The sequence below is a fragment of the Halomonas elongata genome, from assembly GCF_029081005.1.
Classification (GTDB): domain Bacteria; phylum Pseudomonadota; class Gammaproteobacteria; order Pseudomonadales; family Halomonadaceae; genus Halomonas; species Halomonas elongata_B.
Genome location: NZ_JAJQTQ010000029.1, coordinates 1 through 47,111, shown reverse-complemented (window position 1 = coordinate 47,111; position 47,111 = coordinate 1). Strand labels below are relative to the sequence as shown.

45 protein-coding genes and 1 tRNA gene are annotated in these 47,111 nt (G+C 65.7%); 11 read left to right on the top strand and 35 right to left on the bottom strand.

The window, feature by feature from the left end; all coding sequences use genetic code 11:
• A tRNA-Glu gene (locus LU493_RS16770) sits at positions 1–76 on the bottom strand.
• Positions 77–241: 165 nt separating this feature from the next.
• Between LU493_RS16770 and msrB the strand changes: the two genes are divergently transcribed.
• The 4 genes from msrB to htpX all read left to right on the top strand — a co-directional run bounded on the left by msrB (position 242) and on the right by htpX (position 4,015).
• The gene (msrB, locus tag LU493_RS16765) at positions 242–643 is read left to right on the top strand and encodes a peptide-methionine (R)-S-oxide reductase MsrB (protein WP_275288949.1); all 402 of its coding nucleotides are present in this window, start codon (positions 242–244) and stop codon (positions 641–643) included.
• A gap of 100 nt (positions 644–743) precedes the next feature.
• Complete coding sequence (ylqF, locus tag LU493_RS16760) at positions 744–1,703, top strand: ribosome biogenesis GTPase YlqF (protein ID WP_275288948.1); 960 nt, start codon at positions 744–746, stop codon at positions 1,701–1,703.
• Between the two features lie 56 nt (positions 1,704–1,759).
• Positions 1,760–2,989, top strand: a complete 1,230-nt coding sequence (locus LU493_RS16755; RefSeq protein WP_275288947.1) for a pyridoxal phosphate-dependent aminotransferase — start codon at positions 1,760–1,762, stop codon at positions 2,987–2,989.
• 126 nt (positions 2,990–3,115) lie between these two features.
• Positions 3,116–4,015: a protease HtpX gene (htpX, locus tag LU493_RS16750; protein ID WP_275288946.1), complete on the top strand. Its 900-nt coding sequence runs from the start codon at positions 3,116–3,118 to the stop codon at positions 4,013–4,015.
• A gap of 67 nt (positions 4,016–4,082) precedes the next feature.
• Here htpX and pdxB read toward each other — a convergent pair whose 3' ends face one another.
• A complete protein-coding gene (pdxB, locus tag LU493_RS16745; protein ID WP_275288945.1) occupies positions 4,083–5,261 on the bottom strand; it encodes a 4-phosphoerythronate dehydrogenase PdxB in 1,179 nt (392 codons plus the stop codon).
• Positions 5,262–5,384: 123 nt separating this feature from the next.
• Between pdxB and LU493_RS16740 the strand changes: the two genes are divergently transcribed.
• Positions 5,385–5,666: a hypothetical protein gene (locus tag LU493_RS16740; RefSeq protein ID WP_013331766.1), complete on the top strand. Its 282-nt coding sequence runs from the start codon at positions 5,385–5,387 to the stop codon at positions 5,664–5,666.
• Here the strand turns inward: LU493_RS16740 and LU493_RS16735 are convergent.
• The 15 genes from LU493_RS16735 to LU493_RS16665 form a co-directional block, all read right to left on the bottom strand.
• Positions 5,663–6,487, bottom strand: a complete 825-nt coding sequence (locus LU493_RS16735) for a sulfurtransferase (RefSeq protein WP_275288944.1) — start codon at positions 6,485–6,487, stop codon at positions 5,663–5,665. The two genes, LU493_RS16740 and LU493_RS16735, sit on opposite strands and share 4 nt — an antisense overlap.
• Positions 6,484–8,682: an ATP-dependent helicase gene (locus LU493_RS16730; protein WP_275288943.1), complete on the bottom strand. Its 2,199-nt coding sequence runs from the start codon at positions 8,680–8,682 to the stop codon at positions 6,484–6,486. The genes LU493_RS16735 and LU493_RS16730 overlap by 4 nt, the downstream gene beginning before the upstream one ends.
• Entirely contained in the window at positions 8,679–9,233 is a 555-nt protein-coding gene (locus LU493_RS16725; protein ID WP_275288942.1) for a DUF1285 domain-containing protein, read from the bottom strand. The genes LU493_RS16730 and LU493_RS16725 overlap by 4 nt, the downstream gene beginning before the upstream one ends.
• Positions 9,234–9,308: 75 nt before the next feature.
• Positions 9,309–10,136: a TatD family hydrolase gene (locus LU493_RS16720; protein ID WP_275288941.1), complete on the bottom strand. Its 828-nt coding sequence runs from the start codon at positions 10,134–10,136 to the stop codon at positions 9,309–9,311.
• A 57-nt stretch (positions 10,137–10,193) separates the two neighbouring features.
• Positions 10,194–11,183, bottom strand: a complete 990-nt coding sequence (locus LU493_RS16715) for a DNA polymerase III subunit delta' (protein ID WP_275288940.1) — start codon at positions 11,181–11,183, stop codon at positions 10,194–10,196.
• Positions 11,180–11,833, bottom strand: a complete 654-nt coding sequence (gene tmk / locus LU493_RS16710) for a dTMP kinase (protein WP_275288939.1) — start codon at positions 11,831–11,833, stop codon at positions 11,180–11,182. Before tmk ends, LU493_RS16715 begins: the two co-directional genes overlap by 4 nt.
• A 162-nt stretch (positions 11,834–11,995) precedes the next feature.
• Positions 11,996–13,000, bottom strand: coding sequence for an endolytic transglycosylase MltG (gene mltG / locus LU493_RS16705; protein WP_275288938.1), 1,005 nt, complete (start codon positions 12,998–13,000; stop codon positions 11,996–11,998).
• Positions 12,997–13,818, bottom strand: coding sequence for an aminodeoxychorismate lyase (gene pabC, locus LU493_RS16700; RefSeq protein WP_275288937.1), 822 nt, complete (start codon positions 13,816–13,818; stop codon positions 12,997–12,999). The genes mltG and pabC overlap by 4 nt, the downstream gene beginning before the upstream one ends.
• A gap of 35 nt (positions 13,819–13,853) precedes the next feature.
• Positions 13,854–15,092 carry a beta-ketoacyl-ACP synthase II gene (fabF, locus tag LU493_RS16695; RefSeq protein WP_275288936.1) on the bottom strand — a complete coding sequence of 413 codons (1,239 nt, stop codon included), beginning with the start codon at positions 15,090–15,092 and terminating at the stop codon, positions 13,854–13,856.
• 248 nt (positions 15,093–15,340) lie between these two features.
• Positions 15,341–15,574: an acyl carrier protein gene (acpP, locus tag LU493_RS16690; RefSeq protein WP_013331755.1), complete on the bottom strand. Its 234-nt coding sequence runs from the start codon at positions 15,572–15,574 to the stop codon at positions 15,341–15,343.
• A gap of 124 nt (positions 15,575–15,698) precedes the next feature.
• A complete protein-coding gene (gene fabG / locus LU493_RS16685; protein WP_275288935.1) occupies positions 15,699–16,442 on the bottom strand; it encodes a 3-oxoacyl-ACP reductase FabG in 744 nt (247 codons plus the stop codon).
• Between the two features lie 31 nt (positions 16,443–16,473).
• The gene (gene fabD, locus LU493_RS16680; RefSeq protein ID WP_275288934.1) at positions 16,474–17,445 is read right to left on the bottom strand and encodes an ACP S-malonyltransferase; all 972 of its coding nucleotides are present in this window, start codon (positions 17,443–17,445) and stop codon (positions 16,474–16,476) included.
• A gap of 5 nt (positions 17,446–17,450) precedes the next feature.
• Complete coding sequence (plsX, locus tag LU493_RS16675) at positions 17,451–18,575, bottom strand: phosphate acyltransferase PlsX (protein ID WP_275288933.1); 1,125 nt, start codon at positions 18,573–18,575, stop codon at positions 17,451–17,453.
• Between the two features lie 38 nt (positions 18,576–18,613).
• The gene (gene rpmF, locus LU493_RS16670; RefSeq protein ID WP_275288932.1) at positions 18,614–18,784 is read right to left on the bottom strand and encodes a 50S ribosomal protein L32; all 171 of its coding nucleotides are present in this window, start codon (positions 18,782–18,784) and stop codon (positions 18,614–18,616) included.
• Positions 18,785–18,816: 32 nt separating this feature from the next.
• Positions 18,817–19,344 (bottom strand): YceD family protein, encoded by a 528-nt coding sequence (locus LU493_RS16665; protein ID WP_275288931.1) that lies wholly within the window; start codon positions 19,342–19,344, stop codon positions 18,817–18,819.
• A 110-nt stretch (positions 19,345–19,454) separates the two neighbouring features.
• Between LU493_RS16665 and LU493_RS16660 the strand changes: the two genes are divergently transcribed.
• Complete coding sequence (locus LU493_RS16660) at positions 19,455–20,048, top strand: Maf family protein (RefSeq protein WP_275288930.1); 594 nt, start codon at positions 19,455–19,457, stop codon at positions 20,046–20,048.
• A gap of 251 nt (positions 20,049–20,299) precedes the next feature.
• Here the strand turns inward: LU493_RS16660 and sppA are convergent, their stop codons facing one another.
• From sppA to LU493_RS16645, 3 genes are all read right to left on the bottom strand, one after another.
• Positions 20,300–21,388, bottom strand: a complete 1,089-nt coding sequence (gene sppA / locus LU493_RS16655) for a signal peptide peptidase SppA (protein WP_275288929.1) — start codon at positions 21,386–21,388, stop codon at positions 20,300–20,302.
• 204 nt (positions 21,389–21,592) lie between these two features.
• Complete coding sequence (locus LU493_RS16650) at positions 21,593–22,246, bottom strand: HAD family hydrolase (RefSeq protein ID WP_275288928.1); 654 nt, start codon at positions 22,244–22,246, stop codon at positions 21,593–21,595.
• Positions 22,247–22,258: 12 nt separating this feature from the next.
• Positions 22,259–23,206, bottom strand: a complete 948-nt coding sequence (locus tag LU493_RS16645) for an RluA family pseudouridine synthase (RefSeq protein WP_275288927.1) — start codon at positions 23,204–23,206, stop codon at positions 22,259–22,261.
• Positions 23,207–24,076: 870 nt separating this feature from the next.
• On the opposite strand from LU493_RS16645, the gene rne reads away from it, so the two are divergent.
• On the top strand, positions 24,077–27,535 hold the full coding sequence (gene rne, locus LU493_RS16640) for a ribonuclease E (protein WP_275288926.1): 3,459 nt from the start codon (positions 24,077–24,079) through the stop codon (positions 27,533–27,535).
• A 183-nt stretch (positions 27,536–27,718) separates the two neighbouring features.
• Here the strand turns inward: rne and LU493_RS16635 are convergent, their stop codons facing one another.
• The 4 genes from LU493_RS16635 to LU493_RS16620 form a co-directional block, all read right to left on the bottom strand.
• Positions 27,719–28,297, bottom strand: coding sequence for an antibiotic biosynthesis monooxygenase (locus LU493_RS16635; RefSeq protein ID WP_275288925.1), 579 nt, complete (start codon positions 28,295–28,297; stop codon positions 27,719–27,721).
• Between the two features lie 39 nt (positions 28,298–28,336).
• Entirely contained in the window at positions 28,337–29,275 is a 939-nt protein-coding gene (locus LU493_RS16630) for a pirin family protein (RefSeq protein WP_275288924.1), read from the bottom strand.
• A 65-nt stretch (positions 29,276–29,340) separates the two neighbouring features.
• Entirely contained in the window at positions 29,341–29,964 is a 624-nt protein-coding gene (gene ycaC / locus LU493_RS16625; protein ID WP_275288923.1) for an isochorismate family cysteine hydrolase YcaC, read from the bottom strand.
• Between the two features lie 74 nt (positions 29,965–30,038).
• Positions 30,039–30,908, bottom strand: a complete 870-nt coding sequence (locus tag LU493_RS16620; RefSeq protein ID WP_275288922.1) for a pirin family protein — start codon at positions 30,906–30,908, stop codon at positions 30,039–30,041.
• Positions 30,909–31,029: 121 nt separating this feature from the next.
• Here LU493_RS16620 and LU493_RS16615 point away from each other — a divergent pair, with 121 nt between their 5' ends.
• Complete coding sequence (locus LU493_RS16615) at positions 31,030–31,968, top strand: LysR substrate-binding domain-containing protein (protein ID WP_275288921.1); 939 nt, start codon at positions 31,030–31,032, stop codon at positions 31,966–31,968.
• Between the two features lie 127 nt (positions 31,969–32,095).
• Here the strand turns inward: LU493_RS16615 and murB are convergent, their stop codons facing one another.
• The 7 genes from murB to LU493_RS16580 are packed head-to-tail and all read right to left on the bottom strand — an operon-like array spanning position 32,096 to position 39,726.
• Entirely contained in the window at positions 32,096–33,121 is a 1,026-nt protein-coding gene (gene murB, locus LU493_RS16610; RefSeq protein ID WP_275288920.1) for a UDP-N-acetylmuramate dehydrogenase, read from the bottom strand.
• Positions 33,118–33,597: a low molecular weight protein-tyrosine-phosphatase gene (locus LU493_RS16605; protein WP_275288919.1), complete on the bottom strand. Its 480-nt coding sequence runs from the start codon at positions 33,595–33,597 to the stop codon at positions 33,118–33,120. The genes murB and LU493_RS16605 overlap by 4 nt, the downstream gene beginning before the upstream one ends.
• Complete coding sequence (kdsB, locus tag LU493_RS16600) at positions 33,594–34,382, bottom strand: 3-deoxy-manno-octulosonate cytidylyltransferase (RefSeq protein WP_275288918.1); 789 nt, start codon at positions 34,380–34,382, stop codon at positions 33,594–33,596. Before kdsB ends, LU493_RS16605 begins: the two co-directional genes overlap by 4 nt.
• Positions 34,383–34,391: 9 nt before the next feature.
• The gene (locus LU493_RS16595) at positions 34,392–34,601 is read right to left on the bottom strand and encodes a Trm112 family protein (RefSeq protein ID WP_275288917.1); all 210 of its coding nucleotides are present in this window, start codon (positions 34,599–34,601) and stop codon (positions 34,392–34,394) included.
• A gap of 54 nt (positions 34,602–34,655) precedes the next feature.
• Positions 34,656–35,648 carry a tetraacyldisaccharide 4'-kinase gene (gene lpxK / locus LU493_RS16590; RefSeq protein ID WP_275288916.1) on the bottom strand — a complete coding sequence of 331 codons (993 nt, stop codon included), beginning with the start codon at positions 35,646–35,648 and terminating at the stop codon, positions 34,656–34,658.
• Positions 35,645–37,387 (bottom strand): lipid A export permease/ATP-binding protein MsbA, encoded by a 1,743-nt coding sequence (gene msbA, locus LU493_RS16585; RefSeq protein WP_275288951.1) that lies wholly within the window; start codon positions 37,385–37,387, stop codon positions 35,645–35,647. The genes lpxK and msbA overlap by 4 nt, the downstream gene beginning before the upstream one ends.
• Positions 37,387–39,726, bottom strand: a complete 2,340-nt coding sequence (locus tag LU493_RS16580) for a DNA internalization-related competence protein ComEC/Rec2 (protein WP_275288915.1) — start codon at positions 39,724–39,726, stop codon at positions 37,387–37,389. The genes msbA and LU493_RS16580 overlap by 1 nt, the downstream gene beginning before the upstream one ends.
• Positions 39,727–39,846: 120 nt before the next feature.
• Here LU493_RS16580 and LU493_RS16575 point away from each other — a divergent pair, with 120 nt between their 5' ends.
• Complete coding sequence (locus tag LU493_RS16575) at positions 39,847–40,506, top strand: DUF2062 domain-containing protein (RefSeq protein WP_275288914.1); 660 nt, start codon at positions 39,847–39,849, stop codon at positions 40,504–40,506.
• Here the strand turns inward: LU493_RS16575 and LU493_RS16570 are convergent.
• Both LU493_RS16570 and LU493_RS16565 read right to left on the bottom strand, forming a co-directional pair.
• On the bottom strand, positions 40,412–41,137 hold the full coding sequence (locus LU493_RS16570) for an ABC transporter ATP-binding protein (protein WP_275288913.1): 726 nt from the start codon (positions 41,135–41,137) through the stop codon (positions 40,412–40,414). The two genes, LU493_RS16575 and LU493_RS16570, sit on opposite strands and share 95 nt — an antisense overlap.
• Positions 41,130–42,371 carry a lipoprotein-releasing ABC transporter permease subunit gene (locus LU493_RS16565; RefSeq protein ID WP_275288912.1) on the bottom strand — a complete coding sequence of 414 codons (1,242 nt, stop codon included), beginning with the start codon at positions 42,369–42,371 and terminating at the stop codon, positions 41,130–41,132. The genes LU493_RS16570 and LU493_RS16565 overlap by 8 nt, the downstream gene beginning before the upstream one ends.
• Before the next feature lie 144 nt (positions 42,372–42,515).
• Between LU493_RS16565 and LU493_RS16560 the strand changes: the two genes are divergently transcribed.
• A complete protein-coding gene (locus tag LU493_RS16560; RefSeq protein WP_275288911.1) occupies positions 42,516–43,574 on the top strand; it encodes an agmatine deiminase family protein in 1,059 nt (352 codons plus the stop codon).
• Positions 43,571–44,473 carry a carbon-nitrogen hydrolase gene (locus tag LU493_RS16555; protein ID WP_275288910.1) on the top strand — a complete coding sequence of 301 codons (903 nt, stop codon included), beginning with the start codon at positions 43,571–43,573 and terminating at the stop codon, positions 44,471–44,473. Before LU493_RS16560 ends, LU493_RS16555 begins: the two co-directional genes overlap by 4 nt.
• A 270-nt stretch (positions 44,474–44,743) precedes the next feature.
• Here LU493_RS16555 and LU493_RS16550 read toward each other — a convergent pair whose 3' ends face one another.
• Positions 44,744–45,691, bottom strand: coding sequence for a Nudix family hydrolase (locus LU493_RS16550; protein WP_275288950.1), 948 nt, complete (start codon positions 45,689–45,691; stop codon positions 44,744–44,746).
• A gap of 88 nt (positions 45,692–45,779) precedes the next feature.
• Positions 45,780–47,009 carry a bifunctional glutamate N-acetyltransferase/amino-acid acetyltransferase ArgJ gene (argJ, locus tag LU493_RS16545; protein WP_275288909.1) on the bottom strand — a complete coding sequence of 410 codons (1,230 nt, stop codon included), beginning with the start codon at positions 47,007–47,009 and terminating at the stop codon, positions 45,780–45,782.
• Between the last annotated feature and the right edge of the window lie 102 nt (positions 47,010–47,111).

Sequence of the window (47,111 nt, the reverse complement as noted above, 5' to 3'; positions counted from 1 at the left end):
TGGCGTCCCATAGGGGGTTCGAACCCCTGTTACCGCCGTGAAAGGGCGGTGTCCTGGACCACTAGACGAATGGGACGTCGCTCGCCTCGTCGAGGTGGCGCGTATATTACTCAGCGCCTTGAAAAGAGTCAACCCCGAACCCCATCCCGTTGATTATCAACCCAACGTTGGCGATGCTGACTGGAAAAAACGACCGACTTGAATGTCACAATGAAGTGCAGGCACGACGAGGAGACCGCCCATGCGCAAGAAGATCGAGAAGAGCGACGCCGAGTGGCGCGAAGAGCTGACGCCGGAGCAATACCACGTCACTCGCGAGAAGGGTACCGAGCGTCCCTTCACGGGTGACTACCAGGTCACCGAGGAGCACGGCATCTATCACTGCGTGTGTTGTCACGCGCCACTATTCGAGAACGAGCACAAGTTCGAGGCCGGCTGCGGCTGGCCCAGCTTCGACCGACCACTCTCCTCGGCATGCGTGGAAGAGCAGACCGACAGCAGCCACGGTATGCAACGCATCGAAGTGACCTGTGCACGCTGCAATGCCCACCTCGGCCACGTCTTCCCCGATGGCCCGCCGGAAACCACCGGACAGCGTTTCTGCATCAACTCGGTCGCCCTGGACTTCCACTCCGGTGAATGAGGGCGCACGCCCTGAAACGGCCGGCCATCTGCTATGATGGTCGGCCGTTTTCTTATTTCATCACTGAACGTCATCGCGACAAGACAAGCAGGAGGGGTCGATGCTCGGCTGGTACCCGGGACACATGAACAAGGCGCGCCGACAGATCCTCGAGGCGCTGCCGGAAATCGATGTCGTGATTGAAGTGCTCGACGCCCGCCTGCCCTACTCCAGCGCCAACCCCATGCTGGCGGAGCTGACCCGTCACAAGCCGGTGCTCAAGGTGCTCTCCCGGGCCGATCTCGCCGATCCCGAGCGGACTCGCGAATGGACGAACCACTTCGACGCCCAGCCCGATGTCCGCGCCCTGGCCGTGACCACGACCCAGGCTCGGGAGCTCAAGCGCGTTCCCAGGCTGTGCCATGAGCTGGCCGGCCAGGTCCGCGCCGATCGCGACGTGCGAGTCATGGTCATGGGCATTCCCAACGTCGGCAAGTCGACGCTGATCAATGGCCTGGCCGGACGGACCATCGCCAAGACCGGCAACGAGCCGGCCGTCACCAAGCGCCAGCAGAAGGTGCGCATCGCCGGCCAGGTGGCGCTCATCGACACCCCCGGGGTGCTGTGGCCGAAGATCGAGGATCAGGCCTGCGCCTATCGCCTGGCCGCCAGCGGCGCCATCCGCGACACCGCCATCGACTATGTGGATGTGGCGGTGGTGACCGCCGCCGAGCTCGCCAGACGCTATCCCGAGGCCCTCTCGGCCCGGTACAAGCTCAAGGAGCTGCCGCCCTACCGGTCGAATCCCGAGGCCGAGCGCATCGAGGCCGACGGCGATCCCGGCCCCGACCTGCTGGCACAGGCCGGCTTCGACGGTCACGCCATCCTGACCCGCATCGCCGGCAAGCGCGGCGGCCTGCGCGCCGGCGGCGAGGTGGACCTGCATCGCGGTGCCGAGGTGCTGCTCCACGAGCTTCGCGATGGCAAGCTGGGCCGCCTGACCCTCGAGACACCTGCCGATATCCCGGCACCCGAGGAAGACCAAGAAGAAGACGCCGCGACGGACTCGACCGGCGACTAGGCGACACGCAACGCCTCATCATCCCGGCCATACCTGGACACCCCTGGAAGCACGACATGGATACTGCCCCACTCGACAAATCGCACAAGCTCGACAGCGTCTGCTACGACATCCGCGGCCCGGTGCTCGAACACGCCAAGCGCCTGGAGGACGAAGGCCAGCGAATCCTCAAGCTGAATATCGGCAATCCCGCGCCGTTCGGCTTCGAAGCCCCCGAAGAAATCCTCCAGGACGTGATGCGCAACCTGCCCACGGCCCAGGGCTACTGCGACTCCAAGGGGCTGTACTCGGCCCGCAAGGCGATCATGCAGGAGTGCCAGCGCAAGGAAATCCCCGGCGTCGGCATCGAGGACATCTATATCGGCAACGGCGTCTCGGAGCTGATCGTGATGGCCCTGCAGGCGCTGCTCAACGATGGCGACGAGCTGCTGATCCCGGCCCCCGACTATCCGTTGTGGACGGCGGCGGCCAACCTCTCCGGTGGCCGTGCCGTACACTACCTGTGCGACGAGCAGTCCGACTGGGCACCGGACATGGCGGATATCCGTGCCAAGGTGACCAGCCATACCCGGGCCATCGTCATCATCAACCCCAACAACCCCACCGGCGCCGTCTATCCCCCGGAAGTGGTCAGCGAGCTGCTCGACATCGCCCGAGAGCACGACCTGGTGGTGTTCTCCGACGAGATCTACGACAAGATCCTCTATGACGGCGTCGAACATGTCGCCACCGGCTCCCTGGCCTCCGAGGACCAGCTGGTGGTGACCATGAACGGGCTCTCCAAGAGCTATCGGTGTGCCGGCTTCCGCAGTGGCTGGATGACGCTCTCGGGGACCCTGGCCAAGAAGCGCGCCAGCGACTTCATCCAGGGGCTGACCATGCTCGCCTCCATGCGTCTGTGCGCCAACGTGCCGGCCCAGCACGCCATCCAGACCGCACTGGGCGGCTATCAGTCGATCAACGACCTGATCCTGCCCGGCGGCCGGCTGCTCGCCCAGCGCGACATCACCCACGAAAAGCTCAATGCCATTCCCGGGGTCAGCTGCACCAAGCCCAAGGGGGCGCTCTACGCCTTCCCGCGCCTGGATCCCAAGGTCTTCAACATTCAGGACGACCAGCAAATGGTGCTCGACCTGCTGCTCCAGGAGAAGATCCTGCTGGTCCAGGGCAGCGCCTTCAACTGGCCGGAACCGGATCACGTACGCATCGTCACCCTCCCCTGGGTCGACCAGCTCGACGATGCCCTGGAGCGCTTTGCGCGCTTCTTGTCACGGTATCGCCAATAGATGAACACAGGCTTTCGCCACGCTTGAAACCCGCGGCGAAAGCCCGTATCTAATGCAAGGCTTTCCATCGCCGCGCCCGCCCGATCCCCGAACGGGCGCGACACTCTCGACGGGAGATATCCGGCAATGATGAGAATCCTGCTCTTTCTGGGCACCAACCTGGCCGTCATCCTGGTCGCCAGCATCACCCTGCGACTGCTCGGAGTGGAGTCCTATCTCTCCGAAAACGGCATGAACATGACCGGGTTGCTGATCTTCTGCTTCATCTTCGGCATGGCGGGCTCGCTGGTGTCGCTGTTCATCTCCAAGTGGATGGCCAAGCGCTCCACCGGCACCGTGGTCATCGAGTCGCCCTCCAACGCCACCGAGAAGTGGCTGGTCGACACCGTGGCGGAACTGGCACGCGACGCCGGCATCAAGACGCCCGAGGTCGGTATCTTCCCGGCCCAGCAGTCCAACGCCTTCGCGACCGGCTGGAAGAAGGACGATGCCCTGGTGGCGGTCTCCGCCGGTTTGCTCAACCGCATGAAGCCCGAAGAGATCCGCGCCGTTCTGGCCCACGAGATCGGCCACGTGGCCAACGGCGACATGGTCACCCTGGCGCTGATCCAGGGCGTGCTCAATACCTTCGTGATGTTCTTCGCGCGCGTCGTCGCCCAGCTGGTCGACAGCTTCCTGCGCAAGGATGACAACGGAGGGCTCGGCTTCTTCGGCTACTTCGCGGTGGTCATCGTCGCCGAGATCGTCTTCGGCCTGATCGCCTCGGCCATCGTCGCCTGGTTCTCGCGCTTCCGCGAGTACCGCGCCGACGCCGCCGGCGCCAGCCTGGCCGGCAGCGGCGCCATGATCAATGCCCTGGCGCGGCTCAAGGCCGAGACCCAGATGCCCGATCAGATGCCGGACACCATGACGGCCTTCGCCATCACCACCGGCCAGTCACGCCGCCTGATGGAGAAACTCTTCGCCAGCCACCCGCCGCTGGACGAGCGCATCCGCGCCCTGAAGGAAGCCGCCTATCGGCAGTAAAGGAACCCGGCGGCAGTAACAGCGGCGAGCCACGAGCGGCGAGATACGAAACGCGGAGGCGACACGCTCAAGCGTTGCACTCACCGCTCGAATCTCGTTGCTCGTGGCTCGTGATTTGGAACCCCGCCGCCGCCAGCGGCCCGGCCAGGTCGGCGGCGGCGTCTTCGAGCCCCACCTCGAGAGTCGAGAATTCCCGACGCAGCGGGTAGTTCGCTCGGCAGGCATCGAAACCCTCCGCCATTCCCGCGTTGCGTACCCGATGCCGGAGGGCGTCATGGTCGCGACGCGGATCATAGACGGCGCGCATGCACAGCCGCAGCGCCTCCTCGACCTCGAGCCCGGCATCCAGCACGAGGCGCGACACGGGAGGCGTCGGCATCAGCGCGTCCTCGCCCAAGCGGGCGGGCAGCCCGACATGGCGCGCCAGGGCACGATAGATCCGGTGCGTGCCACGCAGCTTGCCATCCAGGCTGTAGCCGGCGACATGCGGCGTAGCGAGTGTGGCCAGGTCACGCAGGGCCGCATCGATGCCGGGCTCGTTTTCCCAGACATCCAGTACCGCCGCAATATCGCCCCGCCCCGACAGTCGCGTTCTCAGGGCCTGGCCATCCACGCAGTCGCCCCGGCCGGCGTTGAGCACTATCGTATCGGGCGCCAGCTCGGCGATACGGCGGGCATCGAGCAAATGATGCGTCGCATGCGGACCGTCCGACACCAGCGGCGTATGCAGGCAGAGCACGTCACAGCGGTCGATCAGGGTGTCCAGGTCGACGAACCCCGTGTCACCATCCGCCTCGGCGCGTGGTGGATCACAGGCCAGGCAATCGATGCCCAGCGCCTGGAGTCGCGCCAGCAACCGCCCCCCGACATTGCCGACACCGATGATGCCGATGCGACGCTCGGTGAGCCGGAAACCGCCCCTCTCGGCCAGGGTCGACAGACTCGCCAGCACGTAATCGACCACCGCCTCGGCGTTGCATCCGGGCGCGCTGGCGAAGCCGATCCCGCGTTCGGACAGTGCCCGGGTATCGACATGATCGGTGCCGATGGTACAGGTCCCGACGAAGCGCAATCGCGAATCGGCCACCAGGTCCTCGTCGACCCGGGTGACCGAGCGCACCACCAGGGCATCGGCATCGCGTACCGTCGCGGCATCGATCTCGCGTCCGGGCACGCTGACCACCTGGCCCAGGGCACCGAAACAGCGCCGGGCTTCGGGAACATTGGCATCGACGATGATCCGCATGGTGGTATCCTCCCGCCCCGACCCGTCGGCTTTGAGCCCCGGACACAAGGCCTTACAATAGCGTTCATGTTACATGAGCGGTGCCGCCAGCGCCGCCGCCACACCACCAACACCGGAGCCATCGTGATCGTCCGCTGGGAAACCGACCATGACTATGTGCTGATACATGTCCATCAGGACATGTTCGGCGACTGGATATTCAGCCGCGCCTGGGGGCAGATCGGCACCCAGTTCGGCGGCCTGAAGCATCAGCTCGCCGACGACCACGCCCAGGCGATGATGTGGCTCGACGACGAGGCCACCATCCAGACCTCGCGAGGCTTCCACAAGGTTCTGGAAGCCGACGATCATAGCCCCGAGGGGCAGGATGCCGTGAGGCAGCTTTCCTTGCTCGACTCCGCCTAGTCACCAGTGGCGATGGACCTCGCCGGATCCCGAATCCACTCGCTCCAGGAGCCGACATAGAGCCTGGGTAGCGGCAGGCCCGCCACGGCGCAGGCCAGGATATTGTGGCAGGCGGTGACGCCGGAGCCACAGTAGCTGATGACCTCGCTCGCCTCCGGCAGTGCCTCGCGCAACGCCGCCGATGACTTGAAGCGCCCCCTCTCGTCCAGGTTGTCCGCGCTGGGCCGGCAGCGCGCCCCGGGAATATGCCCGGCCAGCGCATCCACCGGCTCGCTCTCGCCGCGAAAGCGCGCCCGGGAACGTGCATCGAGCTTCATCGCCCGGCTGGAGAAGACCTCGTCGGCCTCGACCCAGGTGCCATCATCGAAGGTGGGCGCCCAGTCGCTCGGCTCGATGCCCGCTTCCTCGCCCTCGACCAGCGAACCGCCCGCCTCTCGCCAGGCCGGCAGCCCGCCGTCGAGCACTCGTACCTGCGGGTGTCCTGCCCATTGGGCCAGCATCCACCAGGCGCGCGCCGCGGCGAGCTGCCCACCCATGTCGTCGTACACCACCACCGCGCGGCCGGGCCCGACCCCGAGCCGTCGCAGCGTCGCGGCGAAGGTACCGGGTTCGGGCAGCGGGTGCCGCCCCCGCACCCCGGCCGGCGACGCCAGGTCACGGTCGAGGTCGAGATGACGGCTGGCGGGCACATGACCGTGGTGCCACAGGCGGGCACCGGCCTCGGGATCCCCGAGTCGCGCCCGACAGTCCAGCACCACGGGGGCCTGCGGCCCCTGAAGCCAGTGGCGCAGCGCATCGGCACCGATCAGGACATCGCTCATGCGTGTTCTCCTTCCAGCAGTTCGATGGGGGCTCGACTGGCGATCAGGCGCCGCCGCCCGGCCTGGAGGAAGCGTACCTCGATCACCGGGTTGGCCGGGTCGCCCTCCACCACACTGATTTCCCCCTGGCCGAATACCGCGTGGTTCAGCCGCTGGCCGACCCGGTAGTCGGCACCGCGCTCGGCGATGCCCGGTGTAGTGGCGGCCTCGATCGGCAGGTCGATCAGGGAATCCGGCGACAGGGCCGACAGGTAGCGGCGCACCAGGTCGGGCCGGGTCACCGCGACGGACGTCGTCTCTTCGGAGGCCGCCAGGCGCTGCGCTACATGCTGGCCATCCTGCCAGGCGGTTTCGGCGAGGAAGCGACTTGGCCGGTGATCGCCGCCATCGTGCAGCATCACCAGGCGTTCCCGGGCCCGGGTGATCGCCACGTAGAACAGCCGTCGTTCTTCCTCGAGCCTCTGGGGACTCAGCGGGTTGTCCCGGGTATAGTGCGGAAAATCTTCCTCGTTGGCACCGGCCAGCACCACCAGCGGCCACTCCAGTCCCTTGGCGCCATGCACCGTGTTGATCAGGACACCATCGTCTCGATTCTCCACCGGCCGTCGCAACAGGTCGGTGAAGGCCGCCAGGTCACTGACCTCGTTGGCCTGTTCGATGAGGACATCCAGCAGGCGCACGTCCTCTTCGCCCTTGTCACGCCGCGCGGCGGCACGCTTGAGCACCTTCTCGGCCTCCACCGCCTCGATCACGTGCTCAAGCAGGCGAGCCGGCGACCACGCCGAACGCCCGGGCAACTCGCACAGCAGCGCCCAGCGGCGCTTGAGGGTACGCCGCTGGTGGGGCTTGATGCCGTCCAGCAGGGGGTCGTGGCGTTCGGGCCAGCGCTGGGTCTCGGCCAGGCGAGCCGCCAGTGCCGACAGGCGCTCCCGGGGAACAAAGGGCGTCGGCTGGGACAGCAACGTCAATAGGTGGCCGGGGTCCTGCAACAAGGAAGCATCCCGGGCCAGCATCAGATACCCCGCCAGCGCCTCGACCAGCGGCAGGCGAAAGACGAAGCGATCCTCCCGGGCCAGCCGGAAGGGTATGCCGGCACGCAGCAGCGCCAGTTGCAGGGGCACCGACAAGGCCCAGCTGCGTACCAGCAGACTGGCCTCCGCAAGCCCCCTGCCCTGGCGCTGCCAGTCGGCGAGTTCGTCGAGCAATGCCTGACTGCCCTGGTTCACCGACAGCGTGGTCGCCGGGTTGTCGGGGGCGGCCAGGCAAATCTGGTCGGGACGACGCCGGTTGGCATCGATGGCATGGTTGGCCACCAGGGCCAGGGCATGGCCATGCCGAAAGGTCGTCGACAAGGGGTAGTCATGGGCGTCGCCGAAGGTCGCGGTGAAGTTCTCGAGCATGGTATCGGGATGGGCACCGCGCCATTCGTAGATGCACTGGTTGGCGTCGCCCACCGCCATCACCGCCGCCTCGCGCCCCGCCAGCACGGCCAGCAGGCGTTGCTGGGCGACATTGATGTCCTGATATTCGTCGATGATGACGTGATCGAGAAAGCCCTGCACCCGGGCGCGCAGGTCGGCGTCTGCCTCCAGGGCCCGCAGCGGGCGATAGATCAGATCGGCATAGGTCATCAGACCGTGATCGGCGAGCAGGGTCTCGGCCTGCTCGAAGGCGCCCACGAAATGCTCGGTGCCATCGCCGAAATCGAGCCGCGCATAGAGCTCGGCGGGCTCGGCCATTTCCGCCTTCACCAATCCGCAGAAGTGCGCCAGGGCTTCCAGCTTGTCGGCGTCCAGGGCGGTCTCGCGCGCCTCTGGCGCGCCTTCCAGGGCATTCAGCGAGGCCTGGCGCAGCAGGCGCTCCAGTTGCCAGTCGGCGGTCAGCAGCTGACGCGACGCCAGCACGCCCCAGCGGGTCAAGCTCTGGCTGAGACGATGCCCCAGGGAATGGAAGGTCCGCACGTCGGGTAGCCGCTGCCCTGCCGGCGCCATGGCCGCCAGGCGCACCTGAAAGTCCTCGCGGGCGGAACGGTTGAACATCAAGACCAGCAGGCGCGACGGGGCGACACCGCGCTCGAGCAACGTCAGTACCCGCGCGACCATGGTGGTGGTCTTGCCGGCACCGGCGACCGCCGCGACCCGGGCATGCCCCTGGTCATGCGCCACGACGGCGCGCTGTTCCGACGTCAGCTTCATGGCGCCTCGCCGTCCAACCGCCCCAGGGGGTGCCAGGCGCCGCCACTGGTCAGCCCCAGCCAGGGCGTCCCCTGCTCGTCGGCACGCTCCTCGGCCTGCTCGATCAACCGATAGAAGAGATTACGCCCGAGCCGCGCGGCGAGCCCGAAGCGCACCGGCACTTCCGGGACCCACTCGCCACGTGGCGTGGCGGTGATGCTCAAGCGGTGAGTGTCGTCGAGCCGCACCCGATCGCCCAGATTGGTGACGACATGCCAGTCGCCCTGGTCGTCGCGCTCGGCATCGACGGCGATGAAGGCCAGATCCTCGACGCGAATGCGCTGCTTCTCGATGGGCGTCACCAGCCAATGCGAACCATCGTCCTCACGCCGCAGGATGGTGGAGAGCAGACGCACCAGGCGCGGCCGAGCGATGATGCCGCCCTCGTGGATCCAGCGCCCATCGGCGGCGATCAGCAGGTCCATCTCGCCGGCATGTTCGGGCGTCCAGCGATCCACCGGCGGAATCCCGCCCGAGACATCGATATCGGCCATGAGGGAATCCAGATGCATGTGCACTCCTGAGGACGGCGATGGGCGGACAAGGCACGCGAGTCCCGGCCTGTCTGCAAGGCAGACGAGCGCGGGTCAGACCAGGCCGGCCCTGGCCAGTGACTGACGCACCTCGTTCGAGGCCTCGGGCGCGGCCGCCTTGAACAGTCGATAGAAATTGGCGGCGGTCTGCATGGCGACCTCCTCGACGCTGATGCCGCGTTCGGCAGCGATGCACTCGGCCACTTCCACCACCCAGGCCGGTTCGTTGGGCTTGCCGCGATGAGGCACCGGCGCCAGGTAGGGGCTGTCGGTCTCGATCAGCAGGCGGTCGAGGGGCAGGCGTCGCGCCAGCTCGCGGACCGAGGCGGCATTGCGAAAGGTGACGATGCCCGACAACGAGATATGAAACCCCTGGCCGACGGCCTCGCGGGCCATGTCCAGGTCCTCGGTGAAGCAGTGCAGCACGCCGCCGACGGCCGGGTCGACATGCTCGCGTATCAGCGCCAGAGTGTCTTCCCGGGCCTCGCGGGTATGAATGATCACCGGCAGGCCCAGTTGGGTGGCCGCGATCAGGTGACGACGAAAGCGCTCGTACTGCACGTCGCGCGGCACGCCGTCGTAATGGTAGTCGAGCCCGGTCTCGCCGATGGCCACGGCGCCATGGCCGTCGGCAGATTCCATGATCGCCTCGACGCTCGGCTCCTCGGGCACCTCGTGCAGGGGGTGAACACCGGCGGAAATCACCACATCATCGTGCTCGCGAGCGAGCGCGGCGAGACCGGGCACCCCGTCGAGCGTGGTCGCGATGGCCAGGAACTGGCGCACGTCACGGGCACGGGCCGCGTTCAGGGCCGCCCCGACATCACCGTCATGGGTGCGGGGATCGAGGCGGTCGAGATGACAGTGGGAATCGACAAACATGCGCTAGCTTCACCGGTTTGAAAATGAAAGGAGCACCGTCCGGTGCCATGGCGTCGATCAAGACCTGAGCAACGCCGCCCAGCGCACCAGCCAGGCTTCGAGCACCAGTTGGGGATTGGGATTGTTTCCCTCGGCCAGCAGGCGTCGTTGTTCGCGAGCATAGTCCAACAGCCGGAACCAGTCCCGGACCCGGGCATTCTTGACCGCCTGGCGGTACAACGGCAGCAGGTCGGGATTGCGCAGCTCGGCGGCGACACCGGACAACCCGAGGCGAATCAGGTCCTCGAGCCAGGCGATACCGTACCACAGGATGGCGTCGACCGACTGCCGGTCCAGCCGCGCGGCCTCGGCGACCGGCTCGGCGCCGCGCACCAGGGCATCGAAGGTTTCGTGGAGCTGTTGTCGCAGGGCCCGGGATTCCGGATCGGCCAGCTCCAGGGCCCTCAACGGCAGCCCGCCCGAGGCACGCCACCAGAAACGCGCATCGTCCTCGCCGCCGAGCCGTTCGCCCAACCAGGCCAGGCTTTCCGTCTCGTCGGCCTGCGCCAGGCTCCATTGCTGACAGCGTGAGCGAATGGTCGGCAGCAGATGCGAGGGAATGTCCGACAACAGCACGAACAATGTCTTGCCGCCGGGTTCCTCCAGGCTCTTGAGCAGGGCGTTGGAGGCCGCCACGTTCATGGCTTCCGCCGGCGTGATGACGATCACCCGATAGCCGCCCTGCTGGGCGGTCTGGGCGACGAAGGTATTGATGTCGCGTACCGGGCCGATGCGAATCTGACGCTTGCCCTCCTCGGGTGACACTCGCATCAGGTCCGGATGGTAACCGGACGCCAGCATCCGGCAGGCGTGGCAATGGCCACAGGCGAATTCGCCGGGCGCGGCGCACAGGGTTCGGGCGATCAACGCCTCGGCCAGCGACTGCTTGCCGATACCCCGCGGCCCGGCAAACAACAGGGCGTGCGGCAGGCGACCGGCATCGGCGAGGCGCGTGATCTCCTTCCAGCGCTCCGCCAGCCAGGGATAGGGACGCACGATATCCGTCATGCCCACGCCTCCAGGCGGTCATCGAGCAGGGCTCTCAGCTCGTCCTGTACCGCGTCCAGTGGCTGATCGGCATTCACCACGCATACGCGTTCCGGTGCCGACTCCGCTCGTGCCAGATAGGCGCGGCGGACGGCCTCGAAGAACTCGACGCGCTCGCGCTCGAAGCGGTCTCGCTCGCCTCCATCGCGATCCAGGCGCCCTTCCAGGCGACGCTGGGCCGCTGCCATGGGCATATCCAGCAACAGCGTCAGGTCGGGCGTCAGACCACGTTGGACGAAGACCTCCAGCTCGGCGATGCGAGAGGCGTCAATGCCACGCCCACCGCCCTGATAGGCGAAGGTCGCATCCGTGAAGCGATCACAGACCACCCAGGCGCCCCGTTCGAGTGCCGGTCGCACCACTCGGGCCAGATGCTGGGCCCTGGCGGCGAACACCAGCAGCAGCTCGGCGTCATCGTCGAGCGGTTCGTTGCCGGCGGGGTCGAGCAGCAGGCCTCGAATGGCCTCGGCCCTCGGGGTTCCCCCCGGCTCTCGGGTGCGTACCACCTCAATGCCATGCGCCTCGAGATGATCGACCACCAGCGCGAGGTTGGTGGACTTGCCCACGCCTTCGCCGCCTTCCAGGGTGATGAAGCGTCCTCGGTGTTGCATGGTAGCGCCTCCTGGCACTCAGAGGGTGTTTACAAACTACTGCGCTCGCCCATGCGGCGTTGAAATCAGCCTCAAAATGCTCATTTACCAACTCGTAAACTCCGCTGTCTCGGCTGATTTCGCCTGGCCTGGCCGTCGCTCGTGACTTTTGTAAACACCCTCTCAGCGGTTGCGAATGTAGCGATTGACGGCGTTGTTGTGCTCGCGCAGGGTGCGCGAGAAATGATGCGTGCCATCGCCGCGGGAAACGAAATACAGCGCTTCGCCCTCGGCAGGCTGCACGGCCGCCTCCAGGGCGGCGCGTCCCGGCAGGGCGATCGGCGTCGGCGGCAGGCCCTCGATCACATAGGTGTTGTAGGGCGTGGCCTCGCGCAGGTCGGCACGAGTGATGTTGCCCTCGTAACGATCCCCCATGCCATAGATCACGGTGGGGTCGGTCTGCAGACGCATGCCCCGCTCCAGGCGACGGACGAATACCCCGGCGATGCGCTCCCGCTCCTCCGGAGCCCCGGTTTCGCGCTCTACCAGCGAGGCCATGATCAAGGCCTCATAGGGCGACTCAAGCGGCAGGTCCTCGGCTCGCTCGGCCCAGGCCGTCTCGAGCTCCTCGTCCATGCGGGTCATGGCCTGACGCAGGATCTCCAGGTCGCTGACCCCCTTGCGGTACCGATAGGTATCCGGGAAGAAGCGCCCCTCGGGGTGTTCGCCTTCGCGTCCCAGCCGCGCCATGATCTCGGCATCGCTCAACGCTCGTGTCTCGTGCTCGAGCTTGTCGGCCGCATTCAGGGCATCGCGCATCTGCCCGAAGGTCCAGCCCTCGGGGACGGTCAGACCGTAACTGACCATCTCGTGGCGACGCAGGCGCTCGAGCAACGCTCGCCCGTCCATGCCTGGCTCGAGCCGGTACTCGCCCGGCCTGAGCCCCGGCACGGCATCGGGCTCGAGACGCGTCAGCAACCGGAAGGCCCAGCCATCCTCGAGCATGTCCTGCTCTTCGAGCTCGGCGATGACCCGATGATAGCCCGCCCCTTCCGGCACCTCGTAGATGAGCGGTTCGTCGATCGGCAGCGGCGCCTCGAGACGCGTTTCCCAGTAACGATATCCACCACCGGCGACCAGGGCGATCAGGATCACCAGTAACGGCAGGAACTTCAGCGCACGCTTCATGCTTCTTCCTCGTCTCGCTCGCCCGACTCACCCTCGTGGCGCGGGTAGCCCAGGAGCGCATGGGCCTCCGCCTGCAACTCGCGATGCGCCCTGCCGACTCTCCAGCACGCCAGCGGCTGTCCCCGTTCGTCATCGAGACGCCGCACCGGCCAGAGGCCTTGCACGGCATTGCCGAGCCAGACGGCCTCGGCACCCTCCAGAACCCCGGGGGCGGCATCCACCTCCTGGATGCCGAGACGCCGACACAGGCCATCTCGCAAGGTACCTGCCACGCCACAGCGCGACAGCCCCGGCGTTTCCAGGCGCCCTTCCCGCCGCCAGAAGAGGTTCATGCAGGTCGCCTCGACCAGATGCCCCTCGCTGTCACACAGCAGGCCTTCGGCGATATCCGGGTCCTGCCACTCGGCACGGGCCATGACATTTTCCAGACGGTTGAGATGCTTGAGACCAGCCAGCTGCGGTTGAATTCCCAGTGCCAACCGACAATGACGCACGCGGACCCCTCGCCACCAACGCTCGGAGGATGGCGAGAAAGGAGTAACGCGCCAACGCAGACGCGGCGAGGGTGTATCGGGGCGCAGGTAACCCCGCCCACCGCTGCCGCGAGTCAGGACCAGCTTGAGCACCCGGAGTCCCTCGCCCGCGCGAGCCGGCAGGGCATCTAGGGTCGAGCGCGACGGCATGGGGATGCCCAGTCGCTCACAGCCCCGCGCGAGACGCGCCATGTGCAGTTCCCACAGCGTCGCGACGCCATCCCGGACCAGGACGGTCTCGAACAGACCATCGCCGTAAGCCAGGCCACGGTCGTCGAAGGGCACGCCTTCTCCGTTTCCGATGTCCTCCGGCGACAGACTCACACCTTCGAGAAAAGCAGAGTGCCGTTGGTGCCGCCGAAGCCGAAGGAGTTCGACAGGCTCACGTCGATCTTCATCTCGCGAGCGCTGTGCGGCACGTAATCCAGCGTGCAGCCATCCTGGAGGTTGTCCAGGTTGATGGTCGGCGGTGCCACCTGGTCGCGAATCGCCAGCACGCTGAACACCGCCTCGACGGCACCGGCGGCACCGAGCAGGTGGCCGATCATCGACTTGGTGGAACTGACGGCCACGTCCCGGGAAGCCGCCCCCAGCACCTTCTCCACTGCACGACTCTCGGCGAGGTCGCCGGCCTGGGTCGAAGTACCATGGGCATTGATATAGTCGACGGCCGACGGCTCGATGCCGGCGTCGTGAATGGCGTTGCTCATCGACATCGCCGCACCGCTGCCATCTTCGGGGGGCGCGGTCATGTGGTGGGCATCGTCGCTCATGCCGAAGCCACTCAGCTCGGCATAGATGGTCGCGCCTCGGGCGACGGCATGCTCGTACTCTTCCAGCACCATGACGCCGGCGCCGTCGGACAGCACGAAGCCATCCCGGTCGCGGTCCCAGGGCCGGCTCGCCGCTTCGGGATCGTCATTGCGGGTGGACAGCGCCCTCGCCGCCGAGAAGCCGCCCAGCCCCAGGGGCGTGGTCGCCATTTCGGCGCCACCGCAGACCATCACGTCGGCATCGCCATAGGCGATGGTCCGGGCGCTGTAGCCGATGTTGTGGGTACCGGTCGTACAGGCGGTGGTGATGGCGATGTTGGGACCACGGAAGCCATGCTGGATGGCCAGGTTGCCGGAGATCATGTTGATGATCGAGCCCGGTACGAAGAACGGGGAAATGCGCCGCGCACCGCCCTTCTGCAGGGCGTTGTGGTTGTGCTCGATCATCGGCAGGCCGCCGATGCCCGACCCGATGGCGACCCCGATCCGATGAGCATTGTCGTCGGTGCACTCGATCCCGGCATCCTCGATCGCCTGGCCGCCAGCCGCCACCCCGTACTGGATGAACAGGTCCATCTTCCTGGCATCCTTGGGATTGAGATAGGGACTGATATCGAAATCCTTCACCGAGCCGCCGAAGCGCGTATTGAAGCCGCTGGCATCGAAGTGCTCGATCGGGGCAATACCGCTCTTGCCGGCGACGATGTTCCGCCAGCTCTCATCGACGGTGTTTCCCACCGGCGTGACCAAGCCCAGCCCGGTCACCACAACCCTTCTGCGAGCCATCAGCTTTCCTCCAGACATCTCAAGATAGTGCAGCCCATCCAGGGGCGTTCATTGCCGGGCATTATACCCGACTCATCGCGCGCTGTACGCCATGCGGCAACCCACGGAAAACGAAGAATATCGAGATATGGCGCGAGCAACGCCAGCATCGGTGTCATGGCCCCATAGCATAAGAGCCGCCCTGCATGGCAGGACGGCTCTCTCCGGGCAATACCCGGACCTTTCAGCAAGCGGGGTCGACCGCGCCCTTACTGGTGGGCGTTAACGTAGTCGATGGCTTCCTGAACGGTGGTGATCTTCTCGGCTTCCTCGTCGGGAATCTCGGTGTCGAATTCCTCTTCGAGCGCCATCACCAGCTCGACGGTATCCAGGGAATCGGCGCCGAGATCCTCGGTGAAGGAAGAAGAGCTCTGGATGTCCTCTTCCTTGACGTTCAGGCGCTCGGCCACAACCTTCTTCACGCGCTCTTCGATGGTGCTCATTATGACGTACTCCAGTCGTTCACGTTAGCCGTTCTGATGACCAGCCGGTTCAAATCCGCAAGCATAAGCTGCGGGGTAGTTTATAGACCGCTCTGGGTCGACGCAACCGCCGCATGCCGCGGCATCAACGCATGTTCATGCCGCCATTGACGTGCAGGGTTTCGCCGGTGATATAGCTTGCCGTCTCGCCGGTCAAAAAGCCCACCGCGGCGGCGATTTCTTCCGGACGACCAAGCCGCGACAGCGGAATCTGGCCGAGCAGCGCTTCCTGCTGGGCCTCGGGCAGCGACTCGGTCATGTCGGTGGCGATGAAGCCCGGCGCCACGGCGTTGACCGTGATGTCACGCGCTGCCACTTCACGCGCCAGCGCCCGGGTAAAGCCTTCCATGCCGGCCTTGGCCGCCGCATAGTTGACCTGCCCCAGGTTACCCATGGTAGCGACCACCGAACTGATGGAAACGATGCGGCCGAAGCGTGCCCGGGTCATGCCGCGCAGGCAGGCCTTGCTGACGCGATATACCGACTTCAGGTTGGCGTCCAGGACCGCGTCCCAGTCGTCTTCCTTCATGCGCATCAGCAGATTGTCACGCGTAATCCCGGCATTATTGACCAGGATGGTCGGCGCACCGAATTCCTCACCGATGGACTTGATCAGGGCATCGACGCTCTGCTGATCGGTGACGTCCAGGCAACGCCCGGCACCTTCGATCCCCTGCTCCTTGAGGTCGGCATCGATACGCTCGGCGCCAGCATCGCTGGTCGCCGTGCCGATCACGATGCGTCCCTGGCGCCCCAGTTCGTGGGCGATGGCGCGGCCGATGCCGCGACTGGCCCCGGTGATCAGGGCGACTCTACGCTCGGTTGTCATGCTCTCTTCCATTCTCGTCCGGGAGAGGGAGTCAGCCGTTGGCCGACGGTGACTGGCCCGCCGCTTCGCGGGCCAGCTCCAGGGCAGTGGCGAGACTGTCCGGATCGTTGACGGACAAGCCCCGACTACCCCGGGCAATTCGCTTGTTGAGGCCGGTCAGCACCTTGCCGGGCCCGCACTCGACGAACACCTCGGCGCCCAGCCCCGACAGGGCCTCGACGCAGGAGGTCCAGCGCACCGGCTGATAGAGCTGTTCGATCAGGCGAGTCCGCAGCGTCTCCACATCGGCATGCGCCTCGGCATCGACATTCTGGATCACGGTGTAGCGTGGCGCACGAAATTCGATCGATGCCATCGCCTCGGCCAGCCGGTCGGCTGCCGGCCGCATCAGGTCACAGTGCGAAGGCACCGACACCGGCAGCGGCATGGCACGCTTGGCACCGGCCTCCTGACAGGCCGAGATGGCGCGATCGACGGCCGCCTTGCTGCCGGCGATGACCACCTGTCCCGGCGCATTGTAGTTGACCGCCGCCACGACGTCGCCCTCGGCGGCCTTCGCGCAAGCCGCCTCGACAGCCTCGTCATCGAGGCCGAGCACGGCGGCCATGGCGCCCTCGCCCATGGGGACGGCGTCCTGCATCGCCTCGCCACGCAGCTTGACCAGACGCACGCCTTCGGCAAAGGGCAGCGCGCCGGCACACACCATGGCGCTGTATTCCCCTAGGCTGTGGCCGGCCATCGCCGCGGGACGCGGCCCTTCCAGCTCCTGCCAGACCCGCCATATCGACACGCTGGCCGTCAGCAGTGCCGGCTGGGTACGAGCAGTGGCGTTGAGCGCCTCGGCGGGCCCTTCCTGGACCACTTGCCAGAGATCATAGCCCAGCGCATCGGACGCTTCCTCGAAGGTGGTGCCCACCACGCTGTAGCGTTCCGCCAGCTCGCGCAGCATGCCGATCTGCTGGGAGCCCTGCCCGGGGAAGATGAGGGCAAGGGGTTGAGTCATGTCGATCACCTTTGCTCTTGTTGACTTGCCTCGCCATCCGCCGCATCCGTGACGGTGGCAGCGAGTGTCCTGGATCCGCTAGCGTCTCGACCGTCATCGACGACGGAGACGCTAGCGGACCGGCGCTGGCCAAGCTCTTCGTCCAGGCAGCCCGGCAGGTCGTGGGCCACTTCTCTGGCCGCACGCGCCACGGCGTAATGGAAGCCGGCGGCATCGGCTCCGCCGTGACTCTTGATGACGATACCATCGAGCCCCAGCAGACTGGCACCGTTGTAGCGCACCGGATCGAGCTCACCACGCAGCCTCGCCAGCGCGGGGCGCGCCAGCCACCCCACCAGCCGGCTGGACCAGTGCGCCTCGAAGGTCGCCTGGACCCGGCGCACCAGCATGCGCGCCAATCCTTCGCTGGCCTTCAGCACGGCGTTGCCGACGAAGCCATCGCACACCACCACGTCGACCTCGCCGGAAAAGATGGCATCTCCCTCGACGAACCCGAGGTAGTGCAGACCCGGCTCTTGCCTGAGCAGTTCATCGGCGCGCTGCACGCTGGCCGTACCCTTGGTGCCCTCGACGCCGACGTTGAGCAGGCCGACCCGAGGGTGCGCCAGGTCATCGACGCGACGCGCCATGACCTGGCCCATCAGGGCAAAGTCCCTGAGCCGTTCGGCCTCGACATCGACATTGGCGCCCAGGTCGAGCAGATAGCAGCGACCCTCGCGCCGCGTCGGTATCGCGGTGCTGATCGCTGGGCGAGGCATGCCAGCCACCATGCCGAGCGCTCGACGAGCAAGCGCCATCAAGGCACCGGTATTGCCGGCACTGACGCCAGCCTCGGCTTCGCCTCGCGCCAGACACCCCAGCATCCCCGCCATGCTGGTGTCATCATGACCACGCAGCACCTGGGCAGGCCGTTGATCCTGGCTGATGACACCGGGCGCATCCACGACGCGTAAACGCGACGACGCCGCGGCGAGAGGCCGCGGCAGCCGGGAGAGCTCGTCGTCCAGGTATCGGGCGGGACCAAACAGCTGGATATCGAGGCCGGAGTCGGCCATGACGGCACTAGCGGCACCCGCCACGGCAGCGCGGGGACCCAGATCCCCTCCCATGGCGTCAACGGCAATCCGCATCTCAGTAATCAGGCGTCATGGCGTAGAGGTCGCCGTCTTCAGGCGTCGACGACCTTGCGACCACGGTAGTAGCCATCCGGCGCAACATGGTGGCGCAGATGGGTGGTACCGGTTTCCTTGTCCTGGGACAGCGCCTTGCCGGTCAGGGCGTCGTGGCTGCGACGCATGCCGCGCTTGGAACGGGTCTTGCGGTTCTGTTGAACTGCCATGAGATATCACTCCAGAGTGAATCGATGAAATATCAGTGTTTGCCCTTGAGGTGCTTGAGCACGTCGAAGGGGCTCTTGGCGGGCGTGTCCGAACCGACGGAACCCGCCCCGCTGCTCAGCTGGTCGCGCGAGACCTGGCAATCGGCCTCGTCGTGGTAAACCACCTGGGGCAGGCTGAGGATCAACTCATCCTCCACCACGGCCAGGAGGTTCAGCTGTTCGTTTTCCACCAGCACCGGTTCATGGGTGCTCGGCAGATCCGCCGCCAGGGAGTCGCTGGTCACCAGCCCCAGCAGGAAGTCGCTCTCGACCTCGCTCGCCATGGGCGACAGGCAGCGTCGGCACGGCAACTGCAACCCGGCCTCGAGATGGCCTTCGATCCCCCGCCGCCCCTGGGCGTCGATGGTGAAGTTCAGCCATACTCGCGCATCACCGTGCTGCTCGCCGACGGCCTCGGCAAGCCTGGGCATATCGGCCAGCGCCACCAGGCCCTCGAGGTGTTCGCCATGGGCAGCGAGCTTGTAGGGCTCGACCCGGCTTGGAAGTCGTGAGGTCAACATAGGCGCGCAATGATAGGCACTCCCCCAGTCCCTGTCAAAGCCGCCATCGTCTCGGGTTACAATGCGCCGCGAGTGCTTCGCCACCCCGTCCCATTCCGCCTGGAGACCCCATGTCACGACTGGTCCTCGCTTCCGGCTCACGCTTCCGCCGCCAACTGCTCGATCGCCTGGACATCCCCTACGCCTGGGCAAGTCCGGACATCGACGAGACGCCGCGCGATGGCGAATCCCCCCAAACGCTGGTGCACCGCCTGTCATTGTCCAAGGCCGAACGACTGGCAACGGACTGGCCGGACCACCTGATCATCGGCTCCGACCAGGTCGCGGTGTTCGACGGCCACCCCCTGGGCAAGCCCGCCGATGAAGCCGAGGCACGCGCCCAGCTGACCGCCTTCTCGGGGCACCGAGTGAGTTTCTTGACCGGCCTGGCCCTGATCGATACCCGACATGCCAGCCACCGAGTCTGTCACGAACGCTACGACGTCGTTTTCCGCCACCTGACCGAGGGGGAGATTGCCCGCTACGTCGATCGGGAACGCCCCCTGGACAGTGCCGGCAGCTTCCGCATGGAAGGCCTCGGCATCACGCTGTTCGAACGCCTCGAAGGCGACGACCCCAACACCTTGATCGGCCTGCCGCTCATCCGCCTCTGTGAAATGCTCCGCGACGCCGGGCTCGATCCCCTGACGAGCCGTAAGCCGTAAGCTGGAAGCTGGAAGCTGGAAGCTGGAAGCTGGAAGCTGGAAGCTGGAAGCTGGAAGGCAGCGTGAACCCCAATGGGATGGGGTCAAGTTTTTTCTTCAAGCTTAAAGCTTACGGCTTATAGCTCCGGGCGAAGCCCGGCAGGTTTTTCTTCCAGCTTCAAGCTTATGACTTCAAGCTCCCGGCGCAGCCGGGGACTTCCAGCTTCAAGCTTACGGCCGCGAAGCGGACGATCTTCCAGCTCTCGCTCCCTTTAGGGAGCGAGTTGATAACGCACCGGTGCCTCGTCGCTCGAGAGCCCCAGCACCGAGGCCATGACGTTGCCGAAGCGTCGCGACAGCCGTTCGAAGGGGTCGAGACGCGGCGTGTAATCCCGGGTGCGGGCCTCGTCCAGGTGACGCCGGGCCACGCCGTCGAGGCTGTCCAGCCGATCCACCAGCCCGAGCCCCAGCGCCTGCTCGCCGGTCCAGATCAGCCCGCTGAACAGGCGTTCGTCTTCGGCCAGGCGATCGCCACGCCCGGCCTTGACGTCATCGATGAACTGCTGATGCGTGGTGGCCAGCACCTCTTGCCAGAAGCGCCGCTGAGTCGGCTCGACGTCCGCGAAGGGGTCGAGGAAGTCCTTGTTCTCGCCGGCCGTGAACACCCGACGCTCGATGCCCAGCCGCTGGATGGCCTGTTCGAAGCCGAAGCCGGCGTGAATCACCCCGATGGACCCCACCAGGCTCGCCGGCGCAGCGATGATCTCGTCCGCGGCCGAGGCAATATAGTAGGCACCACTGGCGCCGATATCCTCGACGACCGCGATGATCGGCTTGTCACCGCTCTCGCGAAGCCGCATCACTTCGTCATAGATCCGCTGTGACTGCACCGGGCTGCCACCCGGGCTATCGATATGCAGCACCACCGCCTTCGCATCGGGCGCCTTCCAGGCACGCTCGATACCCTCGATGACGCGCGAGGCACTCGCCGGTGATTCGCGATCGATCACGCCTTCCACCTCGACCACGCCGAGATGCGGCCCGTCGGTCTCCATCGCGCCCTGAGCGGCGAAGAGGCCATAGAAGGTCAGCGCCAGGGACGACAGGATCAGCAACGCAAAGACGAAACGAAAGAACAGCTTCCAGCGCCGCGTACGTCGCTGCTCGACGAGTACACCGTCGATCCAGCGGTCGAGCATGGCCTGCTCGGCAAGGCGGCGCCGCTCGCGCAGCGTCTCGGCATCGTCACCGTCGACAGACGCGCTCTCGGCCTCGTCTTGCGACCGGGCCTGCCGACGCCGTCGTGCTTCCTCCGCCGACAGCTCCGGCCCCTCGGTCCAGTCGTCATTGTTGTCGCTCATTCTGACCTCGTCTCCCAGACGCTTGCGCAAACTTGCCTATTAACCTGGCAATCAAATAGATCGTCCTGATCGATTTGATTGTCGCCCGCACCACGCTGGCGCAGATGCGTGGATCTCCTGGTGTGGCACGGGCTCGCGCCGGCCTGACGGCCGGCGGCGGCACGTCCCTGTGCCGCGATTAACCCGACATAAAAACTTGCCGGGTTAATAACCGTGAAGCCAGTCGATCAGCTCGGGAAAACTCCCGGCCGTGAACGTCGGCCGACTGGCGGCCAGGCGCTCGGGCTCGTGTACACCGTAAGTCACCGCGATGCGATCCATGCCCAGCGCCCGGGCCATTTCCATGTCATATTCGGTATCGCCGACCATCACCGCCTCATCGACCGCGACGCCGAGCTCATCGAGCAACTCCTCGAGCATCTGCGGATGCGGCTTGGAACGTGTCTCGTCGGCCGTGCGACTGGCATGGAACCAGGCACCACTACCGCTCTCGCGAAAGACGCGATCCAGCCCCCGCCGGCTCTTGCCGGTTGCCACCGCCAGGCGCGAACGATCGCTGGCCCGCAAGCGAGCCACCCCTTCGCTCACCCCGGGATAGAAAGGCATCGGCGTCGTGTCGCCTTCGACAAAGTAATGGGCGTAGCGCTGCTTGAGGGCCTCGGCGCGCTCCGCGTCGATGCCGGGACACAGCTTGGCGATGGCCTCGGGCAGGCCCAGCCCGATGATGTCCCGCACCCGCTCGTCCGGCAACTCACCCCAGCCGATATCGCGTCCGGCAGCCTGCATGCTGGCGACAATCCGGCCCACGGAGTCCATCAGGGTGCCATCCCAGTCGAAGATCATCAGTCGGTAACGCATGGTGTCTCCACGTCATTGAGCCTGGCGGGCACGCGCAAGCACGGCATCGAGCGATTCGCCGAGCGGCGCGCGAATCTGCACCGGCTTGCCGCTGGTCGGTTCGGGAAAGGTCAGCGAGGAGGCGTGCAGGAAGAGCCTGGACAGGTCCCACCGGGCGGCGAGCCGCTGCCCTTCGCGAGAGCCGTACTTGTCGTCGCCCAGCAACGGATGTCCGGCATGGGCCGCATGCACACGAATCTGGTGGGTACGCCCGGTAACCGGCTCCGCCTCCATCAGGGTCGCGCCGGCGAAAGCCTCGCGCACGGCGAAGCGTGTGCGTGCCACCTTGCCGCCGGTGTCGACCCGCACGCGCCGCTCCCCGTTGCCGGCATCGAAGCGATCCAGGCGGGCACTGACGAAGTCGCGACGTGCCGGCCAGCGGCCGGCGACCAGCGCCAGATAGCGCTTGGTCATTTCATGGCGCTTGAGGGCGGTATTGAGCGTCAACAACGCCGATCGCGACTTGGCCAGCAGCAGGCACCCCGAGGTGTCACGGTCCAGGCGGTGTACCAGCTCGAGAAAGTCCAGATCCTCGCGGACCTGGCGCAACGCCTCGATCAGGCCGATCTTGACACCACTACCGCCGTGCACGGCAAGGCCCGAGGGCTTGTTGATCACCAGCCAGTCACGCCCCTCGAGCAGCACGCTGCCGGCCAGCAGGTTACGCAGGTTGTCGCTGACCTCGCGGACCGCCTCGCGAGGCGCCAGCTTGAGCGGCGGAATACGCACCATGTCTCCCGTCGCCAACCGCGAGTCGGCCTTGACCCGCTTCTTGTTCACCCGCACCTCACCCTTGCGAACGATGCGATAGATCAGCGAACGCGGTGCGCCCTTGAGACGCGTCATCAGAAAATTGTCGACCCGTTGGCCAGCCTGGCCTTCGGTCACTTCTACCCATTGTACGTCGCGGCCATCGGCCATGCCGGCTCACTCCACTGAATACCTGCGGAAAGGGAAATACTGAATAAATCGCCGAGCATAGTGAAGCGCGAGGCGCACGGAGCACAGAAAGCGAGACATAACGAGGGGTTAGGCGAGCTTTCGAGCACCGCGTAACGACGCGATTTGCATGCGCAGGCATTTAAGCAGTGTTTCCAAAGGGCGCATTCTATCGCAGTGAGCCCCATCCTGCGCCAATTGCTGGGCACCCCCTTTACTGTTATATTGCCGACTCGTTCCAATGGGTTGAAATGCCCGTGAAGCGCGCCTGCACGACGCACACGCAGGCCGGGACGAAAAGATCAGGCCGCGACGACTCTCGCCAATCCGAGGTCCCGCCGCCGAAGTGAAAGCGATACAACGCCACGCCCGCCCGATCACGTCCGAGATGACGCGATACGAGATCACGGGATACGTACAACATCGTGCCGGAGGCCGGCGTTGGCGAATCGATGAATGCCAGGTGTTGGCGGTGACCGCAGGGCCGGATGGGCGAAGTCCCGCCGAGACATGTCCTGCCTCCGCCCCGTACTCAACATGATCATGCCGTGCCGGCCAGGCCAACCAATCGCCACCGACACGGCCGGGCGCAGTTCCGCATCCGCGACATGCGCTGAGCACAAGCACGCAGCACCCAGCGGTTCGCCTTCGTCGATGCATGGAAGCCCAAGGGCTTGATGATCGTCGCGAGAGGCACGGGTTTCGAGACATGGTTGGCGATCCAGCACGCCGCCCAGGCGGCGCCAGCACGGGATCCCCGCACCTGGCCGGAATACCGAGCCCGACGCCGCCCGACATCAGGTTCATGGAGCTGTCTGGGCGCCCACCGGCGCGTCCATTTTGCGAGACGCCATGAAACGGATGCTCATCAATGCGACCCAGCCCGAAGAGCTGCGCGTCGCTCTGGTCGATGGACAACGCCTCTACGACCTGGACATCGAATCCGGTGCCCGGGAACAGAAAAAAGCCAACATCTATCGCGGCAAGATCACCCGCGTCGAACCCTCACTGGAAGCCGCCTTCGTCGACTTCGGTGCCGAACGTCACGGTTTTCTTCCCCTCAAGGAAGTCTCTCGCGACTACTTCATCAAGGAACCCTCGGGACGCCCCAGCATCAAGGAGGTCCTCAAGGAGGGGCAGGAAGTCATCGTCCAGGTCGACAAGGAAGAACGTGGCAACAAGGGCGCGGCCCTGACCACCTTCATCAGCCTGGCCGGCCGCTTCCTGGTACTGATGCCCAACAATCCCCGCGCCGGCGGTATCTCCCGCCGTATCGAGGGTGAGGAACGCGCCCAGCTCAAGGACGCCATGGGCCAGTTGACCGTGCCCGACAAGATGGGCCTGATCGTGCGCACCGCCGGCATCGGCCGTTCCCCCGAAGAGCTGCAGTGGGACCTGGACTATCTGGTACAGGTCTGGGAGTCGATCACCGGCGAGGCCGGCAAGCGCCCTGCTCCCTTCCTCATCTATCGCGAGTCCAACGTCATCATTCGCGCCATGCGCGACTATCTCCGCCAGGACATCGGCGAGGTACTGATCGACAGCGAGGAAGTGCACCAGGAGGCGCTCACCTTCATTCGCCAGGTGATGCCTTCCTATCAGCAGAAGATCAAGCGCTATGCCGACGAGGTGCCGCTGTTCTCGCGCTTCCAGATCGAATCGCAGATCGAGACCGCCTACGAGCGCGAGGTCAAGCTGCCCTCCGGCGGCTCCATCGTCATCGACCATACCGAGGCCCTGGTCTCGATCGACATCAACTCGGCACGCGCCACCCGCGGCAGCGATATCGAGGAAACCGCGCTGCAAACCAACCTCGAAGCCGCCGACGAGATCGCCCGACAGTTGCGTCTGCGCGATATCGGCGGCCTGGTGGTCATCGACTTCATCGACATGAGCCCGGCCCGCAATCAGCGCGACGTCGAGAACCGGGTGCGCGATGCGCTCAAGATCGACCGCGCCCGAGTGCAGATCGGTCGCATCTCGCGCTTCGGTCTGATGGAAATGTCCCGCCAGCGCCTGCGGCCTTCACTCGGCGAGACCAGCGGCGTGGTCTGCCCGCGCTGTGACGGTCAGGGCACCATCCGCGACGTTCGCTCCATCTCGCTGTCGATCATGCGCCTGATCGAGGAAGAGGCCATGAAGGAGCGCAGTGCCCAGATCCGGGCCATTCTGCCCGTTCCCGTGGCCACTTACCTGCTCAACGAGAAACGCAGCGTGCTGGCCGACATCGAACAGCGCCAGGACGTGCGCGTGGTGTTGCTGCCCCATCCCGACATGGACACGCCGCACTACGACGTGCAGCGCCTGCGTGACGACCACGTCGACGAGGAAGGCGGCATCCAGTCCAGCTTCGAGCTCTCCACCGACACCGAGGTCGGTCGCGAACCCGAGGCGGCCTTCGGCAAGCCCGTCAAACGTGACGAGGCCGCGGTCAAGACCGTCGTGCACCATGAGCCGGCCCCAGCGTCCCTGCAGCAGGACACCCCGAGCCAGCCCGTCGCCAAACCGGCTGCCGCCCCCGTGCCGACCCAACGCGAGGGCGTGCTGGGTCGACTGGTCAAGGGCTTCACCCGCCTGTTGAACGGCGAAGAGGACGCTACCGGCGGCCAGGCCGACGCCCGCACCACCCAGTCGCGTAACGAAGCACCGACGCGCGACACCAGCACCGATCGACGCCAAGGCAAGAACGACCAGAGCGGCACCTCCTCCTCTTCCGGCGGTGGAAGTGGTCGCCAACGCAATCGTCGCCAGCGCTCGGACCGGCCCGACAGCGCCCGCAATGATAACCGCGGCACCAGCAATGCCAAGGGGCAGTCTCAGGGAGACGACAAGTCGTCCACGTCCGACAGCCAGGGTCGCGGCAACCGCGGCGGTCGTGGTCGTCGTCAGGACGATGGTCGTGGCAACGCCCAGGAAACGCGCGGCTCCTCCTCCAAGGACACGCGCAAGAACCAGGACAGCCAGGGCAAGGGTCAGGATAACCAGGGCAAGAACCCGGATAGCCGCGCCAAGTCCCAGGACAACCGCAAGTCCAGCGACAACGAGCGCCAGAAGGGCAACACCGAGCCCGCCAAGACCGAGCGCAAGAGCGACGACGCCAAGTCGGCGGCCTCCGACAAGCCCAAGCGCACTCGCAACAACCCGCGCCAGCGCAGCCGTCAGCATGCCTTGAACCCCAAGGCCGAGGCCGAGCAGAAACGCCTGCAGGAAGAGGCTGCCCGGGAAGCATCCCAGGCCGACGCCAACGGCACGGCAGGCCAGGACGCCGCCCCCAAGGCCGAGGTGCCGACGTCCGAAACGCCGAAGCCGGAGAAGGCTCAGGCCAGGACCGAGGACAAGACCGCCGATAGCCAGCCGGCCGACGCTGCCAAGGTCGAGACCACCGCACCCAAGGCCGCCGAGCCCAGGGTGGAAACGTCACCGGCCGAGACCTCGAAGCCCGAACCGGCCAAACAGCCGGAGAAGACTCAGGCCAGGACCGAGGACAAGGCGGCCACTAGCCAGCCGGCCGACGCTGCCAAGACCGAGGCGACCACACCCAAGGCCGCCGAGCCCGGGGCGGACGCGTCAACGGCCGAGACCTCGAAGCCCGAACCGGCCAATCAGCCGGAGAAGGCTCAGGAGCCGACCGAGGCCAAGGCGACCGCTGATCAGCCTGCCGAGACCGCCACGTCAGAGGCAACCGCGCCCAAGGCTGAGGCCAAGGCCGAAGCGAGTGCCGAGCCCAAGGCCAAAGCTCCTCAGGAAAAGGCACCTCAGGCCAAGGCGCCTCAAACCGAGTCGACCAGGCAGCCGGAGAAGGCTCAAGCCAGGACCGAGGACAAGGCGACCGTTAGCCAGCCGGCCGACGCTGCCAAGACCGAGGCCACCTCGCCCAAGGCCACCGAGCCCGGGGCGGACGCGTCACCGGCCGAAACACCGAAGTCCGAACCGGCCAATCAGCCGGAGAAGGCTCAGGAGCCGACCGAGGCCAAGGCTGCCGCTGATCAGCCTGCCGAGACCGCCAAGTCAGAGGCAACCGCGCCCAAGGCTGAGACCAAGGCCGAAGAGAGCGCCGAGCCCAAGGCCAAAGCTCCTCAGGAAAAGGCACCTCAGGCCAAGGCGCCGACCAATCAGCCGGAGAAGACCCAGGCCGGGACCGAGGACAAGGCCGCCGATAGCCAGCCGGCCGAACCGACCCAGCTCGACGGTCAGGACGAGACGGACGGTGCATCGCCGTCCCGGCGTCGCCGCCGCCGGGCGCATAACGATCCTCGGGAAATCCGTCGACGCGAAAAGGAAGCCAAGCGTCAGGAAGGTGGCCAGGGCTGACCCCCGGCTTCCATGACGAAAAACGCCCGTGGCCACCTGGTCACGGGCGTTTTTCATTCAAGGGACTTCCGAAACGGGACACCAGGATCTGCGCTCGGCGGCTGAAAATCCACTCGGCATGCTCATTGACTCTCTGCTAGCCATGCGAGTGAGAAACGGCACATGACGGCCAACGAGCACGACTCACCGAAACATCCATTTCGCCACGAGACGAACGACCCGAGGCATCACGACATAGACGACAAGGCCTACGATCGTGGCCGCGAACAGTCCGTTGCGAACTCCCCAGATGTCGAGTTGCGGGATGAGTGACAGGACGGGCTGCCAGAGGATCGGCACGATCATGGTGAGCGGCCAGATCACCGCCGTGGTGACCACCCACTGCTTCCAGCGCACGGGCTGCTGGCGATTCGCCGCAGGAACCGTGAACCAGTAATCGATGCCACTATGAATCTCGATGGCTTCCTCCTGCTGCAAGGCAGGCCGGATCTCCTCGATGAGCCGGCGTCGATCCTCGGAATGGCGCCAGCGATCGGCTTCGTCTTCCGTGGCAAAACGCAGTGCGATCTCGTAATCCTGACTGCCTGCCGGCGGTCGCATCACATGTACGCCTTGATGGCCGCAATAACGGCCGGCCACTTCGATGATACGGCGTAGCCAGTCTTCATAGCGCTCGCTGGCATCGGGATTCACCCGATGCTGGATACGAATGGTGATACTGCTCCCCGAGGGGGAGGAGATGGAAGATGACGTCATGGACATGATGGTCACTCGATGAAGAGCCGTGGCATAGCGGGATCATCACTTCCAGGGCAACGGCGGCGGCATCAGTCGCTCGCCATCGTATCCCTCGATGGTTCCGAAACGTTCATGCCCCGCTTCCCAGTCACGCTGGGCCTGGATGATCTCCGCCCTGCTGTGACCGACGAAGTTCCACCAGATCAATATCTCCTCGCCGAGCGGCTCTCCCCCTACCAGGATGGCATGTCCCCCGGCGGGAAGAGACAGGGTGACGGATGAGCGACCACGCCCCAGGTAGGCCATTTCATTCGCCGAGAAGACATCCCCCTCGATATCCAGGGAACCTTCCAGGGGAAGGACGCCATACTCGAAGTCCTCTCGCAGCGACAACGACAGCGTGGTGCCTTCACGGCAGGCCAGATCGACGCCGACCAGCTCCGAAAAAGCGAGAGTCGGCGCACGCCGGCCCTCGAACTCCCCGGTCAGCAAGGTATGATCGACACCTTGCGACGTCCAGCCGGGTAGATCGGGGTAATGATCGAAACGCGGCTCGGTCCGCCGATGCGCATCGGGCAAGGCGATCCACAACTGGGCGGCATGCAGGTGCGTCTCGCCGGCAATCGATTCCTCGGTATGGCTGATACCCCGCCCTGCCGTCATCAGATTGACCTGGCCGGGACGGATGACCTGCTCGTTGCCCAGGCTGTCACGGTGCAGCACCTTGCCTTCGATCATCCAGGTAAAGGTCTGAAGACCGATGTGCGGATGCGGACCGACACGCAAGCCGCCGGCGTCTCCCTTGAAGACGGCGGGACCCGCATGATCCAGAAAGCACCAGGCCCCCACCAGGCGCCGGTGGCGGGAAGGCAGCACCCGGTTCACCTCGATGCCACCGACATCGGCGGTGCGGGGCGACACATGCTGTACCTGGCGCTTGCCCTCGATGACCGGGCAATCCATCGAGGATGCCACCTCACGATCGTCCACCTGTGTGCTCATGATGCTGTCCCCCTTTCGTTCGGTAATCGGGAAAGACTCGACCCCGAAGGGCCGAGCCTGACACGTCAGGATCTCGCCTGTTGAGCATAGCTCTGCATGAGGTTGGAATAGGCCGGCAGATGACCGGCCAGCAGCCCCCCGAATCCTTCGATGTCGTTGCGCCAGTCACGGTGCAGCTCGCCACCGACAGCGAACCAGGTCATCAACTGGGCACCGGCCTGGGACATGCGATTCCAGGCCGCATCCCGTGTTGTCTGGTTGAAGGTGCCCGAGGCATCGGTGACCACGAACACCTCATAGCCTTCCTCCAGTGCCGAGAGCACCGGAAAGGCCACACAGACCTCGGTCACGACCCCGGCAATGAGCAGTTGCTTCTTGCCGGTGGCCTTGATGGCATCGACGAAATCCTGATTGTCCCAGGCATTGATCTGTCCCGGGCGCGCAATATAAGGCGCGTTCGGGAATGCCTCCTTGAGCTCCGGCACCATGGGACCATTGGGACCATCCTCGAAGCTCGTGGTAAGAATGGTCGGAATCTCGAAGAACTTGGCAATGTCGGCCAGTGCCAGCACATTGTTCTTGAAATCATTCGGGCTGAAGTCACGCGCCAGGGACAGAAGCCCTGCCTGGTGATCGACCATCAACAGTGCCACATCGTCCTTGTTCAATCGCTGATAGGTAAAGGACATGCTCATTCTCCTCTTGCGGCTGGAAATCCCGGTAACCCCATCGGCTACCGGGCAACACACCAGCGGCCGAGCCGCTAGTCGCTCAGGACGCCATACCGACCGTCCTGAAATTCTCTGAAGGCCCGATGAATTTCCTCCGCGGAGGTCATGACGAAGGGGCCGTGTCCCACGACGGGCTCGTCGATGGGTTCACCGCTCAGCAGCAGCAACCTGGCATCGTTGTTGGCCTCGAGGTGCAACGCCTCGCCACGCCGCTCAAAGACCGCCACGGCCTCATCGCGCACGACCGTGTCGCCGTTGACGAGCACGGTACCGTCCAGCACGACCAGCAGGGTCGTGTGGCCATCGGGCACGGACATTGCCGCATCCCCGCCGGCAACAAGCCGAATGTCCCACATGTTGATCGCCGTGAACGTCCTGGCCGGTCCCTGATGCCCAGCATAGTCGCCGGCCACGACACGCACCTCTCCGCTCTTCCCCTCCAGCGGCACGCGAGGAATATCCGCCTCGAGAAGGGTTTGATAAGCTGGAGGCGCATCCTTGTGGCGGGCTGGCAGGTTGACCCATAACTGCACCATCTCGAGCAGACCGCCGCTTTCGGTAAAGGCCTGCGAGTGGAACTCCTCGTGGACGATTCCGGCACCGGCCGTCATCCATTGGACATCCCCCTTGCCGATGCGACCGCCGCCGCCCGAAGAATCCCGATGCTCGAGTTCCCCTTCGTAGACGAGCGTAACGGTTTCAAATCCACGGTGGGGATGCGCCCCCACACCCCGCGGCGTCGTGCCTGGCTGAAACGTATGGGGCCCCGCATGGTCGAGCAGCAGAAATGGACTGAGATGCTGTGCTCCCATGCGGTCATAGGTGAACAAGGAGCGCACGGGAAAGCCGTCTCCGACCCAGTGTCCTCGGGGAGCGCCGTATACACCCTGGATCTTCTTCATCGTCGGACTCCTGTTTGGTGAAGGAGGCATGGAGCCTCGATGACCAGAAGGCTATTTCAAGAACGAAGATCCATCTAGACGGCTTTTTCGGGAATGACCGTCCCAATTATAGGACGACAAGATGCAAGACCTCAACGATCTCTATTACTTTGTCCAGGTCGTGGATCACGGCGGTTTCGCCCCTGCCGGCCGGGCGCTCGGAATTCCAAAGTCGAAGCTCAGCCGTCGCATCATCCAGCTCGAGGAGCGCCTGTCGACGCGGCTGATCAACCGTTCGACACGACGCTTCTCCGTCACCGATCTGGGACAGGCCTATTACCGGCACTGTGTCGCGATGCTGGTGGAGGCCGAGGCCGCCGAGGAACTGATCGAGCGCAACCATGCACAACCACGGGGCACAGTGAAGCTCAGTTGCTCACCGAGCGTATTGCACTATCTGATTACCCCGTTGCTGGTCCGCTTCATGAGCCATTGCCCGCACGTCAATGTGCAGGTGGAGGCTACCAGCCGGCGAGTCGATGTGATCAAGGAAGGCTTCGATCTGGCAATCAGGATACGCTTCCCTCCCCTGGAGGATAGCGACCTGACCATGAAAGTGCTGGCCAGAAGCCCTCAACGACTGATGGCGGCCCCGAGTCTCATCGAACGCTACCCCGTTCCCGAAACGCCGGCCGATCTCCGGGCTCTACCCAGCCTGGATTTTGCGCAATACGACAAGCAGCATGTCTGGGACCTGGTCGGTCCGGAGGGCGCCACGGCCCAGATTCACCATCACCCACGCCTGGTCACGGACAGCGCCGAGACGCTGCACCAGGCCGCCCTGGCAGGACACGGCGTCGTCAAGCTGGCCATGTTGGTCGGCCACCGCGACCTGGCCAGGCATGACCTGATCGACGTCCTGCCCGGCTGGGAACCCCGAGGCGGCATCCTGCATGCGGTATTTCCCTCGCGCCGAGGCCTGCTGCCCGCCGTGCGTGCCTTCCTGGATTTTCTGGACGAACACATCGAGGAGGAGGACTTCTTGACCCTCCAGCATGGGGAGACGGGAGAGCGACGGTAGAAGAGATAGGCATGGCCGCGGGGGGCTCGAGCCGGCAAGCGACGGCCATGAGTGGGTCCTGGCCCGAGTACCCGGTCACGATCGATGTTCCGTACCTGAGCCGGGCGACGGCTGCCGGGACATGCCGTCATTTTCCCGTGTCCGCTTCTCCCAGCAGACGTGGCTCTCGTTCGAGGGAAACGCCAAAGGTGCTCTGTACCCGTTCGGCCACCTCGGCGGCCACCTCCAGCAGCTCCTCGGCGGTCCCCCCGCCATGGTGCACCAGCACCAGGGCCTGTCGGTCATGGACACCGAAATGCCCATGCCGCCATCCTTTCAGACCGCATCGATCGATCAACCAGCCCGCCGCCAGCTTGACCCCGACGGCCTGGGGGAATTGCGGCATGTCCGGATACTCGGCATGCAGCGACGAGGCGTGTTCGGGCGAAACGACGGGGTTCTTGAAGAAGCTCCCGGCATTGCCGAGCCGGGCCGGATTCGGCAGTTTCTCGCGTCGCACGGCGCTGACGGCCTCGGCGACCTCGAGTGATGAAGGCGTCGCGGAGACGCGTTGCGATAGGTCCCCGTAATCCAGGCGCGGCGCCGCATGGCGTGACAGCCGCAGGACCAGCCCGGTGATCGCCACTCGCCCGGCCAGTTCACGCTTGAAGATGCTGTCGCGATAGCCGAAGGCGCACTCATCGGGCGTCATCGTCGTCTCGCGTCCATCCTCAAGCGATACCACGCGAACACTTTCCAGCACCTCGTGGAGTTCCACGCCATAGGCCCCGATGTTCTGGATCGGCGCCGCCCCGCAGTGGCCGGGAATCAACGCCAGATTCTCGACGCCCCACAGGCCGCGGCGTGCCAGCGCCATCACCAGGTCATGCCACACCACACCGGCCTCGACATGCACCAGTACCTCCCGCTCACGCTCTTCCAGCCACCAGTCCGCCATCGCCGGCTGGATGACCAGGCCCGACAGGGTCGCCGGCAGGATCACGTTGCTTCCGCCACCAAGCAGCAGCGGCCGGCATTGCTGCCGCTCGGCCAGCGCCAGTACCTCCGCCAGTTGTTCCGGCGACGCAGGGGCAACGAAGCGCTCGACACGACACGGCAGCCCCAGGGTATTGAGGCGGGAAAGGTCGTGATCGCGCCTGACATCCAGGCTCAAGATGACGTCTCCAGGCGCTCTCGTATACTGTCCAGCAGGCCCCGAGAGGCGGTTTCCAGCAGGTCCATCATGTCCTCGAATCCTCGCTCCCCGCCGAAGTAGGGGTCGGGGACCGGCGTGTCGGGTAGGCCGGCAAACGCCAGGAACAGCCCGATATGCGCCCGGCAGTCCGCTGGGCACCGAGCCTGCAGGGCGGCGAGATTGTCCTCGTCCATGGCCAGCAGATAGTCGAAGCGTTCGAAATCGGCCGCCTCGAGCTGCCGCCCGCGTAGCCCACCGATATCCAGGCCACGACGCGACGCCGCCTTGCGGGCACGCGGATCGGGCGCCTCCCCGACATGCCAGGGGCCGACCCCGCAGGAATCGATCTCGACGCGATCGGCCAGGCCGGCCTCGTCGAGCATCCGACGAAACATGCCTTCGGCAGTGGGCGAGCGGCAGATATTGCCGAGGCAGACGAAGAGTACCCGGATCATGCTTCCCCTCCCTGGCCACGCAGCCACTCACGTACTCGCTCGAGGTCCTCGGCCGTATCCACACCGGGCGGATGAGGTTCCCGGGCCAAGCCGACCTGAATGGCATGGCCATGATGCAGGGCCCTCAACTGCTCGAGCTGTTCGAGCTGTTCCAGGGGCGACGGCGCCCAGTCACGGTATTCGGCGAGAAAGCTCGCGCGATAGGCATAGATGCCGATATGCCTCAGCCAGGCATCGGTCCGGAGCAGTTCGGGAGGCTCGGCGAAGGCGTCTCTATCCCAGGCCTCTCTATTCCAAGGGATGGGCGCCCGCGAGAAGTAGAGCGCCCTCCCCGAGCCTCCGCGCACCACCTTCACGGCATTGGGGTTGAACAGCGTCTCGACATCGGTGATCGGCTCGGCAAGCGTGGCGATGGAGGCGCCGGGATCGTCGAACAGCCGCATGGCCACCTGGTCGATCAGGGCCGGCGGAATCAGGGGTTCGTCGCCCTGAACATTCACCAGCACGGCATCGTCGGGCAGTGCCAGCCGCTCGGCGACCTCGGCCAGTCGATCGGTTCCCGAAGGGTGATCGTCCCGAGTCATCACTACCTCGGCATCCCGCCCGTCGAACGCGCCACGGATGCGCTCGTCATCGGTGGCCACCACCACCCGGGCGGCGGCACTGTCCCGCGCCCGACGCCAGACATGAGCGACCATCGGCTCCCCGGCGATATCCAGCAACGGCTTGCCCGGCAGGCGCGTGGAGGCGAAGCGCGACGGAATCACGGCAATGAAATCCTGCATGCTTCCCCCTCAGGCCCCACCATCGCGTCCGGGAGACGCCGGCAGTTTCTCGTCGACATCCATCTGTCTGGCCTCATCGGGCAGCATGACAGGAATATCGTCGCGCACGGGGTACGCCAGGCCGTCGTAACGGCACAGCAGTTCGCCGGCCTCGCGGTCGTATTTCAGCTTGCCCTTGCACAGCGGGCATACCAGCATCGCCAGCAGTTCCTTGTCCATGTCGTCGCCTCCATGAGCGATTTCGTCGGCCATTTCAGAGCATGGCACGGGGGTTCATGACCTCGCCAGGCGCGTGTCCAGCCAGTCGACGAAGGCCGGTTCGGGCGCCGCTTCCACATCCAGGCTCCAGGCCTCGGTGATCAGTCCCCGGCACTTGACCGCATCCTTGGCGGTCATCACCACCGGCCGGTCGTCGTCGAAAGCCAGATCGGCGGCGCTGAAACGGTGGTGATCGCCGAAGGCATGCGCCTCGAACTCGACACCGAGCTCACGCAGGGTCTCGAAGAAGCGCGCCGGCCGACCGATCCCGGCCAGAGCGTGCACCGGCCCGGCGAAGGGGGGCGGCGACAGGCTCCGTCGACGCCCATCCTCCAGGGCACGCCAGGCGACGGGCGCCAGGTACATGGCATGGCCGGACGCCAGCGTCTGCCGATGCATCCGACCGTTGATCATCACCGCATCCACGGTGGAGAGACGCTCGACGGGCTCGCGCAAGGGACCGGCCGGCAGGCAGTGCCCGTTGCCCAGGCCACGGTGGCCATCGACCACGACGATTTCCAGGTCACGGCCCAGCGCCAGATGCTGAAGGCCGTCGTCGCTGATCAGGATGTCGCATCCCGCCTCCAGCAAACGACGCCCGCCCCGGGGACGATCCGGGTCGACCACCACGGGACAACCGGTCTGATCGGCCAGCATGCGCGGCTCGTCACCGCTCTCCGCGACCGGGGTGTCCGCCTCGAGATACAGGGGATACCGGTCGGACCGGCCGCCATAGCCCCGCGACAGGATCCCCGGCGTCCATCCCGCCTCGCCGAGATGGCGCGCCAGCCAGGCCACCAGCGGCGACTTGCCGGTTCCCCCGAGAGTAATGTTGCCCACCACGATCACCGGCACCGGCGCACGCCATACCGCTCGCCGCCCATCGGCATAGGCTTGCGCCCGGCGGCGCATCACGCGGCGATAGAGCATTTCCAGCGGACGCAGCACCATGAGCCAGCGTTCGCTGCCATAGGCCGCTTCCAGCCAGCGCTCGGCGAACGAGGTCATGCCGGCTCGCTCTCCCGAAACTGCAGACGATGCAGGGCCGCGTAGGCGCCGTCCCGGGACAGCAGCTCGGCATGACTGCCCTGCTCGACGATCTCGCCGGCTTCCATCACCAGGATGCGGTCGGCACGCTCGATGGTCGACAGGCGATGCGCGATGACGAAGGTGGTGCGATCGCGACATACCTCTTCCAGGGCTGCCTGGATGTAGCGCTCCGACTCGCTATCCAATGCCGAGGTGGCCTCATCAAGGACCAGCAGCGGCGCATCCTTGTAGATCGCCCGGGCAATGGCCAGGCGTTGGCGCTGACCGCCCGACAACATGACACCATTCTCCCCCACCACGGTGTCATAGCCTTCCGTCAGGTCCTCGATGAACTCGTGGGCATGGGCGGCGCGGGCGGCGGCCTCGATGGCATCTGGGTCGGCACGCTCAACGCCATAGGCGATATTGTCGGCGATACTCGCGTTGAACAGCGTGACCTGCTGGGATACCAGGGCGATACACCGTCGCAACGGCGCCAGTCGATAGGTATCGAGGGGGATGTCATCGATCAGGATACGCCCCGCCGTGGGACGGTAGAAGCGTGGCAACAGGCCCATCAGGGTCGACTTGCCGCTGCCCGACCGACCGACGATGGCGACCATCTCGCCCGCTGACACCTCCAGATCGATGCCCTTGAGCACCTCGGGCTGATCATCGCCATAGGCGAAACGCACGCCCTCGAAACGAACGTGCCCTTCCAGGCGTCCCGGTTCCCGATCGCCCGAGTCCTCCTCGGGTTCCTCCTCGAGCAGGCCGAACAGCTCACCGGCCGCGGCGATCCCCTTCTGAACGGTGGCATTGATCTCGGTGAGCTGGCGTACCGGCTTGGCCATCAGGGAAGCGGCGGTGATGAAGGCCACGAACTCGCCGGGGGTCATGTCCGCCATCAACGCCGGCGACATGGCCAACCACACCAGTGCCGCCAGGGCGAAGGCCACCAGCAGCTGGATGATCGGCGTGCTGGTGGCCTTGGTCAGGGCCTCCTTCATGCTCTGGCGACGGTTGACCTCGCTGGCCTCGGCGAAGCGCGCCTTCTCGTAGGACTCGGCACCGTGGGTGCGTACCACCCGATAACCGGACAGCGCCTCGGACGCCACATGGGTCACATCCCCCATGGAGCGCTGGATACGCTGCGAGATGCGCCGAAAACGCTTGCTGGCGTAACTGACCACACCGCCGATGATCGGTGTCACGGCGAGGAACAGCAGCGTCAGCATCCAGTTGGTCCACAACAGATAGGCGATCAGGCCGAGCACGAAGAGCCCTTCGCGCAGCAGAATGGTGATCGCCTTGGTCGCGGCGCCGGTCACCTGCTCCACATGGTAGGTGACCCGCGAGATCAGATGGCCTGAGGAATGCGCATCGAAGAAACGCCCGGGCAGGTGCAGCATGTGATTGAAGACGTCGCAGCGCAGCGCATGCACCAGGTTGCGTGCCACATGGCTCATGAAATAGGTGCCGAGGAAGGTTCCCAGCCCACGAAAGGCGAACATGCCCACCACGAACAGGGGGAGCCATAGCCGAAAGGCGGCATCCGGATCCTGGATACCGTCGATCAGCCGTTTCATCATTTCGGCCAGCGCCGTGCTCGAGGCTGCGTAAAGCAGATAGCCCACGATGGCCAGGGCGAAGGCTCGCCAGTGCGGCCTGACGTAACCCAGCAGACGCTTGTAGAGAGCCCAGCCGGAATGTTCGATCACGGTGTCTCCGCTTCGGTGGATGGCGGTGCGGGCAAGCCCGGCAGCGTTGCAGGGGATTCTAACGCAAGGCAGCCCCGGCCGACACCGCCGGACCGCCAGGACAAGGGGCGCTCGGTGACGATGTGCGGGTCGTCACGCCCGCCCAGTGTCAATGTCAGAGCGCCGTCATGGGCGGTACTCCACAGGCAGGTACCGGCATTCCGGAAACGCCGCACCACCTCGGAGGCAGGATGACCGAAGCGACTGTCGCGTGCGGCACTGAAGATGACCGCTTCGGGCATCAGCCGACGCACCAGATAAGGCCCGGAACTGGTACGGCTGCCATGGTGCCCCGCCACCAGTACCGTGACCGATCCCGCCAGGTCCCCCATGAAGCTGCGCTCCACCCGTCGCCCGACGTCACCGGGTATCAACAACCGATGGGCCCCGGCGGTGGCCAGCAGGACGCAGGAACGGTCATTGTCGGACAATCCCTCGGCCCCTGGCGGCGGCCAGAGGAAACGGAACTCGACGCCATCGCGTTCCCAGGTCCGCCCCGCTCGGCAAGGGTCAGCCGTGATCGGCAAGGCCTCGCCCGATGGCGCCAGGTAACGATCGACGATGTGCTCGGCGTCGAGGGCCGCCAGGCCACCGGCATGGTCCTGGTCGCCATGACTGACGATGACCTCGTCGAAAGCCTGACCGGGTGCCCAGAGCGTCTCGAGCGGCATGAAGCCGGAGCCGAAACGCGGCCCGGTATCCACCAGGACGCGATAATCGGCGGTGCGCAGCTCCACCAGCTGTCCCTGACCGACATCGTACACCCGCGCCCAGAGCGTGCCCCGAGCGGGCTCGGCGACCGATAGCCCGACGCCACCGATCGCCAGCAACAGGGTTCCGACCACTCGCCAGCATCGGTCCAGGCCCGGCAAGGCCCAGAGTGCACCGACAAGCCCCAGGCCGATGGCCAGAGGCCAGCGCTGTTCAGGTGCCGGTTGCCAGAGGGGCAAGATCGTCACGGCGGTTTCCAGAGTGGCGGCCAGGCCTCGGGTCAAGACGGCAAACAGGCTCCAGCAGGCCATCGAGAGCGCCGGCACCCAGGCCAGCAACCAGCCTGCCAGTCCCAGGGGCACCATCAGACCACTGACCAGCGGCACGGCGACCAGGTTGACCAGTGGCGCGGCCGGCGCGAGCCGTCCGAACGCCAGCAGCACGGCCGCCGCCATGACCGGTGCCAGCAGCCACTGGGTACGTACCAGGGCCAGACACCAGCCTCGTACGCCTCGAGGCCTCGCCCTTCCCTGCCAGATCAGGATCAACAACGCCACGGCGAGAAAGGAAAGCCACAATCCCGGCCGCCAGGCGGACAGGGGGTCGAGCAGCAGGACCAGTGCCAGTGCCAGCCACCAGGCCTGCCAGGTCCCCGGTGCGTGACGACCGCTGGCGACCCAGAGCCCGACCAGCGTCATGACCAGGGCGCGCAATGCCGGCGCCTCGAGGCCCGCCAGGACGGCATAGCCGGTGGCCGTCATGCCGGCGAGCCACCAGGGCCAGATCGCCATGCGCCAGCGCCCCGGTGCCAGGCCACGGGCCAGCAGGCGCGACATTCCCAGTGCGAAGGTGGCCACCAGGCCGATATGCAGGCCGGAGATCACCACCAGGTGCGTGGTGCCGCTGGCATTGAGCAGTTCCCAGTCCGACGTCTCGAGTCGCCGTTCCGCCCCCAGGGTCAAGGCCGCCAGCCAACGTGCAGCCCGTGGCGCCAGCGCTTGAGCATCGAGATGTGTCAGGGCCAGCCCGCGCACCGAGGCATCGGCCTCGGACAGTCGTCGTGCCGCTGGCGACTGACGCAGATAGCCGGTGGCCTGGATGCCCTCGCGCCAGAGCCAACCGCGATAGTCGAAGGTCCCCGGGTTGGCGAACCCCGAAGGCGGCCGCAGGCGGGCCGTCAATCGCCAGCGCTCCCCCGCCTGGATATCAGGCCCCTGGTAGACGCTCAGTCGTGCTCGGGAAAGATGATCACAAGGAGGCAGCCCGGCTGCCAGCGGCCGGCAAGCGTCGACCGACAGATCGAGACGTGCCACCCCCGCCTGGCGCGAAACATCGAGCACTCGCGCGTCGAGACGCACATCCTGGCGGCTCAGGCCCGGCGCCAGTTCACCGCCGGCCACCAGCAGTACGCGCACGACAACGAGCATCATCACCGCCACCAGCAGGCTCTCACGCCGGCGACGCCACACCAGGCACCAGAGGCCGATGGCCCCCAGCCCCTGCAGCAACGCCGTCGTGGCGAAGGCCCCCATCGATACGCCCGCCAGGGTAGCGAGCGCCAGGGGGATGGCCCATCCCTGTCTCATCCCGTCATCCCTGATAGGCCCACGACATCCACATGAATCGCATCGTCCACCAGAGTGGCGTGGCGAGACACATGGCTTGTATGGATAATAGCCCTTGTTTCGAAGCCGCGAGCCTATCTCATGCCGCGCCGACTCCTGCAGCGCTACCTGCCACATCCCGATACGCTCAGGCGCCAACGCTCGCTGCGCTTCATGGGCCAATTGATCGGCAATCCCTCACTATGGGTGCTATCCCGGCGCAGCGTGGCCAATGCCTTCTTCGTGGGGCTGTTCTGCGCCCTGCTGCCGATCCCCTTCCAGATGGCCCTGGCGGCACTGGGTGCCTGGCTGATGCGCGCCAACCTGCCGCTATCCGTGGGTCTGGTCTGGATCACCAATCCGCTGACCATGCCGCTGATCTTCTACGGCAACTACCGAATCGGCGCCTGGCTGCTGGACGGCCCGGTACGGGCAGCGCCGGATCGCCTGTCGACGCGCTGGATCGCCGAGCAGATGCTCGACATCCTGCCGGCCCTGGCGCTCGGCTCACTGGCGGCAGCGATGGTCTGCGGCATCGCCGGCAGCCTGATCATTCGACTGCTGTGGCGTTGGCAGGTGGTGCGCAGCTGGAAGCGCCGCGCCGCACGGCAGCGGCACCTCCGGCGGATGGAGCGGCCGACGGACGGGCCGCTCCTGAAGGACAGGATCAGTCGGGGGAGGCGTCGTCGGTCAGACGACCGCCATCCAGACGCAGGACACGATCCTGGTGCGCGGCCAGGCCCGGATCATGGGTCACGATGACGAAGGCACACGCCGCCGTCTCGGACAGTTCGTCCATCAGCGCCAGGATGCTCGCCGCCGTCGATTGATCGAGATTGCCGGTGGGCTCATCCATCAGCACCAGGCTCGGATCGGTCACCAGGGCTCTGGCGATGGCCACCCGCTGACGTTCCCCGCCGGACAGTTCCCCGGGTTTATGGGCGGCCCGCTCGCGCATGCCGACCCGCGCCAGGATCTCCATGGCCCGTTTCTCGGCCTCACGCTTGCGCTGACCGCGAACGATCAGCGGCAAGGCGGCATTCTCCAGGGCCGTGAATTCGGCAAGCAGGTGGTGGAACTGATAGACGAAGCCGATATGGCGGTTGCGGAAGCGACCGAGGGTCGCATCGCCCATGGTGTGCAGCACCTCGCCGGCAACACGTACCTCGCCATGGCTGGGCCGATCCAGCCCGCCCAGCAGGTTGAGCAGGGTCGTCTTGCCCGACCCCGAACTGCCCACCACGGCGACGCGCTCGCCGGCCCGCACATCGAGTTCCAGTGCATCCAGTACGGTGAGGTCTCGCGGCCCCTCGCGATAGGTGCGCGTCAGTTCGCGGCATGCCAGCATCACCTCGCCCGCCACCGTGTCTCGAGTCATGGCCATATCACTCATAGCGCAGCACCTCCGCGGGTTGGACCTTGGCGGCGCGCCAGGCCGGATAAAGCGTCGACAGGAAGGTCAGGACGAAGGCCGCCAGCACGATGTTGCCGACATCGGACCACAGCAGTTGCGAGGGCAGCTCACTGATGAAATAGACCCCGGCGTCGAGAAAGTGAACGCCGAAGGTCGATTCGACGAAGGCGATGATGTCGGACACGGTCAGGGCCAGCAGAACGCCCAGCCCCACCCCGATCAGGATACCGATCACGCCGATCGCCATCCCCTGGACCATGAAGATACCCATGATCGAGCGTGGCGTGGCGCCGATGGTGCGCAGTATAGCGATATCGGCATGCTTGTCGGTGACCACCATCACCAGGGTGGAGACGATATTGAAGGCCGCGACCGCGATGATCACGGTGAGCAGCAGCGCGATCATGCGCTTCTCCATCTGGATGGCCTGGAAGAGGTTGCCTCGGGTATAGGTCCAGTCGAGGCCCCGATATCCCGACCCCAGGTCATCGATGATCGACTGGGTCACGCTGCCGGCCATGAACAGATCATCGAGCTCCAGACGCAGCCCCCCGACGGCATTCCCCATCCGCGCCAGGGTCTGCATGTCCTCGATATTGGCGTAAGCCAGGTTGGCATCCAGGTCGGCACCGACACTGAAGGTGCCGCTGACCGTGAAGCGCTTGAGCCTGGGGAAGACGCCGGCCGGCGTGATCGAGGCCTCGGGTACCAGCAGCGTCACGTTGTCACCCACGCCGACCCCGAGCTGACGCGCCAGCGTCGAGCCCAGCACGACGTTCCACTCCCCCGGGACCAGATCGTCGAGGCTCCCCTGTGTCATGTGCTCGTCGACGATCGACACGCGACGTTCCCAGTCGGGCTTGATACCGTTGACCATGGCACCGTGGTTACGCCCGTCCACCGAGAACATGCCTTGCTGCTCGATATAGGGCGCCGCCCCGATGACATGCTCGCGCTGGGTCAAACGCTCGGCGAGTGACTCCCACTCGGTCATGCCCGAGGGCTTCTCGATCTGGGTGTGGGGCACCATGCCCAGTATGCGAGTCCGCAGCTCCCGGTCGAAGCCGTTCATCACGGAAAGCACCAGGATCAACACTGCCACGCCCAGTGTCAGGCCCAGCATGGAGGTCAGGGAAATGAAGGAGATGAAGTGGTTACGCCGCTTGGCGCGAACATAGCGCAACCCGATCAGTAGTGGCAGACGATCCAGCATATCAGCGTTCCTTGTCGGCGGGCGCTCATGGTAAGGCTTTTTGGACCCGGCTGCATCGACCCGACCATGCATTTGCGCGATCCTTGCATCATCGGTGTCGCCGGCCTACATTCGCGCATTTCCACACCTCATGAGGCCCGCCCCATGGCCAACCGCCTGTTGCCCGAATGGGCGCCCCAGGACGCCGTGCAACTGACCTGGCCCGGTCCCGGCAGCGACTGGGCACCCTTGCTGGAACGTCTCGAAGCGACTCTCGAGCGTCTGGTGACGGCCATTGCCCGCTATCAGGCGGTGCTGATCGCCGTGCCCGACACCATCGCCCGGGACCGGCTGGCCGACCGTTTCGCCCGGCTCGGCATCCCCGACGATCGCCTGTACCTGATGGTCGCCGAGGCCGATGACACCTGGACCCGCGACCATGGTCCCTTGACCGTCGAGCGAGATGGCGCCCCTCTGTTGCTGGATCATGTGTTCACCGGCTGGGGCGGCAAGTTCGAGGCCTCTCGCGACGACGGACTGACTCGATGCCTCCATGCCCTCGGCGCCTATGCCTGCCCGCTGCAATCTCGCCAGCTGGTCCTGGAAGGCGGCGCCATCGACACCGATGGCGAAGGCGGCCTGTTGACCACCGAGGCCTGCCTGCTCAACGACAATCGCAATCCGGGCCTCGGACGCCGGGACATCGAGGCGCACCTGTCCGAGAATCTCGGCATCGACCGGGTGCTCTGGCTACGTCATGGCCACCTGGAAGGCGACGATACCGACAGTCACGTGGATACCCTGGCACGCTTCTGCGACCCTGCCACCATCGCCTATGTGCACTGCGATGACCCGAGCGATCCCCATTACCCCGAGCTCACGGCCATGGAAAACGAGCTTCGCGCCTTGCGTCGCGCCGACGGCTCGCCCTACCGGCTGATCGCGCTCCCCTGGCCGGCGCCGTGCCTCGACCCCGAAGACGGCCATCGACTGCCCGCCACCTACGCCAACTTCCTGATCATCAATGGCGCGGTACTGGTGCCGATCTACGGCGATGCCGCCGACACGACCGCCCTGACGGCACTCGCCGAGGCGTTTCCGGACCGCGACATCCTGCCCATCGACGCTTCCACGCTGATCCGCCAACATGGCAGCCTGCACTGCCTTGCCATGCAACTGCCACGCGGCACCCTCAACCGTCACCGCGCAGGAGAAGGCTCATGACACGCACCCTCAAGGTCGGCCTGGTTCAGCAGCCCGCCTGGCCCGACAAGTCCCGGAGCCTCGACGAAAGCGAAACCGGCATACGCGAGCTCGCCGCGGCCGGCGCCGAACTGGTGGTGCTCCAGGAGCTGCATGCCACCCATTACTTCTGCCAGTACGAGGACCCCGAGCTGTTCGACCTGGCCGAGCCCTTGGATGGCCCCACCGGGCAACGCCTGGCGGCAGTGGCAGCGGAGCTCGACATCGTGCTGATGGGGTCCGTGTTCGAACGTCGCGCGCCGGGGGTCTACCACAACACCGCCGTGGTCTATGACGGCCAGCGTGGCCGAGTAGGGCACTACCGCAAGATGCATATCCCCGATGACCCGGGCTTCCACGAAAAATTCTATTTCACGCCCGGGGACCACGACGCGGATCGAGGCCAGGGGTTTACCCCCATCGACACCTCGGTGGGACGACTCGGTGTGCTGGTATGCTGGGATCAGTGGTATCCGGAGGCCGCCCGCCTGATGGCCATGGCCGGCGCCGAATTGCTGCTCTACCCCACCGCCATCGGCTGGCACCCACCGGACGATGATGACGAAAAGGCCCGCCAGAAGGACGCCTGGACACTGATCCAGCGCAGCCATGCCGTGGCCAATGGCCTGCCGGTGATCGTGGCCAACCGGGTCGGCCACGAAGCCGATCCTTCCGGCGTCGGTCCAGGCATCGACTTCTGGGGCGGCAGCTTCATCTGCGGCCCCCAGGGAGAACTCCTGGCCCATGGCGGCGAGCAGTCCGAGCGCCTGCTGGTGACCCTGGACCTGGCGCGTGGCGAGCAGACACGACGCATCTGGCCCTTCTTCCGCGACCGGCGTATCGACGCCTATGGTGATCTGGCCCGACGCTACCGGGACTAGCTACGTTACGCGCTGCGCGCGTAGCCGTAAGCCATAAGCTGGAAGCTGGAAGCTGGAAGCTGGAAGCTGGAAGCTGGAAGCTGGAAGCTGGAAGTCAGCATGTGCCCTCCAGCCCCTGAGTCAAAGTGGTTTGCTTCCAGCTTCAAGCTTACGGCCGCGAAGCGGACGATCTTCCAGCTCCGGGCGAAGCCCGGCCGGGTTTTCTTAAAGCTTACAGCTTAACGCTTACAGCTCCCGGCGAAGCCGGGCCGGGCGAAGCCCGGTTGCCGGTCACTTCCAGAAATCGCGGATCGAGGCGATGCCCTGGGCCCCGACGGCCCGGGCGTGATTGGCATCGTGGCGTGTCATGCCGCCCAGCGCGAAGACCGGCATGCCGGCATGCTCGACGAGCTGCTGAAAATCGTGCCAGCCGATCGGCGCCACCTGGGGGTGCGATGGCGTCGTGCGCAACGGCGAGAGCGTGACGAAATCGCAGCCGATCCGACGCGCCTGGGCCAGTTGCTCGTGGTCATGCGTGGACGCCGCAAGCCACTTCTCCTCGCTGATCGGACGACGCTCCAGGCTCATCAGCCGCTCGCTGGTCAGATGGATGCCATCGGCGTCCACTCGCTCGAGCAGGCCAGGTTCACCGTTGAGCATCAGGCGTGCCTCGAAGCGTCGGCACAAGGCCAATGCCTTCTCGGCCCTGGCCACATAGGCGTCTTCATCCAGCGTCTTGGCGCGCAATTGCACCAGTCGCACATCGTCCTCGCGCATGGCGCGCTCCAGACGCTCCAGGAAAACGTCCTCGTCCTCCTCCTCGTCGCTGATCAGATACTCAGTGGGCAGCATCACCGCGCGCAGGATCGGCAGGTTGGCGGCGGGGAACGGATAGCCATGCAACTCCTCCATGGGCACCCAACGCACCGCCTGCCCTTCGCGCCCGAAAGGTTCGCCTGCAAAATCATGCACCTGCCATACATCGAGCAGCACATGCTTGTCGGCGTACTCATGATGGATACGGATCAGCGGCTGGGCACGACGGATCTCCACGCCCAGTTCCTCGTGCAGCTCGCGCTTCAGCGCTTCCAGGCCGGTCTCGTAGGGTGCCAGCTTGCCACCGGGAAACTCCCAGAGGCCGCCTTGATCCACATTGGACGGACGCCGAGCGAGCAATACCTCACGGCCGTCGGCGCTGATGATGGCGGCAGCCGCCACATGCACCCTTCTTTTCACCATTGCGTTCATTTACCTTTCCAACGTTCCCGCCGCATGCGACGGGGATTGCTATGGGGCTATCGACTCGCGGACGCTGTCGCCCGCCTGCTCAGCTTCGGTAGTCGGCGTTGATGGCGACGTATTCCCGCGTCAGGTCCGTGGTCCACACGGTGGCACCGCGATCCCCGCGTCCCAGATCGATGCGAATACCAATTTCCTCCCGGGCCATGGCCTCGCTGCCGGCCTCTTCGGTATAACCCGGAGCGCGACCGCCCTGTTCGACCAGACGTACACCACCGAGGTCGATGGTCACCCGGGATACATCGAAATCCGCCACCGGGGCCCGCCCGACGGCGGCGAGAATCCGTCCCCAATTGGCATCACTGGCGGCCAGCGCCGTCTTGACCAGCGGCGAGTGCGCCACCGTGAAGGCGACATCCAGTGCCTCGTCGCGGGTCACGGCACCATCCACCTGGAGGGTGACGAACTTGGTCGCGCCCTCGCCATCGCGCACGATGGCCTGGGCCAGTTCGTTCATCACCTGCTGCAGGCCATCGCGGAACGCGGCCAGGCGATGCGCATCGTTCACCGCCGCACCACGGCCCGTCGCGATCAGCATGCAGGCATCATTGGTGGAAGTATCACCATCCACGGTGATGCAATTGAAGGAGTGCGCCACCGCCTCGCGCAGCACCTCATCCAGCACGGCCGGCGGAATGGCGGCATCGGTGGCCACGAAGCCCAGCATGGTCGCCATATTGGGCTTGATCATGCCCGAGCCCTTGCTGATGCCGTTGATGGTGACGGTCTCGTCACCCAGAGACACCGTGACACTGGCTCCCTTGGAGCGGGTATCAGTGGTGAGGATCCCCTCTCCTGCCGCACTCCAGCCCTCGGGGCCATCATCCAGGGCCCGCAACGCCTCGGGAAGCCCCGCCAGCAGCCGCTCCATGGGCAGCGTCTCGCCGATGACGCCGGTGGAAAACGGCAGTACCGACGTCGACTCCACATCGACCAGACCGGCCAGCTCCGAGCAGGTGGTCCGGGCATCGCGCAGACCGATCTCCCCGGTGCCGGCATTGGCATTGCCGGTGTTGATCACTAGATAACGCGGCGCCGCCCCGCGAGTGGCGCAGGCCGCCAGGTGATCACGCGCCACCGTCACCGGCGCCGCACAAAAGGCGTTGCGCGTGAAGGTGCCGGATACCGAGGCACCTTCCGGCACCTCGATCACCACCAGATCACGGCGATTCGCCGTCTTGATGCCGGACATCGCCGTGCCCAGCCGCAGCCCTTCGATCCGGGGCATTGCCGGGAAATGCGCCTCGCCCACCGCCATGCTGAGTTCTCCTGTGTTCAGTTGCGCTTCGAGCTTCGAGCTTCGAGCTTCGAGCTTCGAGCTTCGAGCTTCGAGCTTCGAGCTTCGAGCTTCGAGCTTCGA

Coding starts and splice junctions, on each gene's coding strand:
- msrB (WP_275288949.1), top strand. CDS start 242: ATGCGCAAGAAGATCGAGAAGAGCGACGCCGAGTGGCGCGAAGAGCTG.
- ylqF (WP_275288948.1), top strand. CDS start 744: ATGCTCGGCTGGTACCCGGGACACATGAACAAGGCGCGCCGACAGATC.
- LU493_RS16755 (WP_275288947.1), top strand. CDS start 1,760: ATGGATACTGCCCCACTCGACAAATCGCACAAGCTCGACAGCGTCTGC.
- htpX (WP_275288946.1), top strand. CDS start 3,116: ATGATGAGAATCCTGCTCTTTCTGGGCACCAACCTGGCCGTCATCCTG.
- pdxB (WP_275288945.1), bottom strand. CDS start 5,261: ATGCGGATCATCGTCGATGCCAATGTTCCCGAAGCCCGGCGCTGTTTC.
- LU493_RS16735 (WP_275288944.1), bottom strand. CDS start 6,487: ATGAGCGATGTCCTGATCGGTGCCGATGCGCTGCGCCACTGGCTTCAG.
- LU493_RS16730 (WP_275288943.1), bottom strand. CDS start 8,682: ATGAAGCTGACGTCGGAACAGCGCGCCGTCGTGGCGCATGACCAGGGG.
- LU493_RS16725 (WP_275288942.1), bottom strand. CDS start 9,233: ATGCATCTGGATTCCCTCATGGCCGATATCGATGTCTCGGGCGGGATT.
- LU493_RS16720 (WP_275288941.1), bottom strand. CDS start 10,136: ATGTTTGTCGATTCCCACTGTCATCTCGACCGCCTCGATCCCCGCACC.
- LU493_RS16715 (WP_275288940.1), bottom strand. CDS start 11,183: ATGACGGATATCGTGCGTCCCTATCCCTGGCTGGCGGAGCGCTGGAAG.
- tmk (WP_275288939.1), bottom strand. CDS start 11,833: ATGCAACACCGAGGACGCTTCATCACCCTGGAAGGCGGCGAAGGCGTG.
- mltG (WP_275288938.1), bottom strand. CDS start 13,000: ATGAAGCGTGCGCTGAAGTTCCTGCCGTTACTGGTGATCCTGATCGCC.
- fabF (WP_275288936.1), bottom strand. CDS start 15,092: ATGGCTCGCAGAAGGGTTGTGGTGACCGGGCTGGGCTTGGTCACGCCG.
- acpP (WP_013331755.1), bottom strand. CDS start 15,574: ATGAGCACCATCGAAGAGCGCGTGAAGAAGGTTGTGGCCGAGCGCCTG.
- fabG (WP_275288935.1), bottom strand. CDS start 16,442: ATGACAACCGAGCGTAGAGTCGCCCTGATCACCGGGGCCAGTCGCGGC.
- fabD (WP_275288934.1), bottom strand. CDS start 17,445: ATGACTCAACCCCTTGCCCTCATCTTCCCCGGGCAGGGCTCCCAGCAG.
- plsX (WP_275288933.1), bottom strand. CDS start 18,575: ATGCGGATTGCCGTTGACGCCATGGGAGGGGATCTGGGTCCCCGCGCT.
- rpmF (WP_275288932.1), bottom strand. CDS start 18,784: ATGGCAGTTCAACAGAACCGCAAGACCCGTTCCAAGCGCGGCATGCGT.
- LU493_RS16665 (WP_275288931.1), bottom strand. CDS start 19,344: ATGTTGACCTCACGACTTCCAAGCCGGGTCGAGCCCTACAAGCTCGCT.
- LU493_RS16660 (WP_275288930.1), top strand. CDS start 19,455: ATGTCACGACTGGTCCTCGCTTCCGGCTCACGCTTCCGCCGCCAACTG.
- sppA (WP_275288929.1), bottom strand. CDS start 21,388: ATGAGCGACAACAATGACGACTGGACCGAGGGGCCGGAGCTGTCGGCG.
- LU493_RS16650 (WP_275288928.1), bottom strand. CDS start 22,246: ATGCGTTACCGACTGATGATCTTCGACTGGGATGGCACCCTGATGGAC.
- LU493_RS16645 (WP_275288927.1), bottom strand. CDS start 23,206: ATGGCCGATGGCCGCGACGTACAATGGGTAGAAGTGACCGAAGGCCAG.
- rne (WP_275288926.1), top strand. CDS start 24,077: ATGAAACGGATGCTCATCAATGCGACCCAGCCCGAAGAGCTGCGCGTC.
- LU493_RS16635 (WP_275288925.1), bottom strand. CDS start 28,297: ATGTCCATGACGTCATCTTCCATCTCCTCCCCCTCGGGGAGCAGTATC.
- LU493_RS16630 (WP_275288924.1), bottom strand. CDS start 29,275: ATGAGCACACAGGTGGACGATCGTGAGGTGGCATCCTCGATGGATTGC.
- ycaC (WP_275288923.1), bottom strand. CDS start 29,964: ATGTCCTTTACCTATCAGCGATTGAACAAGGACGATGTGGCACTGTTG.
- LU493_RS16620 (WP_275288922.1), bottom strand. CDS start 30,908: ATGAAGAAGATCCAGGGTGTATACGGCGCTCCCCGAGGACACTGGGTC.
- LU493_RS16615 (WP_275288921.1), top strand. CDS start 31,030: ATGCAAGACCTCAACGATCTCTATTACTTTGTCCAGGTCGTGGATCAC.
- LU493_RS16605 (WP_275288919.1), bottom strand. CDS start 33,597: ATGATCCGGGTACTCTTCGTCTGCCTCGGCAATATCTGCCGCTCGCCC.
- kdsB (WP_275288918.1), bottom strand. CDS start 34,382: ATGCAGGATTTCATTGCCGTGATTCCGTCGCGCTTCGCCTCCACGCGC.
- LU493_RS16595 (WP_275288917.1), bottom strand. CDS start 34,601: ATGGACAAGGAACTGCTGGCGATGCTGGTATGCCCGCTGTGCAAGGGC.
- lpxK (WP_275288916.1), bottom strand. CDS start 35,648: ATGACCTCGTTCGCCGAGCGCTGGCTGGAAGCGGCCTATGGCAGCGAA.
- LU493_RS16580 (WP_275288915.1), bottom strand. CDS start 39,726: ATGAGACAGGGATGGGCCATCCCCCTGGCGCTCGCTACCCTGGCGGGC.
- LU493_RS16575 (WP_275288914.1), top strand. CDS start 39,847: ATGCCGCGCCGACTCCTGCAGCGCTACCTGCCACATCCCGATACGCTC.
- LU493_RS16570 (WP_275288913.1), bottom strand. CDS start 41,137: ATGAGTGATATGGCCATGACTCGAGACACGGTGGCGGGCGAGGTGATG.
- LU493_RS16565 (WP_275288912.1), bottom strand. CDS start 42,371: ATGCTGGATCGTCTGCCACTACTGATCGGGTTGCGCTATGTTCGCGCC.
- LU493_RS16560 (WP_275288911.1), top strand. CDS start 42,516: ATGGCCAACCGCCTGTTGCCCGAATGGGCGCCCCAGGACGCCGTGCAA.
- LU493_RS16555 (WP_275288910.1), top strand. CDS start 43,571: ATGACACGCACCCTCAAGGTCGGCCTGGTTCAGCAGCCCGCCTGGCCC.
- LU493_RS16550 (WP_275288950.1), bottom strand. CDS start 45,691: ATGGTGAAAAGAAGGGTGCATGTGGCGGCTGCCGCCATCATCAGCGCC.
- argJ (WP_275288909.1), bottom strand. CDS start 47,009: ATGGCGGTGGGCGAGGCGCATTTCCCGGCAATGCCCCGGATCGAAGGG.